The 57671-nt window shown below is 38.0% G+C and carries 54 protein-coding genes and 3 pseudogenes (2 of these 57 cut by a window edge); 49 read left to right on the top strand and 8 right to left on the bottom strand.

Annotated elements, in window-relative coordinates; all coding sequences use genetic code 11:
* The 11 genes from IGL37_RS12670 to IGL37_RS12620 all read left to right on the top strand — a co-directional run.
* A protein-coding gene (locus tag IGL37_RS12670) for a hypothetical protein (RefSeq protein ID WP_002413932.1) crosses the window boundary here: on the top strand, positions 1 to 1136 show its end. Its footprint begins 3721 nt before the window's first position; 1136 of the gene's 4857 nt are visible here — the last part of the coding sequence; the start codon falls outside the window, past its left edge; its stop codon occupies positions 1134 to 1136.
* A 19-nt stretch (positions 1137 to 1155) separates the two neighbouring features.
* The gene (locus IGL37_RS12665; RefSeq protein ID WP_025188713.1) at positions 1156 to 1545 is read left to right on the top strand and encodes an LPXTG cell wall anchor domain-containing protein; all 390 of its coding nucleotides are present in this window, start codon (positions 1156 to 1158) and stop codon (positions 1543 to 1545) included.
* Positions 1502 to 2236 (top strand): WxL domain-containing protein, encoded by a 735-nt coding sequence (locus IGL37_RS12660; RefSeq protein ID WP_002354838.1) that lies wholly within the window; start codon positions 1502 to 1504, stop codon positions 2234 to 2236. The genes IGL37_RS12665 and IGL37_RS12660 overlap by 44 nt, the downstream gene beginning before the upstream one ends.
* Before the next feature lie 4 nt (positions 2237 to 2240).
* Positions 2241 to 3041 (top strand): WxL domain-containing protein, encoded by an 801-nt coding sequence (locus IGL37_RS12655; RefSeq protein ID WP_002385162.1) that lies wholly within the window; start codon positions 2241 to 2243, stop codon positions 3039 to 3041.
* Positions 3042 to 3800 carry a WxL domain-containing protein gene (locus IGL37_RS12650; protein WP_033918113.1) on the top strand — a complete coding sequence of 253 codons (759 nt, stop codon included), beginning with the start codon at positions 3042 to 3044 and terminating at the stop codon, positions 3798 to 3800.
* A 105-nt stretch (positions 3801 to 3905) separates the two neighbouring features.
* Positions 3906 to 4985: a DUF916 and DUF3324 domain-containing protein gene (locus tag IGL37_RS12645; RefSeq protein ID WP_033918112.1), complete on the top strand. Its 1080-nt coding sequence runs from the start codon at positions 3906 to 3908 to the stop codon at positions 4983 to 4985.
* A gap of 104 nt (positions 4986 to 5089) precedes the next feature.
* The gene (locus IGL37_RS12640) at positions 5090 to 5575 is read left to right on the top strand and encodes a hypothetical protein (RefSeq protein WP_002354843.1); all 486 of its coding nucleotides are present in this window, start codon (positions 5090 to 5092) and stop codon (positions 5573 to 5575) included.
* Entirely contained in the window at positions 5550 to 7031 is a 1482-nt protein-coding gene (locus IGL37_RS12635; RefSeq protein WP_430598800.1) for a helix-turn-helix domain-containing protein, read from the top strand. Before IGL37_RS12640 ends, IGL37_RS12635 begins: the two co-directional genes overlap by 26 nt.
* 236 nt (positions 7032 to 7267) lie before the next feature.
* A complete protein-coding gene (locus IGL37_RS12630; RefSeq protein WP_002360979.1) occupies positions 7268 to 7765 on the top strand; it encodes an RNA polymerase sigma factor in 498 nt (165 codons plus the stop codon).
* A 24-nt stretch (positions 7766 to 7789) separates the two neighbouring features.
* A complete protein-coding gene (locus tag IGL37_RS12625) occupies positions 7790 to 8674 on the top strand; it encodes an RsiV family protein (RefSeq protein WP_002365402.1) in 885 nt (294 codons plus the stop codon).
* A gap of 129 nt (positions 8675 to 8803) precedes the next feature.
* On the top strand, positions 8804 to 9940 hold the full coding sequence (locus IGL37_RS12620; protein ID WP_002367472.1) for an ArgE/DapE family deacylase: 1137 nt from the start codon (positions 8804 to 8806) through the stop codon (positions 9938 to 9940).
* Between the two features lie 52 nt (positions 9941 to 9992).
* Here IGL37_RS12620 and IGL37_RS12615 read toward each other — a convergent pair whose 3' ends face one another.
* Entirely contained in the window at positions 9993 to 10784 is a 792-nt protein-coding gene (locus IGL37_RS12615) for a hypothetical protein (RefSeq protein WP_002367471.1), read from the bottom strand.
* Positions 10785 to 10947: 163 nt separating this feature from the next.
* Here IGL37_RS12615 and IGL37_RS12610 point away from each other — a divergent pair, with 163 nt between their 5' ends.
* The 4 genes and pseudogenes from IGL37_RS12610 to IGL37_RS12595 form a co-directional block, all read left to right on the top strand.
* The gene (locus IGL37_RS12610; protein WP_002354850.1) at positions 10948 to 11331 is read left to right on the top strand and encodes a YccF domain-containing protein; all 384 of its coding nucleotides are present in this window, start codon (positions 10948 to 10950) and stop codon (positions 11329 to 11331) included.
* Between the two features lie 88 nt (positions 11332 to 11419).
* Positions 11420 to 11845: an Rrf2 family transcriptional regulator gene (locus IGL37_RS12605; protein ID WP_002383201.1), complete on the top strand. Its 426-nt coding sequence runs from the start codon at positions 11420 to 11422 to the stop codon at positions 11843 to 11845.
* A 58-nt stretch (positions 11846 to 11903) separates the two neighbouring features.
* Positions 11904 to 12533, top strand: a complete 630-nt coding sequence (locus IGL37_RS12600; RefSeq protein ID WP_002365397.1) for an NAD(P)-dependent oxidoreductase — start codon at positions 11904 to 11906, stop codon at positions 12531 to 12533.
* 664 nt (positions 12534 to 13197) lie between these two features.
* A pseudogene (locus IGL37_RS12595) lies at positions 13198 to 13430 on the top strand (ATP-binding protein); the annotation flags it as partial.
* A gap of 293 nt (positions 13431 to 13723) precedes the next feature.
* Here the strand turns inward: IGL37_RS12595 and IGL37_RS12590 are convergent.
* A complete protein-coding gene (locus tag IGL37_RS12590) occupies positions 13724 to 14077 on the bottom strand; it encodes a hypothetical protein (RefSeq protein ID WP_002407847.1) in 354 nt (117 codons plus the stop codon).
* Between the two features lie 117 nt (positions 14078 to 14194).
* Entirely contained in the window at positions 14195 to 14698 is a 504-nt protein-coding gene (locus IGL37_RS12585; RefSeq protein ID WP_002424923.1) for a helix-turn-helix domain-containing protein, read from the bottom strand.
* Positions 14699 to 14851: 153 nt separating this feature from the next.
* Between IGL37_RS12585 and IGL37_RS12580 the strand changes: the two genes are divergently transcribed.
* From IGL37_RS12580 to IGL37_RS12545, 8 genes and pseudogenes are all read left to right on the top strand, one after another.
* Positions 14852 to 15061 carry a lichenicidin A2 family type 2 lantibiotic gene (locus IGL37_RS12580; protein ID WP_002401134.1) on the top strand — a complete coding sequence of 70 codons (210 nt, stop codon included), beginning with the start codon at positions 14852 to 14854 and terminating at the stop codon, positions 15059 to 15061.
* Between the two features lie 20 nt (positions 15062 to 15081).
* Positions 15082 to 15279 (top strand): lichenicidin A2 family type 2 lantibiotic, encoded by a 198-nt coding sequence (locus IGL37_RS12575; RefSeq protein ID WP_002396812.1) that lies wholly within the window; start codon positions 15082 to 15084, stop codon positions 15277 to 15279.
* A gap of 151 nt (positions 15280 to 15430) precedes the next feature.
* Positions 15431 to 18415: a type 2 lanthipeptide synthetase LanM gene (lanM, locus tag IGL37_RS12570; RefSeq protein WP_010819082.1), complete on the top strand. Its 2985-nt coding sequence runs from the start codon at positions 15431 to 15433 to the stop codon at positions 18413 to 18415.
* A 25-nt stretch (positions 18416 to 18440) separates the two neighbouring features.
* On the top strand, positions 18441 to 19142 hold the full coding sequence (locus IGL37_RS12565) for a flavodoxin family protein (RefSeq protein WP_010710868.1): 702 nt from the start codon (positions 18441 to 18443) through the stop codon (positions 19140 to 19142).
* A gap of 6 nt (positions 19143 to 19148) precedes the next feature.
* Positions 19149 to 21278 carry a peptidase domain-containing ABC transporter gene (locus IGL37_RS12560; protein WP_430598799.1) on the top strand — a complete coding sequence of 710 codons (2130 nt, stop codon included), beginning with the start codon at positions 19149 to 19151 and terminating at the stop codon, positions 21276 to 21278.
* A 3-nt stretch (positions 21279 to 21281) separates the two neighbouring features.
* Positions 21282 to 21545 (top strand): hypothetical protein, encoded by a 264-nt coding sequence (locus IGL37_RS12555; protein WP_002396818.1) that lies wholly within the window; start codon positions 21282 to 21284, stop codon positions 21543 to 21545.
* A 622-nt stretch (positions 21546 to 22167) separates the two neighbouring features.
* Positions 22168 to 22272, top strand: a pseudogene (locus IGL37_RS12550) (type II toxin-antitoxin system RelB family antitoxin); the annotation flags it as partial.
* Positions 22273 to 22274: 2 nt separating this feature from the next.
* Positions 22275 to 22379 (top strand): annotated as a pseudogene (locus IGL37_RS12545) (type II toxin-antitoxin system RelE family toxin); the annotation flags it as partial.
* A 225-nt stretch (positions 22380 to 22604) separates the two neighbouring features.
* On the opposite strand, the gene IGL37_RS12540 reads toward IGL37_RS12545, so the two are convergent.
* Positions 22605 to 23810, bottom strand: a complete 1206-nt coding sequence (locus IGL37_RS12540; RefSeq protein ID WP_281517333.1) for a hypothetical protein — start codon at positions 23808 to 23810, stop codon at positions 22605 to 22607.
* A 191-nt stretch (positions 23811 to 24001) separates the two neighbouring features.
* Between IGL37_RS12540 and IGL37_RS12535 the strand changes: the two genes are divergently transcribed.
* The 12 genes from IGL37_RS12535 to pepG1 (IGL37_RS12480) all read left to right on the top strand — a co-directional run bounded on the left by IGL37_RS12535 (position 24002) and on the right by pepG1 (IGL37_RS12480) (position 37557).
* The gene (locus IGL37_RS12535; protein ID WP_010710870.1) at positions 24002 to 25246 is read left to right on the top strand and encodes a competence/damage-inducible protein A; all 1245 of its coding nucleotides are present in this window, start codon (positions 24002 to 24004) and stop codon (positions 25244 to 25246) included.
* Positions 25247 to 25359: 113 nt separating this feature from the next.
* The gene (recA, locus tag IGL37_RS12530; protein WP_002354860.1) at positions 25360 to 26406 is read left to right on the top strand and encodes a recombinase RecA; all 1047 of its coding nucleotides are present in this window, start codon (positions 25360 to 25362) and stop codon (positions 26404 to 26406) included.
* 396 nt (positions 26407 to 26802) lie between these two features.
* Positions 26803 to 28359, top strand: coding sequence for a ribonuclease Y (gene rny / locus IGL37_RS12525; protein ID WP_375371594.1), 1557 nt, complete (start codon positions 26803 to 26805; stop codon positions 28357 to 28359).
* 159 nt (positions 28360 to 28518) lie between these two features.
* Positions 28519 to 29316: a TIGR00282 family metallophosphoesterase gene (locus IGL37_RS12520; RefSeq protein WP_002354864.1), complete on the top strand. Its 798-nt coding sequence runs from the start codon at positions 28519 to 28521 to the stop codon at positions 29314 to 29316.
* Positions 29317 to 29403: 87 nt separating this feature from the next.
* On the top strand, positions 29404 to 29775 hold the full coding sequence (locus tag IGL37_RS12515; RefSeq protein ID WP_002354866.1) for a RicAFT regulatory complex protein RicA family protein: 372 nt from the start codon (positions 29404 to 29406) through the stop codon (positions 29773 to 29775).
* Positions 29776 to 32352 carry a DNA mismatch repair protein MutS gene (gene mutS, locus IGL37_RS12510; RefSeq protein ID WP_002380978.1) on the top strand — a complete coding sequence of 859 codons (2577 nt, stop codon included), beginning with the start codon at positions 29776 to 29778 and terminating at the stop codon, positions 32350 to 32352. It abuts the gene before it with no gap.
* Between the two features lie 31 nt (positions 32353 to 32383).
* Entirely contained in the window at positions 32384 to 34516 is a 2133-nt protein-coding gene (mutL, locus tag IGL37_RS12505; RefSeq protein ID WP_033918109.1) for a DNA mismatch repair endonuclease MutL, read from the top strand.
* A gap of 24 nt (positions 34517 to 34540) precedes the next feature.
* A complete protein-coding gene (locus tag IGL37_RS12500; RefSeq protein WP_002396824.1) occupies positions 34541 to 35095 on the top strand; it encodes a Maf family protein in 555 nt (184 codons plus the stop codon).
* Between the two features lie 132 nt (positions 35096 to 35227).
* Positions 35228 to 35662, top strand: coding sequence for a peptide-methionine (R)-S-oxide reductase MsrB (gene msrB / locus IGL37_RS12495; RefSeq protein WP_033918108.1), 435 nt, complete (start codon positions 35228 to 35230; stop codon positions 35660 to 35662).
* A gap of 174 nt (positions 35663 to 35836) precedes the next feature.
* Positions 35837 to 36808: a ribose-phosphate diphosphokinase gene (locus IGL37_RS12490; RefSeq protein WP_002381060.1), complete on the top strand. Its 972-nt coding sequence runs from the start codon at positions 35837 to 35839 to the stop codon at positions 36806 to 36808.
* A gap of 230 nt (positions 36809 to 37038) precedes the next feature.
* Positions 37039 to 37182, top strand: coding sequence for a type I toxin-antitoxin system toxin PepG1 (pepG1, locus tag IGL37_RS12485; protein ID WP_002392696.1), 144 nt, complete (start codon positions 37039 to 37041; stop codon positions 37180 to 37182).
* Positions 37183 to 37413: 231 nt separating this feature from the next.
* Positions 37414 to 37557, top strand: a complete 144-nt coding sequence (gene pepG1 / locus IGL37_RS12480; RefSeq protein WP_002392696.1) for a type I toxin-antitoxin system toxin PepG1 — start codon at positions 37414 to 37416, stop codon at positions 37555 to 37557.
* Positions 37558 to 37926: 369 nt separating this feature from the next.
* Here the strand turns inward: pepG1 (IGL37_RS12480) and pgmB are convergent, their stop codons facing one another.
* On the bottom strand, positions 37927 to 38577 hold the full coding sequence (gene pgmB / locus IGL37_RS12475; protein WP_002354875.1) for a beta-phosphoglucomutase: 651 nt from the start codon (positions 38575 to 38577) through the stop codon (positions 37927 to 37929).
* A gap of 14 nt (positions 38578 to 38591) precedes the next feature.
* Positions 38592 to 41336, bottom strand: coding sequence for a glycoside hydrolase family 65 protein (locus tag IGL37_RS12470; protein ID WP_002406717.1), 2745 nt, complete (start codon positions 41334 to 41336; stop codon positions 38592 to 38594).
* A gap of 261 nt (positions 41337 to 41597) precedes the next feature.
* On the opposite strand from IGL37_RS12470, the gene treR reads away from it, so the two are divergent.
* Both treR and IGL37_RS12460 read left to right on the top strand, forming a co-directional pair.
* Positions 41598 to 42311: a trehalose operon repressor gene (gene treR / locus IGL37_RS12465; protein ID WP_002354877.1), complete on the top strand. Its 714-nt coding sequence runs from the start codon at positions 41598 to 41600 to the stop codon at positions 42309 to 42311.
* A gap of 395 nt (positions 42312 to 42706) precedes the next feature.
* Complete coding sequence (locus IGL37_RS12460; RefSeq protein ID WP_033918107.1) at positions 42707 to 43417, top strand: WxL domain-containing protein; 711 nt, start codon at positions 42707 to 42709, stop codon at positions 43415 to 43417.
* Between the two features lie 40 nt (positions 43418 to 43457).
* Here the strand turns inward: IGL37_RS12460 and mscL are convergent, their stop codons facing one another.
* The gene (gene mscL, locus IGL37_RS12455; RefSeq protein WP_002354883.1) at positions 43458 to 43907 is read right to left on the bottom strand and encodes a large conductance mechanosensitive channel protein MscL; all 450 of its coding nucleotides are present in this window, start codon (positions 43905 to 43907) and stop codon (positions 43458 to 43460) included.
* A 208-nt stretch (positions 43908 to 44115) separates the two neighbouring features.
* On the opposite strand from mscL, the gene yfmF reads away from it, so the two are divergent.
* From yfmF to IGL37_RS12420, 7 genes are all read left to right on the top strand, one after another.
* Positions 44116 to 45384 (top strand): EF-P 5-aminopentanol modification-associated protein YfmF, encoded by a 1269-nt coding sequence (yfmF, locus tag IGL37_RS12450; RefSeq protein ID WP_002354884.1) that lies wholly within the window; start codon positions 44116 to 44118, stop codon positions 45382 to 45384.
* Positions 45377 to 46681: an EF-P 5-aminopentanol modification-associated protein YfmH gene (yfmH, locus tag IGL37_RS12445; protein WP_002354885.1), complete on the top strand. Its 1305-nt coding sequence runs from the start codon at positions 45377 to 45379 to the stop codon at positions 46679 to 46681. Before yfmF ends, yfmH begins: the two co-directional genes overlap by 8 nt.
* Before the next feature lie 167 nt (positions 46682 to 46848).
* Positions 46849 to 47715: a RodZ domain-containing protein gene (locus tag IGL37_RS12440; protein ID WP_002359020.1), complete on the top strand. Its 867-nt coding sequence runs from the start codon at positions 46849 to 46851 to the stop codon at positions 47713 to 47715.
* A 124-nt stretch (positions 47716 to 47839) separates the two neighbouring features.
* Positions 47840 to 48052, top strand: coding sequence for a hypothetical protein (locus tag IGL37_RS12435; RefSeq protein WP_002410649.1), 213 nt, complete (start codon positions 47840 to 47842; stop codon positions 48050 to 48052).
* Positions 48053 to 48150: 98 nt separating this feature from the next.
* Positions 48151 to 48729: a CDP-diacylglycerol--glycerol-3-phosphate 3-phosphatidyltransferase gene (gene pgsA / locus IGL37_RS12430; RefSeq protein WP_002365382.1), complete on the top strand. Its 579-nt coding sequence runs from the start codon at positions 48151 to 48153 to the stop codon at positions 48727 to 48729.
* Positions 48730 to 48976: 247 nt separating this feature from the next.
* Positions 48977 to 49576, top strand: coding sequence for a MarR family winged helix-turn-helix transcriptional regulator (locus IGL37_RS12425; protein WP_002359022.1), 600 nt, complete (start codon positions 48977 to 48979; stop codon positions 49574 to 49576).
* On the top strand, positions 49576 to 51360 hold the full coding sequence (locus IGL37_RS12420) for an ABC transporter ATP-binding protein (RefSeq protein WP_033918106.1): 1785 nt from the start codon (positions 49576 to 49578) through the stop codon (positions 51358 to 51360). Before IGL37_RS12425 ends, IGL37_RS12420 begins: the two co-directional genes overlap by 1 nt.
* 258 nt (positions 51361 to 51618) lie before the next feature.
* On the opposite strand, the gene IGL37_RS12415 is transcribed toward IGL37_RS12420, so the two are convergent.
* The gene (locus IGL37_RS12415; RefSeq protein WP_002383224.1) at positions 51619 to 52506 is read right to left on the bottom strand and encodes a MurR/RpiR family transcriptional regulator; all 888 of its coding nucleotides are present in this window, start codon (positions 52504 to 52506) and stop codon (positions 51619 to 51621) included.
* 373 nt (positions 52507 to 52879) lie between these two features.
* Between IGL37_RS12415 and gnd the strand changes: the two genes are divergently transcribed.
* The 5 genes in view from gnd to IGL37_RS12390 are tightly spaced (at most 20 nt apart) and all read left to right on the top strand, a layout consistent with a single transcriptional unit that may run on beyond the window.
* A complete protein-coding gene (gnd, locus tag IGL37_RS12410; RefSeq protein WP_002360995.1) occupies positions 52880 to 53815 on the top strand; it encodes a phosphogluconate dehydrogenase (NAD(+)-dependent, decarboxylating) in 936 nt (311 codons plus the stop codon).
* Between the two features lie 12 nt (positions 53816 to 53827).
* The gene (locus tag IGL37_RS12405) at positions 53828 to 54829 is read left to right on the top strand and encodes a D-isomer specific 2-hydroxyacid dehydrogenase family protein (protein WP_002360996.1); all 1002 of its coding nucleotides are present in this window, start codon (positions 53828 to 53830) and stop codon (positions 54827 to 54829) included.
* Positions 54830 to 54843: 14 nt separating this feature from the next.
* Positions 54844 to 55947 carry an iron-containing alcohol dehydrogenase family protein gene (locus IGL37_RS12400; RefSeq protein WP_002401114.1) on the top strand — a complete coding sequence of 368 codons (1104 nt, stop codon included), beginning with the start codon at positions 54844 to 54846 and terminating at the stop codon, positions 55945 to 55947.
* Positions 55948 to 55959: 12 nt separating this feature from the next.
* Entirely contained in the window at positions 55960 to 56796 is an 837-nt protein-coding gene (locus IGL37_RS12395; protein ID WP_002354902.1) for a PTS mannose/fructose/sorbose/N-acetylgalactosamine transporter subunit IIC, read from the top strand.
* Positions 56797 to 56816: 20 nt separating this feature from the next.
* On the top strand, positions 56817 to 57671 hold the 5' portion of the coding sequence (locus IGL37_RS12390) for a PTS system mannose/fructose/sorbose family transporter subunit IID (RefSeq protein WP_002354903.1). 18 nt of this gene lie beyond the right edge of the window; only the first 855 of its 873 coding nucleotides appear in the window; it begins with the start codon at positions 56817 to 56819; its stop codon lies off the right edge, out of view.

Below are 57671 nucleotides of genomic sequence, written 5' to 3'. Positions count from 1 at the left end.
CCCTAAGCTTCCTTCCTGACGAAGTAACAGGTTCTTGGTTGCACCAAGGAACGGTTAAGTCTAGTGAAGTTGGGAGCGCGATAGAGCAAATTCCAGAGCAAAAAGATACCACCCCGCTTTCATGGAAAGCGACGAATATGAACTACAGTTATCAGGTGAAAGTTCAATTTTCAAATAAAGTGGAACTTTCGGGGCAATCGGTGATTGTCACAGAAGATGAGGCAGCGCAACTAACGACTGTCGATAAAGTAATAGAAATGCTCGGTGCAAAAGGTCGGCCGTTTTTCAAAACCTCATTAAAAGAGACGGATTTACCACAAATTCAAGCGCCGTTAGCAGAAAAAACTGTATCGCGGACACATGATATTCAATTAGAAGCAGGGACGTCAGGGGATAATTTGCAAAACAAAACGGTTCATTTAGTTGTTGTGAAAAATGAAAGTGTCCTTGCCAAAGATCGTTCGTTTGCCTTGTATGCGACAAGTGCGCATTTGAAATTAAAAGAAGCAAATGGCTTAACGAATTCAGACGAGTTGGCACAATGGACACAAGCAACGGTGATTTTCGCAGATGGTCGGGCCAATCAAACACCAAGTCTTGATGCCGCAACCTTCCAAGCCATTCAGCAAGCGAAACCAGAAGAATTAGCCAAAACGGTGCCAGCCAATTATCAATTTACAGAAGCTGGTGAAACGTTAAATAAAAAAGTCAATGTGTCTATTTCAGGTGAATTAACGTTAGAAAAAGTACCTAAAACAATTGATTTTGGCAAACAAAAAATTTCTGCCAAGCCAGAAGTTTACTGGCCAACTCTTTCAGATGATTTAGTCGTTCAAGACACACGCGGGACAGAAAGTACGCCTTGGAAACTGAATGTTCAGGTAACGAATCCCTTAACGAACGGCACAGATCAATTGGAAGATTTGTCATTGGTTACAGACAAAGGAGAATTTTTACTCAATAAAGGAGATACGGTTGTTACAGAAAATGAAGGCTCAGGTTCAGGTAGTTATACAATTAACCAAGGTTGGGGTGCGGCAAACCAACGGGGACTTAAACTATCTGTGCCAGTCGAGAAACAAAAAGTTGGCGAATTCAAAGGGACATTGTCATGGTCATTAGTCATGGCACCATAACAAGGAGGAGAGAAGTGAGATGAAAAAATACCTTTTGCTTAGTTGTTTTTTAGGTCTTTTCAGCTTCTGTCATTCAGACACTGCGTTTGGGGAAGCAACTTATGAAAATAGTGGTGTTGTCTCCTTTTATGGAACGTATGAATATCCCACAGAAGAGTCGACAACAGCGACTAGTAATTCTTCCACAACGACCGAACCCACCAAGCCAGCTGACGGAGGCGCTTCATCCGTCCTTTCTTCTGGCGTATATGGGTCGCGACAAGGAAGATTACCAGCGACAGGTACCACCAATCAAGCACCATTTATTTATTTGGGAATCAGCCTTATCACTATAGGCATATTATTTATTAAAAGGAGAAGAGAAGATGAAAAAAACAGTATTAGCAGTAGTAGGGATTGTAGGATTTAGCGGTGTCCTAGCGACACAACAAGCATTTGCGGAAGACATTAACGTGAACTATACAAGTAATGGCGCCATTACATTTGAACCAGATACAGATCCAACGAAGCCAGTTAACCCAACCAATCCAGATGAAAAAGTTGAACCAGAAGATCCAACTGACCCAACTGGACCAAAACCAGGGACTGCAGGCCCCTTATCAATTGACTATGCTTCAAGCTTTCAATTTGGCGCCCAAAAAATCACTTCCGATACGAAAGATTATTACGCACAAATTCAAACATTTAAAGATGGAACAACAGGTCCCAACTATGTTCAGGTAACGGATAAACGTGGGACACAAGAAGGCTGGACGTTAAGCGCTGTACAAAATGCGCAATTCAAAACAGCCCAAAATGAAGAATTAGTGGGGGCCGCTTTATCGATTGCCAATGCAGGTGTGACATCGATTGTTGATGCCGCATACGCGCCAACACCAACAGCAGCACATACCTTTGTTCCTGGAACAGAAGTAGAATTAGTCAAAGCAGAAGATGGCAAAGGAATGGGGACTTGGGTCTATCGTTTTGGGAAAGATGCGACAGAAGGTGCTACTGCCGTGAAATTAAATGTCCCAGGTAAAGCGATTAAATTAGCAAAAGAATATCGTACGACCTTAACATGGACATTGAAATCTGTACCAACGAATGTTGGAGGCTAAGTAAATGAAAAAAACAGTCGTCTACTCCTTGTTATTCGGAACAATGTTGCTTGGCGCCACTGTTCCTGCTGAAGCGGCGACGGTCGTTTTTGATAGCGAACAGTCGATTGTTTTTACCCCAAGCACAGATGGGACGGATCCAGTAAATCCAGAAAATCCCGATCCAGAAAAACCAGTTCGACCAGTCGATCCAACGAATCCTGATGGACCTAATCCAGGTACCCCTGGGCCACTTTCCATCGATTATGCCTCAAGTTTGGATTTTGGGAGTAATGAGATATCGAATAAGGATCAAACGTATTTTGCCAGAGCGCAAACCTATAAAAACCCAGATGGTTCAGCAAGTGAATTGGCAACTGCTAATTATGTACAAGTAAGTGATTTACGGGGAACCAATGCTGGCTGGGTTTTAAAAGTGAAACAAAATGGTCAATTTCGTAATGCAGAAACATTACACAAAGAATTAACAGGCGCCACCGTCGCCTTTACTGAGCCCAGTGTTCGCTCAAATGCGACGGACGTATTGCCGCCAACTGCTACCGCAAACATTCAATTAGATGCTGCGGGCGCAGAAACTGTTGTCATGCAAGCCCCAGAAAAGACCGGCGCCGGAACGTGGATCACGCTGTGGGGGCAAGCAGAAAAAGTGACCGAAAAAAATCAACAAGGACAGCAAGTAAATGCCACAATCACACGGGCAATCTCACTAACTGTTCCTGGGAAAACCCCTAAGGATGCAGTACAATATAAAACAACTTTGACTTGGCTACTTTCAGATGTACCAGTAAATAATGGAGGGAAATAAATGAAAAAGACAAAAGTAATGACATTGATGGCAACCACAACTTTAGGCGCACTGGCACTTGTACCAATGAGTGCATTAGCAGTCGACGGTGGTGAATACCAAACAAACGGAGCGATTCAATTTGCACCAAATACGAACCCAACGAATCCAGTTGATCCGACGAATCCAGATCCGGATAAACCAATTACGCCAGTTGATCCAACTGATCCGACAGGGTCTAAGCCAGGGACAGCAGGTCCGTTATCCATTGACTATGCATCTAGCTTATCTTTTGGGGAACAAACGATTACCTCAAAAAATATGACCTACTATGCAGAAACACAAAAATACAAAGATAATGCTGGTGCCGACCAAGAAGGCCCGAACTTTGTTCAAGTCTCAGATAATCGTGGGACTGAAACAGGTTGGACGCTAAAAGTAAAACAAAATGGTCAATTCAAAACTGAAGCCAATCAAGAACTAACAGCGGCCAAAGTAACTTTAAGCAACGGACGCGTGGTTTCAGCTTCACAATCTGCAAAACCAACGACAGCGCCAGCTACGATTGAATTAAACCCAACTGGGGCTGAATCAGTGGTCATGGCTGCTGGCGATAAAGAAGGTGCGGGTACGTACTTAATGAGCTGGGGCGATAGTGTAGATGCCGCTAAAACAAGTATTTCATTAGAAGTACCTGGTTCAACCACAAAATATGCGAAAAAATACACGACAACTTTTACTTGGACTTTGACAGATACACCTGCTAACACAGGAAACTAAGAACGACAGCATACACGCAAGATCGGGATATAAGTCAAAAATTTTTGGCTTATCTTTCGGTCTTTTGGTGCTTATAATACAACAAAGAATGACAGACATAGGAGAATGAATATGAACAGATGGAAAGTATATGCAACGGTAATCGCTTGTATGTTATTTGGCTGGATTGGCGTGGAGGCGCACGCTTCTGAATTTAATTTTGCGGTCACACCAACAATTCCCGAAAATCAAGTGGACAAATCAAAAACCTACTTTGACTTAAAAATGGCGCCTGGTGCCAAACAAACCGTAGAAATTCAGTTACGCAATGATACAGATGAAGACATTACCATTGAAAATACGGTGAACTCAGCGACAACAAATTTAAATGGCGTAGTAGAATATGGCCAAAACGGGATCAAACCTGACAAAACTTTACCCTTTAACTTAAAAGATTATGTGGAAGCACCGAAAGAAATCATCTTGCCGAAGCATTCCCAAAAGACCTTACCTTTAACCATCACAATGCCTAAAGATTCTTTTGATGGCGTGATGGCTGGCGGTATAACACTCAAAGAGAAAAAGAAAGAAACCACGACTTCTGCGGATCAATCAAAAGGGTTAGCTATTAATAATGAATACTCCTATGTTGTGGCTATTATTCTTCAGCAAAATGAGACAAAGGTTCAACCAGATTTAAAATTACTGGGGGTTAAACCAGGCCAAGTCAACGCGCGAAACGTCATCAATGTTTCTTTACAAAACCCACAAGCGGCCTATTTAAACCAATTACATTTAATCAACACTGTTTCAAAAGGAGGCGAAACGCTTTACCAATCCGATACTGAGGATATGCAAGTGGCGCCAAACTCTAACTTTAGTTACCCAATTTCTTTAAAAGGGGAACGATTAACGCCAGGAAAATATGTCTTGAAATCAACGGCCTATGGTGTAAAAGATGAAAAGGGCACCTATCAAGTCAAAGGCGCCAATGGTGAAGAACGGTACCTGTACAAATGGGAATTTACAAAAGAATTTACTATTTCTGGGGACGTCGCTAAAGAATTAAATGAAAAAGACGTAACCATTAAAGGAACCAATTGGTGGTTGTATCTACTGATTGCATTCATCATTCTAGCGCTGCTCTTATTGATTTTCTTCTTGTATCGTAAAAAGAAAAAAGAGGAAGAACAACAATCTGAGTAATAAAAAGGGCTATCTATTGACAAAAAGGGTTTTCCTTGTAAAAGTAAAGGTACTTTTACAAGGAATTGCTTCCCATAAAGTAGAGGTAGAGAGAGTGAGAAGCCATGAGAAAAAAGTATCTTTTTTTATTTAGTTCTTTGCTAATTTTTACGGCTGTCGAAATAGAACCAATTCAAACATTGGCGACACCTATTTATAATCCCTTAGAACCAACGGAAGAAATTCAACCAAAACCAGAATCAATCACCCCTCAGGAAAAGTCAGAACCGGAACAACCTGCGCCAACCCCTCCGGAAGATCAAAAAACTACGGTTCCTTCTGAAGAAAAAAAGCCTTCACCCAAGAAAAAAGACAAACCTGTGGAGAAACCGGCAATGTCAAAAGAAAAAAAGAAACAAACAAAAGAAACAACGGCTCATCCCTTACAAGTGAATAAAGATTTTGTCTTTCCTAACGGACTTGGTGCAGGCGGCGATGAAGAATCTGAAAGCTATTTAGCAGCGGTTGGGTACTTTCTTTCAGGAAATGGATTGTATGGGAAAAAAATGGATGTGAGAGAAGTCTATGATATTGATGATGTTTTTAAATAAAGTGGATAAAAGAAAAATCGCCTTATTTCAGTTACTGGAAAATGCACCGATGTTAACAGAGTCAAAAGAAACCGTAATGCAGGAGTTAGAATTATCTGAATTTATCGTGAACAAAACGGTCGCTGAATTAAATGCCGATTTTATTGAATTTGGTTTATCAGAGGATTTTCAAATTGTGAGCGATGGTATTTTCTTAACTCTTAATGAATCAGGAACGGAAACTTCCGCTACTTTGATTGATTGCTATATTAAAGAGTCGTTACGTTTTGCTATGTTTCAAGATTTCTTTTTTCAGCGTTTTGATTCTGTAAATGAGTTTGCGTTAGAACACTTTGTTAGTCACACATTGGCTTATAAGGAGTTCAAGGAATTAAAGAAAATGCTGGAAAATTATCAAATTACAATTAATAAAGAATTTCACTTAGTGGGAAATGAAACCAATTTACGCGAAGTAACAACACTGGTTTTTTTACAATTATACCAACGTGATTTTTCATTGTACGGTAAAAAAGTTTTAGAGCAGATTCGGAACTTTGAGCTATTTTTTTCTGAGAAGGTACATCTTAATCAACGTGCGGGCTATGCACAAGCTAAATGTTTTCATTTTTTGGCGGTTTCTTTAGTACGAACGCAGCAACAGTTTTATGTAGAGAAAAAAGTAGATTCGCAAGTGTTAAAACAATTAGCCGGTGACAATCAGCAGAATGTTTTCAATTGGTTAGAGAGTCTTCAAGTCCCAGAACCACAACGAACAAACGAAGGCAATTATTTACTCTTATTTTTAATTGCTGAAGAGTGGCTTCAAGTAGCTTCAGCAGCACTTTGCCAAAGATTTGCAGAAATTCAACAATTGAATCGTGACTTGTTAAGCTATTTAAAAATACAATTTCAGCTTTCCGAGGAAGTCCTGCAAGGTTTTGAACAAAAAGTAACAATCGTACATTTTAAATTGTTCCATTTTCCAATAGAAGCAAACTATAGTTATCGCAAAATGGATATAACCTACTTTGCAGAAACGTATACAGAGTATTTTTCTGCTAGTCGACAATTTATTCAAGAACAAAAAACGAATCCCGCTGTTTGGGATGCCAGACAGTTTTTATTTTATCGGTATCTGTTGTTAATGGTGGATGCGTTACCATTGAAAAAAGTTTTGGCTCCGATTACATTGTGTGTCGACTTTTCCTTTGGTGAAGCCTATAATCGTATGATACAAAAAAATATTGAAAAAATTACGGAATGGAATATCATTTTCAAAGCACATGTAGATGAAAGTGTACAATTAATTTTATCGGATATTCATTTTGTCGATTGGCCTGAGATTACTCAAATTATTTGGCTAGCGCCACCACGTCCTGTTGATTGGTCGCATTTTATTAAAACGCTGAGTGCACTAAGACCGCACTCGGGAGAAGAGAACAAGGGCGGGACAGCACCGCTTAGCTCCGAGAAATAAGAAGAAATTTCCGGAAATTGTTCTTTAATTTTTGGATAATTTCGGCTTATTTCCGAAGGAGCTGGTTCTGTTCCCGCCGTTTATCAGATTTTGAGCGTGAAGCAAAAATCCAAAGTGATTTTTGTACCACGCTTTTTCTTTTAGAATATAAAAATTAAAAATAATAAAAAAGTTGAAACTTTTTATGCTTGTGATTCGTCTATATAAGTGTACAGGAAAGGAGGTTCCAGAAATCGATGGTTTTCGATGGTTGGAAAAGAAAAAAACAAATTCGCGCGTTAGAAACGCTTGTTGATACCAAATATGAAAAAATGTATCGCATTGCCTTTAACTATACACATTCGAAAGAAGATGCCTTGGATGTGATTCAAGAAAGCTTTGAAAAGGCACTGAAGGCCATCCAAAAAGGACCCGATATTAAGGATTTTGACGCGTGGTTCTTTCGAATTCTGCTTTCTGTAGCGACAGATTATTGGCGTAAAAAGAAACGAGAAGCTGTTCATATTGAAAAAGATGAACATGTGTTAGCCCTTTTAAATAATCCCCAACGCAGTTTTTTAGAAATTGAAGAAATTATTAATCAATTAGATAGTCCCAATCGTGAAATTATTCTATTAAAATTTTTTGAAGGATTTACGCTAAAAGAAATCGCCTTGATCCTGGATATTAACGAAAACACGATTAAAACGAAGATGTACCGCAGTTTGAATGAACTCCGAAGTCTATTGAATTAGTAAAAGAAAGGAAGCGAAAAAATAATGGAAGATTTTGTAAAAAGCGTTGTTAAAAACTTTTCAAAAGAATACCGCCAACAACCGTTGCCAACGGATCTACAAGCGGAAGTCAAAGCGCGTTTTCATAAAGAGAAAAAGCGGTACACCTGGCTTCGTTTTAGAAACCGCTCACTGCAAAGTAGTCTAGTAGTGGCTTGTGGCTTTGTCTTATCAGTCAATTTGTTTCCAGGTTTTAGTGAAGCAGCCCGCAACATTCCTGTGTTAGATAAAATTGTTCAATTAGTCACCATCAAAACGTTGACAGCGAAAAAACAGGAAAGTGAAGTAAACATCGATGTCCCTAAAATCCAAACATCCCAAGAATCTTCAGTAGCCGACACGCTCAACAAAAAATACTTGAAAGAAGCCCAAACAGAATTTCAACAAGTCAAAGGGCAATTGTTTGATGGTTCTCGTGTTTCAGTCACTGGAGATTATGAAAAAGTCGTGGACGACCGTCGCTTCCTAGTGGTCAAACGAACCTTCACAGAAATTAAAGGCAGCTCTGCGACGACAACGAAATATGACACCATCGACAAACGAGCCAATGTTGTCGTTTCACTCCCCTTAATTTTTAAAAATGATTTTTACATTGATGTCATTAGTAGTGAAATTAAACAACAAATAGCAGACCAAATGAAGAACGATAGCAATAAAATATACTGGTCCGAAAAAGAGGATGCCCCCAGTGATGTTCAACCCTTCAAAAAAATTAAAAAGGACCAACCTTTCTATATCAATGAAAAACACCAATTAGTGATTGTGTTTCCTCAAGGAGAAATTGCGCCTTACTATATGGGCACCCCTGAATTTGTGATCCCTAATCAAGTCATTGAGAATGAATTGGCAGCGCCTAATTATTTAAAATAAACTCAGTAAAAAACACGCGACATTTCTTAAAACTGTCGCGTGTTTTTTGCTGACCTAACCAAGTCAGTTGCGGTTTTACTGAGAGAAGCGTACACTAGAATTAAGCATAACAAGAAAGGGCGAATGGCAATGGAAAAATCAGAAAAAATTAGTATTTTACAAGATGTGGTTAAAATTAAATCTGTAAATGGAAACGAAGAAGAAGTGGCAATCTATTTACAAAATCTTTTGAAAAAATATGAGATCCCTTCTGAACTTGTTTCTTATGCACCAAATCGTAGTAGTTTGGTTGCTTATTTAGGTGAAAACCGAGAAAAAGTCTTAGGGTTTAGTGGCCACATGGACGTGGTTTCTGAAGGGGATGAAAGTCAATGGACTTTCCCACCATTTGCGGCCCATATTGAAGGAAATAAATTGTATGGCCGTGGCGCAACGGACATGAAAAGCGGCTTAGTCGCAATGGTTTTAGCAATGATTGAATTAAAAGAAAAGGAAGTTCCATTAAATGGAGCGGTTAAATTTTTAGGTACAGTTGGTGAAGAAGTCGGTGAGCTAGGTGCTGGCCAATTAACTGAAAAAGGCTATGCGGATGATTTAAGTGCCTTAGTCATTGGAGAACCAACCAATTATAACTTGATGTATGCGCACATGGGTTCAATTAACTATTCTGTTGTGTCACACGGAAAAGAAGCCCACAGTTCGATGCCGGAAGAAGGCATTAATGCAATTAATAATTTGAACGAATTTATTACAGAAGCAAACCAACAAATGGCGGAAGTCACAGCAAACTATGAAAATCCTGAATTAGGTCGAACGATTCACAATGTAACCGTCATTAAAGGTGGCACACAAGTGAACAGTATTCCAGGTCAAGCAGCCTTGCAAGGGAATATCCGTTCAATTCCAGAATTCAGCAACGACCAAGTCATTGCATTATTACAAAAAATTGTCGATGAATTGAACAAAAAAGAAAAACATCAGTTAGAATTAACGATTGATTACAATAAAATTCCTGTAAAAGCTGAGAAAGATTCTGCATTAATTCAAGCCATTCAAGCCCAATTTGATCAACCATTACCATTAGTGACAAGCGCTGGGACCACAGACTTAGCTGAATTTACTAAATCAGACAATACATTTGATTGCGTTGTCTTTGGACCAGGTGTGACCACTACTGCACACCAAGTCGACGAATATGTCGAAATTGATAATTATTTAGATATGATTGATAAGTATCAAGCGATAGCAAAAAGTTATTTAAATTAAAAAAATGTCGCGCCTGAATCATAAAAATCAGGTGCGACATTTTTTATAAGGTTTATTCCACCACAGTCCATTCATTTAAGGTTTTGCCGTTCTCATCAACTAGCTCTAACCAGCTGTTTGTTCCAGCAAAATAGAGAAACAAGCCGACTTCATTAACGCTTTTTAAGACGATATCTTCCGTTGTGACAAAGTCTTTAAATTGGCCCTTGCGTTCATCACGAAGTTTTTCACCAAATCTGGCGGAGAAACCGACAGACCCGTCTTTATTTAAAGGGGCTTCTGGCATCATTGTCGCGCCAGCTTTAATAAGCATTTCATTGCGCTTTTGCCAAAAAACAGTTGCTTTGCTTTGTCGAGTATCAATATAAAAAGGAATTTGGCTAACTTCTTTTGTCCATTTGTGGCGTGCTTTGGCTGGTCTGGCTTTCTTCGGCGCCGGTTTTTTAAACAGAGAGTAGCCAAAACGTTCCAAGATAAAGGTGACTGTTTCTTTATAGTTAGTCACTGTCGCTACCGCACTTTTCGGAATTTTGACTGTCGTTGGGGTTGCTTCCAATGTTAAACCACTTTCTTTCGCATCATCTAGGAAAGCTTGCGCTAAATAGGCAAGTTCTGTGTCCCAAGTCGGTTTCAATAAAATCGAGTGATCAAAAGAAACTTCTTTATATGTAGCTTTTTCTTCAGCAAGTCCTAAAGCAACTAGTTGGTTATCTCTTAGCAAGAAAAGAATCGCTGCCTCTTTTTTCGGTAATTTAGTTGTTTGTTCAATGATTAAGTGGGCCTGATCGGCTAAGTCAATGAGTGTCTTTGTTTTTTTTAGATCAACGGTTAAATGTAAGTCCATGAAGTCTGCTCCTTTATCGTTAGTTTCTTCATTGTATCATGAAACAGCGTCTTCGTCTTTTAACGAGTCAGCGACCTTACAATATTGTTTGAAACAAAAAGAAGCTTTCGTGGTATACTTACTCACATACATAATTTTTAATGAGGAAAGTAGAGGAACAAGAATGAAAACACTTGGCAATATTTTATGGTTCATCTTTGGCGGCTTTTTTGGTGGCTTATCTTGGCTATTCGCAGGCGTGATTTGGTGTATTACAATTATCGGTATTCCGATTGGTTTACAATGTTTTAAATTAGCGGGGTTGAGCTTTTGGCCGTTTAAAAAGCGAGTCGTGTATAGTGATAGCGGCGTATCTTTGGTGGTAAATATTATTTGGCTGATTATCAGTGGACTACCATTAGCAATTGGGCATTGTATTAGTGGCTTGTTGCTTTGTCTGACAATCATCGGTATTCCGTTTGGGCAACAGTCCTTTAAATTGGCGAAATTAGCGTTAATGCCGTTTGGGGCACGTGTTGTTTCAACAACTGATTTTTATTTTGAATAGTCAGAGGTTTCTCATTGACAAATAAAACGAAACAGCGTATTCTGTAAATGTAACAAATAACGTTACATTTGGTTTGGAGTGATTAGACATGGCCATGTCAACGAAATTAAGTGTTGCGATTCATATTTTAAGTTTGATTGAAACAGGTCCTCAAGAACAAGTGACTTCTGAATACATTGCTTCGAGCGTGAATACGAATCCAGTCGTTGTTCGACGACTAATGAGTCAGTTAAAAAAAGCCGGCTTGATTCATTCCATGCGTGGAGCCAATAAAAATACCTTATTAAAGAAACCAGAAGAGATCTCACTGTATGAAATTTATACAGCGGTTGAATTGGAACGAGAGATTTTCAATATCCATCAAAATCCTAATCCAAACTGTTCCGTTGGGGCAAATATCCAATCGGTACTAGAAACTGAATTTACTAAAGTGCAACAAAAAATGGAAGAAGAATTGAAAAGTATCACCTTAGCAGATGTGATTCATGAAATAGAAGTTAAGAGAGATAAGTAATCTCTCTACTTTTAAAGTATTAAATGTAACTATTTTAGTTCTATTTAAAAATGAAAGGATGATTTACATGAAAGTAGCAGTATTAGGAGCAACAGGAAAAGAAGGACAATTACTTTTAGCAGAAGCTAAACGTCGCGGGATGGACGTGACAGCCATCGTTCGTAATGCCTCAAAAATAACAGATGGCACACCGACCATTGAAAAAGATGTTTATCAATTAACAACAGAAGATATTCAAGCGTTTGATGTATTAATTAGTGCCTTAGGATTCCCTGATGTGCAAGATTTCCCAAAATCTACCCAGCATTTGATTGAGATTTTAACCAATCAAAAAACGCGCTTGTTTGTCGTTGGGGGCGCTGGAACCTTGTATGTGGACCCAGAACACACAACTCAATTAAAAGATACACCATCATTCCCAGCAGAAATTCAGCCATTAGCTTCGGCGATGGGCGAAGCTTTAAACTTATTGAAAGAAGCTCAAAACATCCACTGGACCTATATTAGTCCTGCAGCCATGTTTGATGCTGATGGTCCTGCGACAGGCCATTATGAAGTCGCTGGCGAAGAATTAACAACCAATAGTCAAGGTGACAGCTACATTAGTTACGCAGACTACGCCGTTGCCATGTTAGATGAAGTGGAAAGTAATGCACACCCAAATCAACGAATTAGTGTGTATCAATAAAAGAAAAAATTATTAATACAAAAAATATACTAAGATTAGAGGTATCCTCTAGGGCTGTTTTAAGCGTATAGTTGGTTGTAAAAGGAAGACCGACCACACTCTCTAGGACTGTGAGTACAAACAAAAAATGATCTCCTTCACTGTCATTTAAAATCTGGTTTAAGTATGGTAGGCTTCGAGACCGTGTGTAGGAGATGAAAATCATGTATGTACTTGCTTTAGATGTCTCAATGGGAAAAAGTTATGCCGTTAAAAAAGCTCCGCTCAAAAAGCTTTAACGAAAGCACAAGCTTTACTTTCGTTGGCATAAAATACCTATCTAGCAGAGTCTGGACAAACGTCAATGAGGTCTAACCCGCCCTCACCAACTACAATGAAAACAATCGACCTACAAACAATTTTTCTGTCATATTAAAACTGTCAGAAGTGGTTTGTAGGTCGATTAATAATCGAGTTTCTTTTCCAAGTTACCTTGAGGGACAAACTAAATCATTATACTTATTTGTATCAAACATTAGCTCATAGAATCTGCGTATAAAAAGTATTTACAAAATAAAAAGACCATAGTAACCGAGAATGATTAATATGGGATATATCAATATTGTTTGACTACGTAACTAAGTGAAGGTAGTCTTTTTTGTTTTTAGAGTGAAGTTGTCGTATAAAAAATAGGGCGAATTTCTTTTTCCAGCTCATTAACTTACGTTATGAGAAAAAATCAACGGTTCTAACATCCAATATAGCTCTGTTCCAATGGACAGAGGTATTCCAGGATAAAAGGTAAAGAATGTGATTATTGATCATCTAATCCATCATTCTAAAATTTTATCAATCAATGAGAAATCTTATCGAATGAAAGATTACATGGAAACGAAGGGCCTCGATATTGAAAAATAGCAGAGAGCCAAAACATACATCTTTATATGGCCCTTGACACTGAATAGATTTTGACTATAAAAGTGGTTTAGTATTTTAGATATATTTAATTTTAGTTTCATGTCAATATTTATTGACACCGCTATTTATCGGGGCAAAAGCACCGCCAGCTAAAAAGGAAATTGATACAGCTACAGTAAAATCACTTTTTTGTAAATTATACGTGTAAATGATCTTGACCTGACAAAAAAACAGTAAGTCAGATTAAGATCATTAAAAATAAATCGACAAAACAATTATCTATTTTAATTTTATCAAAATATTACAAAGCTTATCGAAATGATTAATAGGAAAAAGACAAAAGAGATTAGAAAAGCAAGCAGGTTTTTTTCAAGGAAAAAATTTTTTCTTGAGGGTGAAGTTGTAGATTTCAGAGAATCATAATGTAGAATATTTAGCAATTCATTGTAGGACTTAATGTTGATTCTCCTTCTTATTATTTCAATTTTGAAACCTATATATGCTATTAAACTACATTCAAAAACAGGTATCAATAATCCTTTCAACCCCCAAAATTTAAAAGTAATACCAATGGAAATCATTGTTACGATGGATACTAAAAATAAAATCCAAGTTAAAGAAATCATTTTTTTTACTTCGTTACTCATTTCAATTGCTCCTTTCAGATAATAATATATACGTTACAAGTGTAGCATATACAAAAATAAGAAGGATTAATAGCGTAATAGTTTTATTTAGTAAAGACTATAAAGGTTTTTTACATTTTAATTTAAAAGAGTTAGCAAGAAATAAATAGAGAAAAAACTAATCAAACCCATGATGAGAATAATAAATAAGAAGTTCAACTTGTTGAATTTTTTTAAATAAGATTTCTCTGGTGTTTGCCTAAGAAAAAATGTTAATAGACAGGCAAAAATTATATTTAATAGCAAAAAAGGAAAAACAAGAAAATATTTACTCATTTTTATAGACATGAAAATACTTGAAATCAATACACAAATTGAAATAAAAATTATAAATATAATTTTAGCTGTAAATGTAAATTCGGTGTGTTGCTTTTTAATTTCTGAGATATCTTCTGATAGAAAAACCTCTAATGGTACATCAAAAAAATTACTGATTAGTACTAAATTTTCCATTTCTGGTCTAGTTCGTCCATTCTCCCAGTTCGAAATTGTTTGTCTAGAAACTAATAGTATTGATGAAAGTTCAACTTGAGACAGATTTTTTTCCATTCTATATTTTCGAATTTTTTCTCCAGTATTCATAAAAACCTCCGTTGATAAAAGAATTAACCATTTGTATAATATGTTTTGCATATGTAAAATGTATAACAAATGGTACTTTATTTTTTATATTATCATGATAACATGAAGATGTGTTAACACGCTATATAATTTTTGAAAGGAAGGGATTGTATTATGGAAGCAGAAAAAATTGTTGGTATGCAATTTGAAGATTTATCCAAAGAAGAGATGAACTTTATTGCTGGAGGAAATAATAACGCTAGAATTTCTCCGACTATTGTTACTCCTGTCACACCATACACAAGTTATGTTGCATCAGCGGCTGGCTCTGCAGCTTTGTCAGCTGTTAGTGGTCTTGTCTCATATACTAAAAAATGTTTTTAATATGAAAGGGAGAGATTATATTGGATGAAAAACAATTAGACTCGTTAGTAGGTCAAAAATTTGAAGATTTATCAAAAGAAGAAATGAACTTTATTGCTGGTGGAAACGATAACGCTAGAATTTCACCTACAATTATTCTTTCTGCTGCCACTGTAGCAAGTGCTGCAAGTTCATTCGTAGGATCGTATACATTGTCTGCTTTTACAAAGTGCAGATAATAAAGTGTTTTTAATTGATAAGTAGAAATAAAAATATATGTTTCATTCTATTTGTTGGAATTTGAAATGTATGGAATTAAATTCAACGAATTTAATTCCATACATTTTTTAAAACAATAATTATATACATAATACTTTAGGAGGGGGATTTATGAACTGTTTTGACAAGGGGAAAGCATTAACTATAGAGGAAAGAATGAGTTTAATTAAGAACAAAATATTTGATGATAAAAATAGTAGCAACATTCAAAGATGGCTTAATAGAAAAACAACTGTGGATAGTGAACTTTTCAGTAAGATTCTAAATATCAATAATTGGAAACTAGAGGAATTTAACCATTGTATAGACGAAAATTTTAAAATAGATTCTTACAGTGACAGAGTGACGTACTCTGATTTCGATAGCTTGATAGCATCTATAGAGGATCAAAATAACTTACCTAGTACCTATGTTAAATTAATCAGACCATTTTTAACAAAACTAGAGAACGGCTTAATTGTTGATTTTCAGGATAAATTATCGGAAAAAGCTATAGAAAATATTTTCGATTGTTTAGCTAGTCGATTAATAAATCTAAGTTTAAAAGTCTTTGTGTTAGAAATGGATTTTATTAAAAATAGCAATGGACTTCATGGTGAAACATCAAAAGAAAGATTTATAAATTTTATAGATTTGTATGATGATAAAGAAAAATTGTTGAATCTGTATCAAAAATATCCAGTAATGACAAGAAAATTGAGTATAACAACCTTATATTTTATTGATTTCATGAATGAATTTCTGAATAATTTATTTCAATCATGGGATTCAATTGAAGATACATTCTTCGATACAGAAGAAAAAATATATGTAGAAAGTTTGATATTTGAAAAAGGCGATACTCATGAAAAAGGGAAAAGTGTTGTTATTATAGAGTTTAATTTGGGAAAAATTGTTTATAAACCCAGAAACTTATATATAGAAAAGAATTTTCAGAAAATTATAAAGTTCTTTTCTTATAGTAATGGATTTTTAAATATGGATATCCCAAAATCTTTGTATAATTCTACATTCACTTTTGTTCAATTTATCGAGCAAGAACCTTGTAATAATGAAGAAGAAATTGAAAGATTTTATCAACGATATGGTCAGCTAATTGCATTAATCTATTTAACTAATGGTAGTGATATTCATTTTGAAAATGTAATTTCTCATGGAGAGTATCCTGTTATAGTTGACTATGAAACTTTGTTTTCGGTTCCTATAAAACTTGAAGGAAGACAAGAAAATATATTCAGTGAAATTGTGGGGTTTATTAGAAATTCTGTATCGTCTAGTATTATGCTACCGGGGAAAATGCAATTAGATTCAGAAGGAAATAGCGTTGATATTAGTGGGCTTAGTGGGAAAACTCAAAAATTAGAAAAAAAAATGTACGTTCCAAAAAATTTAGACAATGATAATGCAAAATTTGTATTAGAGAATGTCATTTTAGAAGGCAGTAATAATAATGTGTTCTATAAGGATAAACTTATTAACTATCAAGATTACTATAAAGAAATTATTGCTGGTTTTAGTAATGTAATGGACTTCTTTTTGGTTAATAAAGAAGAATATCTGAATCTAATTGAAGGCATGGAAAATAATACAATTAGAATATTAGCAAGAAATACGAACACATATGCTCAATTTTTGGAGTTTACTAAACACCCAAACTGTTTAAAAGATTTTGTTGAGTTAGAAAAGATATTGGAAAATTTATATACATTCCCTTATGAAAATAAACAGATATCTCAATTAGAGTATAAAGATATGGTTTTTGATGATATCCCAATATTTTTTTCAAAGCTAGATGAGAATTGTATCTACAATTCAGAAGGAGTTAGGATACAAAATGTTTTTGAAAATACTCCTAGAATATTTTTAATTGATAAAATTAAAAATATTGATTCAGAAAATATTTCTAAACAGATAGGGATTATTATGATGAAAATCAAAGGTGAAGAGGGAGTTGTAAAACAAGATGTATCAAGTTTAGTAATAAGTAAGGAGGATAGTTACCTACAGATAGCTGAAAAATTAGCTGAAAAACTAATTGACTCAGCTTATATCGACAAAAATGAAGAATATATGACTTGGTTGGTTATAAATGATGGTGTAGTTGATGAATTTGATTTAGGTGCTTCAAAAGTCAATTTTTATGATGGGTTAATAGGAATTGCATCATTGTTTAAATCGTTATATAAAGTAACAGGAAAAGTAAAATATCAAAGATATTTTGATTATTTAGTGAAAACTACGATGGATCTTTTAGATACTATGCAAACAGATAGTGCTTATGTAGGGTTTCATTCATTTTTACAATTGTTTTCTATAATCGAAAAAGAAGATACTAACTATGAAAGAATTACACATTATTTGAACCTGTTACAGCAAAATTCTCAAAATTTTTTAGAACGTGAGGGTACAGTAGACTGGTTATTAGGTTATGGAGGTATAATCCCATTATATATTGATGTGTATAAGAAAACCAAAGATAATCAATATTTAGAAATCGCTATTTTTTTGGGTAACAAATTGATAATGTTTGCTGAAAAAGATACAAATGTAATGAAAAATATTGGTATAGGTCATGGCATTTCAGGCTTACTTATATCTATGGTTGAACTATATAAAGTTACCAAAGATAGGCAATATTTAGAATATATTAAAAAATTAAATGAAAGAATGTCTATTTCTCTAGTTCAGGAAAATGAAGATGTTGTATCTTGGTGTAATGGAATATTAGGTTATCTATTGGGACAATCTTACCTTCACAAAAATAATATTAAGAGTGCATTATCTGATAAAGAAAAACAAAGATTACTATTAAAAATTAAAAATCAATACTTGGAATCTGACTGTTTATGTCATGGTAATTGTGGGATAATTCAATTTTATATTGATTTGTATTTATTAGAAAACTCTGATAAATATTTGGAACATGCAAAAAAAATAGGTAACAAAATGATTTCTGAAATTATTAAAAACGAATATATACAAATAAGAGAGTTTGAAGGGTTTGATAATATTGGTTTATTTAATGGCATATCTGGTGTTGCATATACCTTGGTTAGACTATTAGAACCAGAGAATGTTCCGTCAGTTTTTGTTTAAAAATATGAATTATGAGGAGATTATTATGAAAAAAATACTAGCAATTATCGGTTCAAGAGATAAAAATAGTGAAACTCTAAGCATAGTAAATAGAATAAAAGAAACGGTTCAGGATTTGAATGCTTCTTTTGAGTTTGAAATTATTACTCCCTATGATTATAATCTAAATTTTTCCGATAGCCCTAGATTAGCGTTTATAAAAGGAGCAGATACAAATGAACAAGATGAAAGAGATGATTCTAAAAAAATAAAAGCAAAGATAGAAAATGCTTCACTTGTTATTCTAGCGAGTCCAACTTATTTTGCTAATGTATCTGCAGATATTAAACTTTTCATTGATCGTTTTTGTCATTTAGCACATTTGTTTTATTTTGCAAAAAAACCATGTATCACTGTGGTAACGTCAGATGGAAATGGTCATATTCAAACTTCCAACTATTTGAAATCTTTTTGTGATGGATTAGGAATGGTTAGAGTACAAGAAATTATATCAATAAGGAGTAATCCTATTTCTGAGAATGAAATAGAAGCATCTGTAAGAGAAGGACTAAAGTATATAAGTAATCCTCAAAAGATTTCACCTAATTTAAGTATGGAGATGTCGTTTCAACACTGGAAAAAATCTATTTCAAAACAGAATGAAACGTTGTCAGAATATAGGTATTGGGAGAATAGTGGGTTATTTTCATGTAATAGTTTAGAAGAATATTTCGATAGATATAGGTAAATACTCATGAAAAATATAAAAGTAGTTTATCAAAACGAGCATAGTGAATGTGGTATAGCAGTAGTAACAAGCATTTTAAACTTTTTTGGATCTAGAGTTACTATAAATGATTTACGTGATAAATATGGAAGTCCTAAAGGTGGTTTAACTTTTGGGAATATGAATTATATTATGAAAAAATTTGGTTTAATATATCATGGAATAAAAATAAATGATACTGACTATTTGAAAAATCAAAAAAAGCCAGTTATTCTTTTTTGGGATAATAACCATTTTGTAGTTTTTTATAAATATAAAAGAGGTCATTTCTATGTAATGGATCCAAAATTAGGAAAAGTTGTTTACACAAAACACGAATTTGAAGAACATTTCTCCTTATATGCGCTTGTGTTTAAAGAAATTAATTATAATGATGGAAAAAAAGAAATTAAAATAAATTTGAAAAACAAGACCAAAGAGTTAATTTGTAGTCTATTACGTAGTACAAAATCGATAATTATACTTATGATATTTGTAATTTTTTTATCTAAGATGTTATCATTGATAGTTCCTGTTTTGACTCAAAGGTTAATAGATAATTATCAGATATTAGCAAATTTGTCTTTAGCTACTTTAATAGGGGGAACGATTTTAATAGCAGGAATATATTACTTGATAACAGTCTCTTATAGTTTATTGTTAACGAAATTGCAACTTAGCTGGAGTAAAAAATTATCTAATAAATTTATGGAAAAAGTTTTTATAAAGTCGTTAAATTTTTTTGTGAACAGATCATCAGGTTCAATGATTTATAAAGCTAATTTAATCACTATGGTTCAGCAAATGCTTTCAAAAAATACAATCGAAAATATCATAGATTATTTATTTATGATTGTATATTTCATTTATTTAACTAATTATTCAAGTAAATTGACAATAATTACTATCATATTTTGTTTATTAATATTAATTAATTCCCTAACATATTCTAAAATAAATTATAAAATCAATGGAAGAGTTATAGAGTACCAAAGTGAAATTCAATCCTTGTATGTTGAAATATTTTCTGGAATGGAAACAATAAAATCCTTAGGAAAAGAGAAGGTTTTTTTTACAAGGTGGTCTAACATATTTAGTAACAGTTTGAAAAGTTTGAGTCAACAAGGAAAAGCAGCAGCATGGTTATCCGGAATTTCTACTACGCTACTTTTTACTTTACCTATTATTATTCTTTTTTTTGGTATACAGGAAGTTCAGGCGAACCAAATGTCTTTAGGTCAACTAATTGGTTTTACAACCTTGATAGCATATTTTATTGAACCATTTTCTACGATGATTGGTTCTATTTCTCAAATTTTAATTTTGAAATCATATCTTAACCAAATATCAGACGTCACAAACACAGATTTCTATAATGAAATTAATGGTAAAAAGAAGTTTGAAAGATTTGAAAATTTAAAAATGAATAATGTAAACTTTTCTTTTTCAGAATTCGAAAAGAATGTAATTTCAAGTGTGAATTTAGAAATAAAAAAAGGAGAGAAAGTTGCAATAGTTGGTAAAAGTGGAAGTGGAAAAAGTACACTCTTAAAACTAATTTGTGGATTGTTTATTCCTAGTGAAGGACAGGTTATTTATAATAATGAAGAAATATCTAGTTTTGATAAAAGTAGTTTGAGAAATAAAGTTGGATATGTAACACAAAGTTCAATAGTATTTGGTAATACGCTAGAGGAAAATTTGATGGTAGGTGACGAATCGCCTATTGTTGTTAAAGAAGTATTGACTGCTACAGGAATAAACGAACTGGTAGATAATGATATGCTCGGATTGAATACAATAATATCAGAAAATGGAATGAATCTTTCTGGAGGTCAAAAACAGAAGATTTCCATTGCAAGATGTTTATTAAAAAATCCAGATGTAATTATTATGGATGAACCGACTAGCTCATTAGATAATGTATCAGAAAAAAAAATAATGGATTATATTTTAAATAATTGTAAAACTAGTGTGATTGTGGCACATAGGTTGAATACAATAAAAAATATGGATAGGATAATTGTTTTAGATAAGGGTAGAGTTGTAGAGGAAGGTAATCACGAACAATTGTTAGAAATGCAAAAAGTATATTATTCTTTATATAATGAGATGTAATGCTTGAGATACTCTTTAGAGGATAGGGCAGATAACAGAATAAATGCTGTTGCTGCAGTCTATAAGGATGAAAGCAAAGACTTGATTAGAGAAAGTAATACACATAGATGTGGCGTATGTGGAGAAGAAAAAACTTGTACAACTATTTTAGACTTTGATAATTTAATTAGAAAGAATATGCTTAATATTAAATATGATTATAAATTTAATCAATGTGTGGCATTGTATGATAGAAAAGAAGAATTTAATCTTGTTAAAAGAATGTAGTTTTGCCAAAGTAATCATCGAGTTTTATTATGTTCTTTGCTGTGCAATTAATTTATTTTGGTTACGAACATTAGTAACGAGTATTTAATATAATATAGTGAAGCTAATTTACTTAAAAGTTTGATATAAATTCCAATAAACAGTGTTTTTCAACTCTATAAAATTCAGGAACAGTCAACCAAGGCTTAAAAAAGCAGCAAACAAAAGAAAAGTCCCTTGTCAAACGTTAATTTTGCAAGGGATTTTTGATAGGAAACCATATCATTTTTTATGAAAATCAAGCTCTTTAGCAACTGGAAGATGTTGGTTTATAGGCGCTCCCCATCCATATCATGTTGGCTCTTTATTCCCACTCGACAATAACAACTGTTGGACACCACATGCTAATTTCTGTATGAATGTTTCAGAAATATATTTTGTTTTATATCTTGAAAATTCTATAAGCTGCTTCAAATAAACGTTTTACAGATTTAGAGGTAATCACTATCACTATTTTCTGTACAGATGTTCCGGGGTGCTCCTCCTATGTGTACTAACGATGTATTGACCGGGCCGTATTTTTTTAGTATAAAGTATGAATGGAGGTAGTTATATGTTTTGATCAACAACAACATTTAGAATTCTTGATGATGAAATTGACTTAAAAACCTTACGAAACGCAATGGAAATTTCCAAAGAGAAAAAAGAGATTGGTATTTCTCAAGAGCAAATGGAGAAGTTGTTGAATAGCGCTATAGAATTGGAAACTATCGAATACTGGCTAATATTTGTGATTCTAAAGTTGTGATACAAATATTTCCAATAGGTCATAAGGGCACCATTTATAAAGAATAATTTATTGTAGTGACAAAAATCTGAAAACAAAAAATAGTATGAAAAGAAAGGCTATAAACTTTTAAGTTTTGCATATAAACGAATCTATTTAACAAAGTATTCTATAAACTTGAATGAGTGAAGAAATTAAAACATACTAAGATTAGAGGGTAAATTCACCCGTCGATGAATTCACCCTCTAATCTTAGTATGTTTTTTTTGTTTGATTAATTATTGCTAATGTATTTACTGTTTGGGTGCTCGGTATCCTGCTGCTTCTGCTTCTTCAACAGTAGAGAACCAAGCTACTGGATTCGTAGTTCTATTATAATATCTACTTCCAGGTACATGATAAATTCCATTACGTGACCCTTTAATTAAGGCGTTACCGCTTGGTGCTTCCGCAGCAGCCGTCTCGACTTCCGCCGGCGCCTGTGCGGCTTGTTGCGCCTCTGCTTCAGCTTGCGCTTTTGCTGCCGCTTCGGCTTGTTCTTTTTGCGCTTTTTCAGCGGCTAGTTTCTGAGCTTCTGCTTCTTTTCGTTGTTTTTCTTTGTGGGCATCTAATTGAGTTTTAACAACGGCTACCCGTTTTGTTAAAGCTTGATTTGGGGAGTTTAAAGCGTCAATTTGTTTGACCGCTTCATTATAGTAAGCTTCATTGGTTGGTTCTTGTTCAGCTTTTTCAACAGCGGCAGTTGCACTGGCGACTAATTGTTCATTTTTTTCTTTTTCAGCGATAGCGGTTTGAACAGTCGTTAATCGTTGTTGAAATCCTTCTTTGCCAACTGGGGCAGCAGCTACTAATTTTTCAGCTGCTTGATAATCGCTTTTACTTTTAGATTTTTCAGCAGTTGTAACTGCTTCATCAACAGGTACTGCTTCTTTGATTTTTTCAAGGCGATCATTGTATTCCTCGTATTCTTGACTTAATGAAGATACTAAGGTTGCGGCTTCATCATAGTTTTTCTGAGAAGGTTGTTTTTCAGCGTAAGCTAAGGCTTTTTCTGTTTTGGCCAATTCTTGCTCAGAATCTGTGATGCTCGCAATAAATTCTTTTGACGGTGTGACTTCGACTGATTTTTCAACTTTGGTATCTTTCTTCTCAGCAACAAAAGTGATTTTTTGCGTTTTTTCATCGGACAGTTTTACTTTGTAAGCAAACGTTTTGTCTTTCGTTTTTACTTCCTTGCCATTGGTCGTTAGTTTGCTGTTGCCGTCGTATTCGCCTTTGATGGTGGCTGAGCCATTGGCATCGGTTTCAACACTCTCTGCATCAAGTGAAAGTGTCGGGGAAGAATCTGTCGTGGCAACCCCACCAATAAATAGAGCGGCACTTGCTAATGCGGCATAGCCATATTGTTTTTTCGGTTGTTTCTTAATTAATGCTTTGATAGTCAGTCCCCCGCTGACAAGTAACCCTAATAGACCCAAAAGTACTAATACTACACTCATTCATTTCTCTCCTTTCGATATAACGTTATTATACAATGTATTGTGAGGAAATGAACATTTTTTTCGTAATAATTAATAAATTTCCTGATAAAAAAATTATTTCCTGAAGCTCAAATTCTTTTGTAAAAATTTTGTTGTGCTAAAATGGAAAGTGAGTTTAACTACGTATGTTATTAGAGAAGGGGAAATCAATGAAAGCAGAAATCATTGCAGTCGGAACAGAATTATTACTGGGACAAGTAGTGAATACCAACGCCACCTTTTTATCAGAAGAGTTAGCTGCGCTAGGCATCGATGTTTACTATCAGACCGTTGTTGGCGATAACGGCGGCCGCTTAGAAACGCTACTAACAGAAGCAGAACAAAGAAGTGATTTAATTGTCCTTTGTGGAGGGCTAGGACCTACAGAAGACGATTTAACCAAGCAAGTTGTCGCACAACATCTCCATAAATCATTAGTAGAAGATCAAGAAGGATTGAACCGCTTGCACCAGTTTTTCCAACAGTCTAAGCGGCCAATGACGGAAAATAATCTACGACAAGTGTTAGCCATTGAAGGTGGACAAGTTCTTCAAAACCCGACAGGATTAGCGGTTGGTTCTTTCGTAACAGAAGGCACAACAAGCTATTTGCTCTTACCAGGGCCGCCCAATGAATTAATTCCGATGTTCCAACAAGCGGCACGACCTTTATTGATTGATGCGTTTCCACAAGAAGAACAATTGATTTCGAGAGTCTTGCGTTTTTATGGCATTGGTGAATCCCAGCTGGTGACCGAGATTCAATCGTTGATTGCGCACCAAACGAATCCAACCATTGCGCCTTATGCTAAGCCTAATGAAGTGACACTTCGTTTAACAGTTAAAACAAAAGACTTAGTAGCTGGCGAAGAATTATTAACAGCGACGGAAGAAAAGGTTTTAGCTAAAGTGGGAGACTATTTTTATGGGTATGGGGATGACAATAGTTTAGCCAAGGTAACAGTGGATTTGTTATTACAAAACGGACAAACCGTCACGGCTGCTGAGAGCCTCACCGCTGGCCTATTCCAAAGTACACTGGGGGAAATTGCGGGCGCTTCGAAGATTTTTAAGGGAGGCTTCGTGACGTATTCGCAAGAAACAAAAGAGAACTTTTTAGGAATTTCTCATGAACTTTTAGAAGAACATGGCACGGTAAGTGAAGCGTGTGCCAAAGAAATGGCAGAGAAAGCGCGTCAGTTAGCTAAATCTAACTATGGTTTATCATTTACTGGGGTCGCTGGTGACCCAATCGAAGGTCAACCGACAGGCACTGTTTGGATTGGGCTGGCGGAAGAAGGCCAACCAACCGTTGCAGAATGTTTCCATTTTAACCGTGACCGAAATTATATTAGACAGAGTGCGGTTATGCGAGGGTTAGATCTTTTGCGGCGCCGAATCATTAATAAAAAATAAATATGCGAATGTTTGTTCGGTTTTTTCTTGCTTTTTTGGTACAAAAGAGATATGATAGACCTACTAACAGGAAATGAAAAATAAGTTTATATAAATTAAAGGAGGATTATCCATTGGCAGATGATCGTAAAGTGGCTTTAGATGCCGCACTGAAAAAAATTGAAAAGAACTTTGGGAAAGGCTCTATTATGAAATTAGGCGAAAAAGCTGATCAAAAAATTTCAACTATCCCTAGTGGTTCTTTAGCGTTAGATGTTGCATTGGGCGTAGGTGGGTATCCACGTGGCCGAATTATTGAAGTATATGGTCCTGAGAGTTCAGGTAAAACAACTGTTTCTTTACACGCAATTGCAGAAGTGCAACGAAATGGTGGAACAGCCGCTTTTATCGATGCTGAGCATGCATTGGATCCTCAATATGCGGAGAAACTAGGCGTTAACATCGATGAATTACTTTTATCTCAACCAGATACGGGCGAGCAAGGCTTAGAGATTGCCGATGCCTTAGTTTCAAGTGGTGCGATTGACATCGTTGTTATCGACTCGGTTGCTGCGTTAGTTCCTCGTGCAGAGATTGATGGTGAGATGGGAGCGAGCCATGTCGGCTTACAAGCTCGACTAATGTCTCAAGCACTACGTAAATTATCAGGCTCAATTAATAAGACAAAAACAATTGCTATTTTCATTAACCAAATTCGTGAAAAAGTTGGCGTGATGTTCGGAAATCCTGAAACAACTCCTGGTGGACGTGCATTGAAATTCTACGCAACGGTTCGTCTAGAAGTCCGTCGTGCAGAACAGTTAAAACAAGGAACAGACATCGTCGGTAACCGCACAAAAATTAAAGTCGTTAAAAACAAAGTGGCGCCACCATTTAAAGTGGCAGAAGTTGATATCATGTATGGCCAAGGTATTTCCCAAGAAGGCGAATTACTAGATATGGCTGTGGAAAAAGACCTTATCAGCAAAAGTGGTGCTTGGTATGGCTACAAAGAAGAACGAATTGGCCAAGGCCGTGAAAATGCCAAACAATACATGGCGGATCATCCTGAAATGATGGCAGAAGTGTCTAAATTGGTCCGTGATGCATACGGCATCGGTGACGGTTCAACCATTACAGAAGAAGCAGAAGGTCAAGAAGAATTACCCTTAGACGAATAAATAACGAGTGAATACGACTCGTTAAGAAGAAGGACAACACTTACTGAACAGGACAGGTGTTGTCTTTTTTTGTTTAGAACTAAATTGTTAAATAGACTGTTGTCCATGTCCGAACCCATCCACATCAAGCAGCTTAGTCAAACAGCAGACTATGCGGCGTTTGTTCTAAAATTTAAACAATTCGTGACGGCGGAAACCTAAAAATGTGACGTTGTCTAATATTTGCTGCCCTTTCCAAAAGAAAGGGCTTTTTTAAGTTGACACCTTTCGCGACAAACATTAGAATAAAATTGTGTGTATGCACAAATATGCAAGTAGGCATATTGATAATTGATTTTAGTTTATCAAAAAACTACAAGATATGAATTAACAAAAAGATAGTATGGAGGTGGAAATATGGTTTTAAATATTCTCCTCGCTATCGTCGGTTTGATTGTCGGTCTTGGTTTAGGATTTGTTATTGCAAAGTCACGTCATGATAAAGCAATAAATGGTGCAAAAATTTCAGCGTCGAGTATTCTCGAGAACGCTCGGAAAGAATCAGAAACACTGAAAAAAGAAGCATTGCTAGAAGCTAAGGAAGAGAACCAGAAGTATCGTTCAGAAATTGAAAGTGAGTTGAAAGAAAGCAGATTAGAACTTAAATCTCAAGAAAATCGTTTAATTCAACGGGAACAAACGTTGGATCGTAAAGATGACTCTCTTGAAAAACGTGAAGGCTCACTGGAAGAAAAAGAAGAGAAACTTGGTGCTAGACAGCAATTAATTGATGAGCGAGAAAAAGAAGTAGAAAACTTAATTAATCAGCAACATCAAGAATTAGAACGAATTGCTTCCCTTTCAAAAGAAGAAGCAAAATCGATTATTATGAAGTCAACAGAAGAAGAGTTGAATCATGAACTAACCTTGATGGTCAAGGAGTCAGAACAACGTGCCAAAGAAGAATCTGATCGCAAAGCGAAGAACTTGCTTTCCCTAGCAATTCAACGTTGCGCCGCCGATTCTGTTTCTGAAACAACTGTTTCCGTGGTCACTTTACCAAATGATGAGATGAAAGGTCGCATTATTGGTCGTGAAGGACGTAATATTCGTACATTGGAAACATTAACAGGGATTGACTTAATCATTGATGATACGCCAGAAGCGGTTGTGTTATCCGGATTTGATCCAATCAGACGAGAAATCGCTCGAATGACCTTGGAAAAATTAATCCAAGATGGTCGGATTCATCCCGCTCGTATCGAAGAAATGGTAGAAAAATCACGTAAAGAAATGGATGAACGGATTCGTGAATACGGAGAACAAGTAGCCTTTGAAGTAGGTGCTCATACGTTACATCCTGATTTAATTAAAATTTTAGGCCGTTTACGTTTCAGAACAAGTTATGGTCAAAATGTCTTGAACCACTCAATCGAAGTAGCAAAACTGGCTGGCGTTTTAGCCGCCGAATTAGGCGAAGATGTTCAATTAGCCAAACGTGCAGGTTTACTACATGATATTGGGAAAGCATTGGATCATGAAATTGAAGGTTCTCACGTTGAGATTGGCGCAGAATTAGCTGCGAAATATAAAGAAAATTCAGTAGTTATTAATGCCATTGCCTCGCATCATGGTGATGTGGAAGCAACCTCAGTTATTTCTGTTTTAGTGGCAGCCGCAGATGCGTTATCTGCAGCCCGTCCAGGTGCACGTAGTGAATCGTTAGAAAACTACATTCGCCGCTTAGAAAACTTAGAAAATATTTCTAATAGTTTTGAAGGCGTTGATTCAAGTTTTGCTGTTCAAGCAGGACGTGAAGTTCGTGTCATGGTGAAACCAGAAGAAATTTCTGATTTAGAATCTGTTCGTTTAGTTCGAGACATTCGGAAGAAAATTGAAGATGACTTGGATTATCCAGGACATATCAAAGTAACGGTTATCCGTGAAACACGTGCCGTTGACTATGCGAAATAAAATAAAAAGCGAATAAGTATCGCGTGTAGTGTCTCAACGAACAATTGCAAGGATTGTTCGTTGAGACACTTTTTTTAATCTTTTAAAACCAAAACTTTCTTTTCAAAGCGAAAACAACTATAATAAACAAGAGATGTTAAAAAGAGAAGAGGAACCTTTTTGCGTATATTATTTATAGGAGATGTTGTCGGTTCTTTAGGAAGAGAAGCCTTAGCAACGTATGTCCCTAAATTAAAGAAAAAATATCGTCCACAAGTGACCATTGCCAATGGTGAAAATGCGGCATCTGGTCGGGGAATTACTGGCAAGATTTATAAGAAATTTTTGCAAGATGGTGTCGATGTTGTTACGATGGGTAACCATACGTGGGACAACAAGGATATCTTTGAATTCATTGATGATGCGAAGAAAATGGTTCGTCCAGCGAACTTTCCAGAAGATGTGCCTGGTCAAGGAATGGTTTTTGTGAAAGTCAATCAATTGGAACTAGCGGTGATTAATTTACAGGCCCGCACATTTATGGTGCCATTGGAAGATCCTTTCAAGAAAGCCGCCGAGTTAGTAGCTATCGCTCGCAAACGGACACCGCTCATTTTTGTGGATTTTCATGGCGAAACGACGAGTGAAAAACAAGCCATGAGCTGGTTTTTAGATGGCCAAGTTTCAGCCGTTGTTGGAACACATACGCATGTTCAAACAAATGATGCTCGGATTTTACCGAAAGGGACAGCCTTCTTAAGTGATGTCGGTATGACCGGTCCTTATGATGGGATTCTAGGAATGAAGCGTGAACCGATTATTGAGAAGTTTATGACAGCATTGCCGAAGCGCTTTGAGGTAGTCGAAACAGGGCGGACAATTTTATCTGCCTGTATTTTAGAGATTGATGACCAAACGGGCCAAGCGAAGATGATTGAGCCGATTCAGATTAGTGAAGATCGCCCGTTTCAAGAATAATAGAAGAAAAGTTAATCTCGGATCATTAAGAGGTTAACTTTTTCTGCTCTTATAGAAAAAGTGCCGGTGAAAGATGAAGGTGAAAAAATGGAGCCGTTGAATTTAGATGCACAAAGTAATAAAGAATTAGAAAAATTGTTACATTTAATTGGACAAGATGAAGTCATTCAGCGCTACCAAGCGATTGAAGAAAAGGTAAAGAAAAACAAAAAGCTGACAGAATTAGTGGAAGAAATTAAAGCTGCGCAAAAAGATGCGGTTCAATTTGCTCACTATGGCAAACCAACTGCTGAAAAAGAAGCCATTCAACGAGCTGATGCGAAAACAAAAGAATTTGATGAGCACCCACTCGTTGTAGCCTACCGCGAACAACTGATCGAAGCCAATGACTTAGTCCAACATGTCACGGCGCTCATTCAATACCGCGTGAACGAAGAGCTAGAGAAGGAAGGGAATTAAATGCCACAAAAGACAAAAAATACACCCATGATGGAACAATATTTATCCATTAAGGCCCAATACAAGGATGCGTTTTTATTTTATCGCTTAGGTGATTTTTATGAATTATTTTATGAAGATGCTATCAATGCAGCGCAAATCTTAGAATTGACGTTAACCAGTCGTAACCGCAATGCGGATGATCCGATTCCTATGTGTGGCGTTCCTTATCATGCCGCGCAAGGCTACATTGATACGTTGATTGAGCAAGGCTATAAAGTAGCGATTTGTGAGCAAGTGGAAGATCCAAAGACTACCAAGGGCATGGTCAAACGAGAAGTGGTCCAGTTGGTAACGCCAGGAACGGTGATGAATAGTAAAGGCTTGGAAGCCAAAGACAATAATTACTTAACCGCTGTGCTAACAGATGGTAATCAGTTCGGTTTTGCCTATGTAGATTTGAGTACAGGCGAATTAAAAACAGCAGTCTTGGCTGATGAAGAGGGCGTTTTAAACGAAGCTTCTGCGTTGCAAACAAAAGAAATGGTCCTAGGTTCAGGGATTCCTGAATCGTTAAAAGAGAACTTAAGTTTACGTTTAAACATCATCTTTTCGACACAAGAAACGGTGGAAGAAAATGCCGAGTTTAGTTTTTTAACCAATGAACTGATTAATCCATTAGAAATTGAAATTACAGGCAAGTTATTATCTTATTTATCCGTTACCCAAAAGCGGAGCTTGTCCCATATTCAGAAAGCTGTGGAATATCAGCCAGATCATTTCTTGAAAATGGATCATTATTCTAAATTCAATTTAGAATTGAGTCAGTCGATTCGAACAGGACAGAAAAAAGGGACTCTTTTGTGGCTATTAGATGAAACGAAAACAGCTATGGGCGGCCGTTTGTTGAAACAATGGTTGGATCGTCCACTGATTCAGGAACGTCAAATTAAGACGCGTCAAGAAATGGTGCAATCCTTATTAAATTCCTATTTTGAACGCTTGGATTTGCAAGCAGCATTGACGAACGTGTATGATTTAGAGCGGTTAGCAGGACGCGTGGCATTCGGCAGTGTGAATGGGCGTGATTTAATTCAATTACGGACCTCTTTAGAACAAGTACCAACGATTCGACAGTTAATTGTCGGGATCAATCAAGGGGAATGGGATGATTTGTTAGTCGACTTAAACCCCGTTGAAGATTTAGTGGAATTGATTGCGACGGCGATTAATGAAGAAGCCCCTTTACAAATTACTGAAGGAAACGTTATTAAGGACGGCTATAACGACCAATTAGATGAATACCGTGATGCCATGCGCAATGGTAAGCAATGGTTAGCGGAGTTAGAAGCGAAAGAACGCCAAGAAACAGGGATTAAAAACTTGAAGATTGGTTACAATCGGGTCTTTGGTTATTTCATTGAAATCACTAAGTCAAATTTAGCGAATTTAGAAGAAGGAAAATACGAGCGTAAGCAAACATTAGCCAATGCGGAGCGCTTTATTACGCCAGAGCTAAAAGAATTAGAACGTTTAATCTTAGAAGCCGAAGAAAAATCAGTTGAACTAGAATATCAATTGTTCTTGGCCGTGAGAGAACAAGTGAAAACGAACATTGATCGGTTGCAAACACTGGCTAAAACCATTAGTGCGGTTGATGTTTTACAATCTTTTGCAACAATTAGTGAACGGTATCAATACGTTCGACCAACGTTAAGAAGTAACACGAAAAATTTGGCGATTGTCGAAGGACGACACCCAGTCGTGGAAAAAGTTTTAGGGCATCAAGAATACATTCCAAACAGTATCCGCATGAACCCAGAAACAGATATTCTCTTGATTACTGGACCAAACATGTCAGGGAAAAGTACCTACATGCGTCAATTGGCTTTGACGGTGGTCATGGCGCAAATTGGCTGTTTTGTACCAGCGGAAAGTGCTGAAATGCCAATTTTCGATCAAATTTTTACACGGATTGGGGCCTCTGATGATCTAATTGCAGGGCAAAGTACCTTTATGGTAGAAATGATGGAAGCCAACCAAGCACTGCGGCACGCCACACCTAACAGCCTAATTTTATTTGATGAATTAGGACGCGGCACGGCAACCTATGATGGAATGGCGCTAGCGCAAGCCATCATTGAATATATCCATCGTGAAGTACAAGCTAAAACGCTATTCTCTACACATTATCATGAACTAACTGTTCTAGATGAAACCTTAAAAGGCTTGAAGAATATTCACGTGGGCGCTGTCGAAAAAGATGGCGAAGTGGTCTTTCTTCATAAAATGATGGAAGGACCTGCTGATAAGAGCTATGGGATACATGTTGCTAAAATCGCTGGTTTACCAAGCCCGCTTTTAGAACGAGCAGCCACCATTTTATCCGCTTTAGAAGCGGAAGAAACAACGATTCCAAGTTCAGTTCATCATGAAGAAGTTTCAGAAGTCCATGAAGAAACCGAGCAACTTTCATTATTTAAAGAAGTTTCAACAGAAGAATTAAGTGTCATTGACACATTGAAGAAAATGAATCTATTAGAAATGACACCACTAGATGCGTTAAACATGCTTCATCAATTGCAAAAACGTATCTAATTAGGAACCAAACCGGTTAGGAGGTCGTGAAATGGGGAAAATTCAAGAACTATCCGAACAACTAGCCAACCAGATTGCTGCTGGTGAAGTTGTTGAACGTCCCGCTTCTGTCGTCAAAGAATTGGTGGAAAATGCACTGGATGCAGGAAGCACCCAAATTGATATTTTTATTGAAGAAGCTGGCTTGAAAACCATTCAAATTATTGATAATGGTGAAGGAATTGCCAAAGAAGATGTACTGAATGCCTTCAAACGCCATGCCACAAGCAAAATTCATACAAGAGATGATTTGTTCCGAATTCGCAGCTTGGGGTTCCGAGGCGAAGCCTTACCAAGTATTGCCTCAGTTTCTGAAATGATTGTCGAAACTGCCACAGCTGAGGAAGAAGAAGGCAGCTATGTGATTCTAAAAGGGGGCAAGGTCGAAGAAAACCGACCAGCAGCCCTCCGTAAAGGCACAAAAATGACCGTTTCTAATTTATTTTATAATACGCCTGCTCGTTTGAAATACGTCAAAACGATCCAAACGGAATTGGCCAATATCGGTGACATTGTCAATCGTCTGGCGTTAAGCCACCCTAAAGTCGCTTTTCGCTTAGTTCATGACGGCCACAAAATGATGAGTACAACAGGCAATGGTGATTTAAAACAAACGATTGCCGGGATTTATGGCATTAGTACCGCAAAGAAAATGTTGAAAATTGAAGGAAAAGACCTTGATTTTACTTTGACAGGGTATGTTTCATTGCCAGAAGTCACACGGGCCAGCCGCAACTATTTATCAACGATTATCAATGGTCGTTATATTAAAAATTTCGCGTTAAATAAAGCAATTGTAGCCGGCTATGGTTCGAAACTAATGGTGGGGCGTTTTCCAATTGCTGTGTTAGAAATTGAAATGGATCCGCTGTTAGTCGATGTCAATGTCCATCCTACTAAGCAAGAAGTTCGTTTAAGTAAAGAAAAAGATTTAATGACATTAATTGAACAGGCGATTCAAGAAGTGTTGAGCCAAGAACAGTTGATTCCCAATGCGGCAGACAATTTGCGTTTTAAAAAGAAACTACCGCCAGAACCTAAAGCCGAACAAATGGAAATTCCTTTATCGACTGAACAACCTGCGGTAAAACAACGACCGGGCAGCTTAAGCTATAATCCCGCAACGGGTCGCTTCTATGCGGAACATGCGACAGACGAAACACCAGCCTCAAGCGCCCCTGAAGCTGTCAACCAGACAGAAAGAGCAGTGGACCCAATGGACGATCCATTTGCGCCGCCAGTGCCAGAATCAACGAGTGTAGCGGAAGAAACGTCAGCTTACGAAACCTCTTCGGCAGCTGCTGATTCCGCAAATCATTGGGAAACAGCTAGTAATGAGCAACAGATAATAGCCGAAGAAACGAAAATAACTGAAGTATCTGATTCAGAACCTTCTCTGCGTTCATCAGAGGCTGCTGACGAGGTTTTCCAAGAAAAAATGAAACTTCACCCAGAATTCGATGCCAATAGCGCTGCGAGTCAAAGAGAACTGAAACAAGCCCTGAACAAGTTGGAAGAAGAACGACCGACAGAGCGTTTTCCTGAGCTAGAATACTTCGGTCAAATGCACGGAACTTATTTATTCGCACAAAGCAAAGATGGCCTGTTTATTATCGACCAACACGCTGCCCAAGAACGAATTAAATACGAGTACTTCCGTGAAAAAATTGGCGAAGTCAGTGATGATTTACAAGAACTATTGGTACCAATCGTTATTGATTATCCAAATAGCGATGCCTTGAAAATTAAAGAGCAGAAAGAAACCCTTGCGGAAGTTGGCATCCATTTGGAAGACTTTGGACAAAATAGTTTCATTGTGCGGGCGCACCCAACTTGGTATCCTGCAGGCGAAGAGGAAAGCATTGTTCGCGAGATGATTGACATGTTGCTAACAACTGGCTCGGTCAGCGTGAAAAAATTCCGTGAAGCAACTGCCATTATGATGAGCTGTAAGCGATCCATCAAAGCCAATCATTACCTCAATGAGCAACAAGCACGCGTGCTATTAAAAGATTTAGCCTTGTGCGAAAATCCGTTTAATTGTCCACATGGACGTCCGGTGCTGATTCATTTTACGAATTCAGATATGGAACGAATGTTTAAACGCATTCAAGACCCCCATTAAAAAGAAACGAGGCGTCATCAATTTATGCAAATTATTTTAGCATCCCAATCTCCTCGCCGTCAGGAGTTATTAAAGCGTGTGGTTCCAACTTTTACGATTGCACCAGCCGACATCGATGAAACTGTTGGCAAAGACGGCTTACCAGCAGAATATGTGGCGCAAATGGCTACCCAAAAAGCAGCGGCTATAGCAGAACAATCCCCCGAAGCACTAGTCATTGGCTGCGATACAATTGTGGCATTGGCGGGAGAAATCCTCGGCAAACCGACTTCTCGGGAAGACGGTTATCGCATGTTGCGCCTCCTAAGTGGCAAAACACATGACGTGTATACAAGTGTGACGTTGAAACAAGGGGAAAAAGAGCGCTCCGCGACAGTTCATTCAACCGTGACGTTTTATCCACTGACAGACACGGAAATCCATGCGTACTTAGACACCGCAGAATATGCCGACAAAGCAGGCGCTTATGGTATCCAAGGACAAGGAGCATTACTAATTGAAGCAATCGCTGGCGATTATTACGCCATTATGGGTTTACCAATTGCCAAAGTAGCTCGACTACTAAAAGAATTCAACTAATAAAAGACAGTCCTTTTCATTCGTCAAAAAGAGAAAGGACTGTCTTTTACTATGCAAACTATTAGGTGCCTGTTTGGCAAACGTGGTATCATTGAACCCAATAAATTGAACAGAAGAAAAGGAGTGGACAGAATGACAAAACCAACAGAAGAATTAAAACAAACCTTGACGGATCTTCAATATGCCGTCACACAAGAAAACGCAACAGAACGCCCTTTTTCAGGAGAATATGATGACTTTTACCAAGACGGAATCTATGTAGACATTGTTAGTGGCGAACCGTTGTTTAGCTCCCTGGACAAATACGATGCTGGTTGCGGCTGGCCATCCTTTACCAAACCAATTGAAAAACGTGGCGTCAAAGAAAAAGCTGATTTTAGTCACGGCATGCACCGAGTAGAAGTTCGCAGTCAAGAAGCGGATTCACATTTAGGGCATGTTTTCACTGATGGCCCACTCCAAGAAGGCGGCTTACGTTATTGCATTAATGCGGCAGCTTTGAGATTTGTGCCAGTGGCAGATTTAGAAAAAGAAGGCTATGGCGAGTACCTTTCTTTATTCAAATAATCCTCATTTTTTAGACAAATACGATAAAATAGTTAGAAGAAAGCGACTTTTGATGAATATCTTGTATGAAATACAGAAAATCTCTTGATTTATTTGGCTAGGACTACTATTATTTTAGAAGGAAAGTATTGTTCAGTTTTAACGAATTGGCTGAAATAGAAAGTGGAGGTTCTAATGTCGAAACATTATTTTGATCCAAGATTGAAAATCTTTTCTTTGAACTCTAATCGTCCCTTAGCAGAAAAAATTGCGGATGCTGTGGGTGTGGAGCTAGGAAAGTGCTCTGTAACACAATTTAGTGATGGCGAAATTCAAGTGAATATTGAAGAAAGTATTCGTGGTGCACATGTTTACGTCATTCAATCAACAAGTAGCCCTGTTAACGATAACTTAATGGAACTATTAATCATGATTGATGCGTTAAAACGTGCGAGTGCTAAAACAATTAACGTGGTTATGCCTTATTATGGGTATGCACGTCAAGACCGTAAAGCACGTGCCCGGGAACCAATCACTGCTAAACTTGTTGCAAACATGATTGAAAAAGCTGGTGCAACAAGAATGTTGACATTGGACTTACATGCGGTCCAAATTCAAGGATTCTTTGATATTCCAGTGGATCATTTGATGGGTGCACCATTAATTGCCGATTACTTCATCGAACACGGCATTCAAGGCGATGACGTCGTTGTTGTTTCCCCTGACCATGGTGGTGTAACGCGTGCGCGTAAATTGGCAGAATTCTTAAAAGCACCAATTGCGATCATTGACAAACGTCGTCCAAAAGCGAACGTAGCAGAAGTAATGAATATCATTGGTCATGTGGAAGGCAAAACATGTGTCTTAATTGATGACATGATTGACACAGCGGGGACAATTTCTCTTGCTGCAAACGCATTGAAAGAAGCCGGAGCAAAAGACGTTTACGCTTCTTGTACACATCCCGTTTTATCAGGACCAGCCTTACAACGTATTGAAGATTCAGCAATTGAACGCTTAGTTGTAACAGACTCTATTTACCTATCTGATGATCGTAAAATTGCTAAAATTGACGAAGTCAGCGTTGGTGAATTAATCGGAGATGCGATTAAACGTATCCACGAAAACAAACCAGTTAGTCCGTTATTTGAAACAAAAAATAAATAATTATAAAACCCGCCCACATCATTTTTCTGATGTGGGCGGGTTTTTCTCTAAATCATTTTATCTAAAAATATATTGTAACCTGAATATTTATTAGGCATTCATGATATACGATAAGTGTAGAGTAGTTAAGGCGGAGGCAAGCGCAAAGGAACATGCGCTTTGCGACGAGCATCGCAACAAAGTGAGAAGCGTAGGAGCAGAGACTTTCCTCTTTCGGTGAGGTGGTGCGTATGAGCGTACTTCCAAAATTTACGGAAAGGAGAGGCCTTTTGTCAGCATATGAAACAATTCAGACGATCCTAGGGTTTGGTATGTTTACCATTGCTTTGATTGCACTGATTGTGAAATTGCTTAAAAATGACAATAAAAAATAACCGTCTACTTTGACCAGTACGGTTATTTTTAAATAATACAATCGGTCACCGTCTTAAACGGCTCTACATCAGAGAGGTATGTTGAAGCATATCTCTCTTTTCGTTTTCATTATAGCACATTTCCCTAAAAAAATATATTTGAAACTAATTATTTTTTAGTTTTGCATGGTATAATCTAAGTGTAGAGAAGTTAACACGGTGGCTATCTAATCTGAAAGTGAGGTGGTGCGTATGAGCGTACTTCCAAAATTTACAGAAAGGAGAGGCCTGTTGTCAGCATATGAAACAATTCAGACGATCCTAGGGTTTGGTATGTTTACCATTGCTTTGATTGCGCTGATTGTGAAATTGCTTAAAAATGACAATAAAAAATAACCGTTTACTTTGATCGAGTGCGGTTATTTTTTGTAACAAAATCGGTCACCGTCTTAAACGGCTCTACATCAGAGAGGTATGTTGACGCATATCTCTCTTTTCGTTTTCATTATAGCACATTTTCCCGAAAAGTACGAATAAATTTAGCGTTAATCCGTGAAATTATAAAAGCTGTTAAAAATGACAATAAAAAATAACCGTCAACTTTGATCAAGTACGGTTATTTTTAATTAATCCAAAAGGTCACCGTCTCAAACGGCTCTACACTAGAGAGGTATGTTGACGCATCTCTCTCTTTTCATTTACATTCTAGCATAGATACAATGTAGATGAAAAGAGGTGCTTGCTGCTAAAGGTTCTTGTCCTTCTTTAGCGATTGAGCAGTGCATCAACGCTTAGTTCAGTCATTTCAGAGACTTGCATGTCGGCTCCGATTAAGGGTTGGCTGGCCGACAAGCCGACGGCATAGATGCCCGCGGCTTTCAAGCCGTCAATGCCTGATTGTGCATCTTCAAAGCCAATGGCGTTTTGCGGTAGCACGCCAATACTGTCAGCGGCGGCTAAAAAGATTTCAGGATCAGGTTTGCCTTTGCTTAACGAGTCGGGATCGACAATTGTGGCGAAGTACGCGCGCACGCCTAATTTTTCCAAAATCAGGGGCGCGTTTTTTGAAGCCGAAGCCACGGCACAGGGAATGTGACGTGCTTGGGCTTGCTGTAGCAATGGCACGACACCAGGTAAAACATCTTCTGTCGTTAAATGTTCTAATAATTGAACGTAGTGGTCATTTTTTTGCTGAGCTAAGGCTTCTTTTTCTGCTGGAGTAAACGCATTTTCACGGTGGCCATGAGCTAAAATGCGGTCCAAGGAATCCATCCGACTAATGCCTTTTAATGTTTCGTTGAAGGTTTCGTCAATGGAAATGCCTAGCGAATCGGCCAACGCTTTCCAAGCTTGATAATGAAATTTGGCGGTGTCTGTAATGACACCATCCAAATCAAAAATAAATCCAATCGTCATTGTGGTTCGCTCCTTTATTGATAATGTACTTCTTTTGGTCGTTCGGCGGTTAACGGAATCAACGCGCCCTGAACCAATAATTGTGTGTCTTTATCTGCTGTAATCGTGACACTGGTTTGTGTTAATGAAAATTGATACGTCACGCCTTGATGAATAAACTGGAACGCCAGCGCTTGCCAATGTTCAGGTAAGTTTGGACAAATTGATAACTCGTTCTGGCGCGTGTCAACGCCTGCATACGTCGCTAAAGTAACGTGGATCGTCGCAGCCATGACCCCTGTATGAATCCCTTCAGCGGTCGTGCCACCTTGAATGTCACGATAATCGGAATACAACGCTTCTTGATAAAGTTGCCAAGATAGCTCATGGAATTGCGCCATTTCTGCCAATTGGGCATGAACAATTCGTGACAAAGTCGAACCATGAGACGTCCGTTTTAGATAATACAAAAGATTTTTTTCCAAATAATCCGCAGGCAATTGATACCCTAAATCTTCTAAAATTTGATCCACCCGAGTTTTGTCTAAGTTGTAGAACAACATTAACGTGTCGGCTTGTTTCGCCACTTTGTAATCATCGGGGGATTCTCCTTCGGCTTTTAAAATTCGATCCATGCGGTAAATATTGCCGTATTTCTCTTTCATCGCCGCCCAGTCAATCTCTTTTAAGCCGAAATACCCTTCATATTGCGCAATAATGCCGTCAGAATTAACTTCAATTTCCAGTGAATTTTGAATTTGCTGCATGCGGGCTAGATCAGCCGAAGAGGTCTGCGTTTTGGCAAAAAGTTGTGCCTGTTCTTCCTCAGAGAAAAGTGCCAAAATGTTGGTTAATTCTTCGAATAGCCAAACCACCATCAAATTCGTATAGGCGTTGTTTTTCAAGCCGCTTTCCGCTTGGTCTGGATAGCCCTCGTGAAACTCATCAGGTCCCATCACTTTATCAATAAAGAACCGTCCTGTTGCGTCATCTAACGTCGCAGCGCTGTTCCAAAATTGAGCGATTTCTAACAACATTTCGCCGCCATATTGTTTCATAAATTCATGATCCTGTGTACTATGCCAATACAACCAAGCATTGTAAGCAATCGCTAAGGACACATGTCGTTGCAGAATGCTATGATCCTCGCCCCAATGTCCATTCAACGGATTTAAGTGAAGTTTTTGCGTGGTTTCACGCCCATCACGTCCTGATTGCCACGGATACATTGCGCCACGATACTGGCTGGCCGCCGCATTTTCCTTCGCCTTCTCTAATCGGTGGTAGCGATACAGCAACAATTGTTTCGCTGTGTCAGGATAATGTTGAATATAAAAAGGTAAAATAAAAATTTCATCCCAGAAAATATGTCCACGATACGCTTCACCATGCAAGCCTCGGGCGGTAATCGAGACGTCCAATGCTTGCGCTTGGTTACTAAAAGGCGAAGCCGAAGCCAGCAAGTGATAACTGTGAATCCGTAAAAGTTTTTGAGACATCAAATCGCCTGTCACGGTAATGTTGGCTTGTTGCCAAAGGGTTTGCCAAGCGCGGGCGCTTTCCTGAGCGGCGGCCGCAAAAGAGTCCCTCGGCGTAAACGGTACCTGCCAACTTTGTTCGGCGTGGCTGGCTTGCACAAAGACTTGTTTTTCTAGCGTATAGCGCGTGCCTTGGTGCGCCATCACGGTCACCACTTGGGCGATTTTTTCCGCTTCTTCTTGAATCATAATGGCCTCTTTTTCAAAAAAATCACCGGTTATCAAGGCCGTTTCTCGGACGCTTAAGTTGGATTGATTGGTACAAACCTCAATCACGGTTTTGTTTTCCTGCGCGCTTAATGCTGTCACCTGAAAATGTTTGGCTGTTAAGTTGCGATACCGCGCCACGTTATAGTTGTAGACACTGCCATCAGTGACGGTTTTCAAAGTAATTGGGGCTGAAAAGTTTAACGGCTCAAACGTATATTGCAGATGATAGTCATTCGGCTGTGCCATGTTGGCGATTTTTTTCGTCGTTAATTTAATTTGCTGATTGTCCGCATCTTTCAAAATCATTTCTGCAACAAACAACCCCGTTTTCAAGTTCAATTGACGGTGTAATTGTTGTAGCGTGTCTGGGGAAATCGTTAACCAGTCAGTGGCATCGCCAATTTTTAAAGCGATGTGTTGGTTGTCAGGAGCATTGACGAAATCTTCATTTTCCACTACTTGACCCGCAACTTCCGAAGCCGCTGTATTATAAAGCCCCGCAATGTAGGTCGCTGGATAATGATCATCAGAAATCGTCATCTCAGGTGTCGTGCCGCGCAAGCCTAAAAAGCCATTGCCGACAGTTAACAGGGACTCCACCGCATATTCATTTTTCCCAGGCACGTAGCCATAATAGTCCAAATGCCAAGCCAAATACTGCCGTTTTTCTTCAAATGCTGCCAGCAGATTCGGTGCCGCCGCTTGTTCGGCTGCCGTTAAAAGTGGCGTGTTCAACTGTTCCGCGAATGCTTGAATCACCGCTTGCGGAACCAGCGCCAACGTTTCCTCTGGCGAAAAGAAGTCCTCTGGGAAATCAGCCACAATCCCCCCCAGAATCGGCGCAGCCTCTGCCACAATCAATTGGCACAGTTCAGGAACCGTTTCTTCGATAGTCAAAGCTTCAAAAGGGAATGTTTTTTGATGAAGCGGTTCCAATTTATGGTTAAAAAAAGTCGTCGTTAGTTGGTTCGTTGCGAATGTTAATTCTAAAATGGTCATGTTTGGCGCCTCCTTGTGAACTTGTATAGACATGTTTCGTTTGACTACAGTATAGTATGAACGAATCAGAATTACAAGGATTTTCCCTAGATTCTTGGGAAAACTTTTCCAGAAGGGGGCAGCAACCGACTGCGCTGGGTCCGAAAAAAAGGCGGTCAAGCAGTGGTTTGGCTGGGGGAGTTTGTGGCGTAAGTAAGGCAGAAAGTGCGGGGGATTTTTCTTACCAGCTCTAGGTTTTTCGGAGGGAATATGCTATGCTTTTAGAAAAGAAATTGTTGGTAGAGGAGGATCGGCATGAACAAGTTTCATGACATATTTTTAGAATTAGAACAACAAATTGTCCAAGGCGACTATCAGCCAGGCGATTTATTACCTAGTGAAAATCAATTAGTGGAAACCTACAATGTTTCCCGTGAAACAATTCGGAAAGCCTTGAATTTACTGATTAACGCTGGCTACATTCAGAAAAAACAAGGCAAAGGCTCGATTGTGCTCAACTTTAAAAAGTTTAATTTTCCTATTTCAGGGGTGACCAGTTACAAGGAGTTACAACAAACGCAACATATTGAAAGTCATACGCATGTGGTTTCCTTAGAAGAAATTCCTGTGGAGCGCAACTTGGCTCAGTTGACTGGTTGGACGGAAGGGGCCCCTGTGTGGCGCTTAGTTCGGCAACGGGAGATTGAAGGGGAAGTCGATATTTTAGATATTGATTACTTGATTAAAGAGATTGTCCCAGAACTGCCGAAGCACCGTGCCGAAGATTCGATTTTCGATTATCTGGAAAACGACCTTGGCTTGGCGATTAGTTATGCCCAGAAAGAAATTACCGTGGAACCGCTCACAGAGATGGACAAGCAGCTGATTGGTGAAGTGGAAGGCAATCATGTCGTCGTGGTTCGTAGTATCATGAACTTGGAAGATACCCGCTGTTTTGGCTATACGGAATCTCGTCACCGCTTAAATAAATTTAAGTTTGTGGAATTCGCCCGTCGCCGTAAATTGTAAGTCTTAGTGACGAACAAATATAAAAACGGCTGTCATTAAATAAAAAATTACGGGTTTTTTGCTGCATCTGCGAATAAATGTATAAGATTTTAGGAGAAAACGTCACAAAGTTAGAGTTTGACCTCTACTTTATGACGTTTTCTCGTTGTTTATTAAAGTATTTTCTTAGAAAAAACATTAAATAACAGTCAAAAATATCAATAAGTGTTGAAAAAAAGCCTTTAAACTAAGGGAAAACGTTGCTTTTAAAGGAAATGTTGTTTTTTTGCAAGAACTGTTCAATATTTAAAATCACAGACAAGGGGGAATCTTGTATAATAAAGCCATAGCTTCAGCAGCGCCAAAGAAACAACTAGGGCGCACTGGAAATTCAAGATGTTAAAGGAGATGTACATATGAAAAAGAAAATAATGGCAAGTTTATTGGTTGGTAGCGCTGTAGTTGGCGCAAGTTTGGCTCCCCTTTCAGCACAGGCAGTGACGACAGGGAATACGCCGGTGCAGGTGGAGTTTGGGGCGGGCGTATTGTTGGACCATGATAGCGAGATTAGAAATGTAGACCCCGATCCCAGTACTTCGAATACGGATTTTGATTTATTAGCAATTCCGAAAAGTTTGAATTTTTCTTCTATGAAGATTGGCGATGATTTATCTAATATTAATTTACTTCCTGGTGAACAGAGTAGAAGTGTTATGGTTGGAGACTTACGAGGTACTAAAGAAGGTTGGCATGTGACAGGAGAGATAACAGCAATGAGTAATGGTTCAGATAAATTAGAAGGGAACATCAACTTTGAGTTAGCAACTTATTATGCCGAGTATTTACCGCTTGCTACCCCAGACTCAGGATATTATGCTGCTGTTGAAACTCAAAATGGCGTGAATATTGCTAATAATCCAGCGGCTCCCAGTTCTGTTGGCACAAACATGAAAATTGGTGGTGAGGCGACCACATTAATGACTGCCTCTGTCGGTAAAGGTCAGGGCACTTGGGCAGGTCGCTTTAATGCTGTTTCTTTAAATATTACTACACCAATGCAAGAACTTAAAAAAGGCGCTTACACAGGTAACATCACTTGGAACCTCGTCGCAGGACCATCAATCTAAGGCAAAACAAAAAAGTCATCCCCTCAGGATGACTTTTTGCTTATTTCTCTGTGAAGGTGCTGTCTGTTTTGACAGTTTCAGCAGGCGGTGTTTGCGCCGCTAATAAGTCGCGAATTTCTTTTAAGTAATCTTCGCTCGTTGGTACCACTTCTTCTTCTGCCGCTTCTTCTTTTTTGCCGCGGTTTTTCATTTTGTTGGCCGCTTTGACAATCAAGAAGAGGACGAAGGCCGTAATTAAAAATGTAATAAGTGCACTAATCACGCTACCAATATTGAATTCAACGCCTTCGACTTTATAAACAAGGGCACCCAATGCATCGTCGGCACTCTTTTTCCCAGTCGTCAAGACAAAAATCAGACTAATTAACGGGGTAATCAAGCCTTCCACCACTTGTGTCACAATCGCTGTAAACGCACTACCAATGACAACACCGACGGCTAGGTCTAAGACACTCCCGCGCATGATAAACTCTTTAAATTCTTTAATCATTCTTTTTTCCCTCCTCACTTTAAAAACAGTATACCGAATCTTCTTGAAAATTTGAACTGAAAAACTCTTATCATTCAGAAAGCACCTGAAGCTGTGTTATAATGGAGCTATTGGAAAAAACATTAAAAAATGCTTTAGAATTTACGCGATACATATATTTCACAGCATTCTTTAGGTAAGATGAAGCAAATGAAGGAGCGATGCGGCAATGTCTGTTCAATTAGTTAAAGGCGTGAATTTACACGTCATTCCTACAGAAAAATATAAAACGGTGCGTCTTTTAGTCCGCTTTAATACACGATTAAATCATGAAACCATTACAAAAAGAACGCTGTTGTCCAGTTTGATGGAAACCAACAGCTTGAATTACCCGAATCAAGTCAAATTAAGTGAGCGTTTGGCGGAACTTTACGGCGCCAGCTTCGGGATTGGCGTTTCCAAAAAAGGCAATCAACATTGGTTTAATATTTCTATGAACATTGTCAATGATCATTATTTACAGGATAGTCAGGTTCTCGCCGAAGCGGTGGACTTTTTGAAGGAAATTATTTTTGCCCCCAATATTCAAGCAGGTCAATTCGAAGCGGAAACCTTCCAACGGGAGAAAGAGAACTTGAAAGCGTACTTGGAAAGTATTGTGGAGGATAAGCAAACCTATGCTTCTTTGGCGCTTCAAAGTGTCTATTTTAATCAATCGGAGGATCAAAAAATCCCTAGTTTCGGGACCGTTGCGGCGTTAGCTGAGGAAACTGCGGCGTCATTAGCGGCATATTATCAAAAAATGCTGGCGGAAGATCAAGTGGATATTTTTGTTTTAGGTGATGTTAATGAGGCGGAGCTAGTGCCATTATTCAAGCAATTACCGTTTACGCCTCGTGAAGAAGGCAAAGCCGCGATTTTCTACAATCAACCAATTCGCAACGTGATTGAAGAGCGGACCGAGCGTGAGGTGCTAGCCCAATCGAAATTAAACTTGGCTTACAACACGGATATTTATTATGGCGATAGCTATTATTTTGCGTTGCAAGTGTTTAATGGGATTTTTGGCGGTTTCCCGCATTCTAAATTATTTATGAATGTCCGTGAAAAAGAGCATTTAGCGTATTATGCTTCTAGTAGTATCGACACTTTCCGTGGCTTCATGACGGTTCAAACAGGGATCGATGGCAAAAATCGGAATCAGGTCTTGCGTTTGATTTCGACAGAATTGGAAAATATTCGCTTAGGTAAGATTAGCGAATTAGAAATTGAACAAACGAAAGCAATGCTAAAAAATCAGTATATCTTAGCGTTAGATAATGCAGGCGCGTGGCTGGAAAAAGAATACTTGAACGAATTAATGCCGCAGACGATGCTGACGGCGGAGGAATGGATTGCACGGATTAATGCCGTGACCATTTCAGAAATCCAAGAAGTGGCCAAACGCTTGGAACTTCAAGCGATCTTCTTTTTGGAAGGAGAAACGGAAAATGATTAAAAAAGACTATGCACAAATTAAAGAAACATTGTATACAGAAACACTGGCGAATGGGTTAAAGGTTTACCTATTACCGAAAAATGATTTCCAAAAAACGTATGGCTTGTTTACGACCGATTATGGTTCCATTGACAACACGTTCGTGCCAATTGGTCAAGAGGAAATGATTGAAGTACCTGACGGAATCGCCCACTTTTTAGAACATAAAATGTTTGAAAAAGAAGATGGCGATGTCTTCCAAAAATTTGGGCAACAAGGGGCTTCAGCGAATGCCTTTACCAGTTTTACGAAGACGAGTTATTTGTTTTCAACGACGGATCAAGTGACACAAAATCTAGAAACGTTGCTTGATTTTGTGCAATCGCCGTATTTCACGAAGGAAACGGTCGAAAAAGAAAAAGGCATCATTGGACAAGAAATTCAAATGTATTTAGATGATCCTAACTGGCGCTTGTTCTTTGGGATTTTAGGCAACCTTTATCCGAAACATCCATTGCATATTGATATTGCCGGTACAGTGGCAAGTATTGCGGAGATTACCGCAGAGGATTTGTATACATGTTACAATACGTTTTATCATCCAAGTAATATGACCTTATTCGTGGTAGGGAAAATGGACCCTGAAGCGTTAATGGCCTTCATTCGTGAAAATCAAGCGGCGAAAGAGTTTCCTGCCGCCCAACCTATTCGTCGGCATTTCCCTGAAGAAACAGCTGCTGACATTGTCAAAGAGAGCGCCATTGAAATGGCAGTCACACGGGCAAAAGTGCTTGTTGGCTTGAAAGGCTTAGATGAAGTGCCAACAACGGGTCGTGACTTAATGAAATATCAAGTCACCGTGAACTTGTTGTTACAATTATTGTTTGGTAATACCTCTCAAAACTATTTGGCTCTTTATGATGAAGGCTTGTTAGATGATAGTTTTAGTTATGACTTTAATTTAGATCGCAGTTTCCATTTTGCGGATATTGGCGGCGATAGTGAGCAACCAGAAGTCTTAGCAGAACGAATTGAAGCTATTTTATTATCTGCCACAACAAGTCCAGAATTAACGGAAGAAAATTTGTCCTTATTGAAGAAAAAAATGATTGGTAAATATTTCCAATCCTTAAACTCTTTAGAGTATATCGCTAACCAATTTTCACAATCATTGTTTGGGGAAACCACGCTGTTTGATAAGATTGAAGTCATTGAAAGTATTCAATTAGCCGACGTCCGCCAAGTAGCAGAGACCTTGATTCGTGAAGAAGGATTGAGCCGTTTCTATATGTATCCTAAAGGAGAAACCGAGCAATAAACCAACTGTTTAAGAAAAAGAAAAATCTTTGAAATCTTTCAATTTTGTTATCCTCAGTTGGCTTCTTTTGTGGTATTCTTAAAGGACGGGAATGTTTTCCTTGGCAATTGAAAAAGACTGATGAGACAATCGATAAATTAACAAAATAGACTGGAGAAGATGGACGAGTGGCCAGCGTAAATATTGGAGAAACACTAAAAGAAGCAAGATTGCAGAAGAACATCTCAATTGATGAACTGCAACAAATGACAAAAATTCAAAAAAGATATTTAGAAATTATTGAACAAAACGATTTTGAGTCCTTACCAGGCACCTTTTATGTGCGGGCGTTTATCCGCCAATATGCAAGTGCGGTCGGCTTAGATGGCAATCAATTGGTAGATATCTATGATGGCAAAGAACCAGCAATTGTCGAAGAACCCAAGCCAGTGTATGAAGAGCTTGAAGGATCACGTAAGCAATTGCATGACGAAGAAAAGCAATCCAGTTGGTTACTGCGGAACTTACCAGCCATTGCCTTTTCGTTAATTGGTTTAGCCATTGCGGTCGTAGTGCTGTACATTATGTGGCAAGATCAAAAAGCCGAACCGATTATTCAAACACCGGCAACTAGTGCCAGTGTGGAAAAACCCAAAGAATCAAGTCAAGCCCCAGAAAGTAGCACACAAAGTAGTACACCGCCGTCTTCTTCAAGCGAACCAGAGAAGAAAACAGCTGTGGCTGTGGTGAGCGATGCTAACAATCAAGTGACTGCAACGGTTAAAGATGCGAATAGTCCAATCAACATTACCTTTAAAGGCACTGAAGGCTCTTGCTGGATTGGCGTGATGGTCGATGGCAACTATACGTACCAACACACCCTGCAAGCAGGAGAGACCCAAACAACAGCTTTACCTGCGAATGCCGCCAATGCAACACTGATTCTAGGCGCCTCAAATAACGTCGCCATTCAAGTCGATGGCGCCGATTTAACACTGGAAAAAACGCCAGTTTTAATTCGTAAGGATGTTACATTAGGGATTACGTATCGTTAGAAATGGTGTAAGAAGAATCTGGATAAACTGTCAAACGGCAATTATTCCAGATTCTTTTCTTTTATAATTAACAGCGAATGGTTAAAAAGACGACAATAATAATTCAAGAGAGAAGGGGTTATCAATGCTTAAAATAGTTAATAAAAAATTTAATCTTATCACCATATTTTCAATCGCTCTGTTGGTCATGGGCTTCTTGATTGTTGGCTTACAACTGTATTTCTACTTTATCTATGGTTCTAAATTTTTAGACAGTATCACATTGATTGGAATGATTAATTTAAGTTTAGGCTATTACCAGCTCTTTCTAAAAAAAGGCAAGAATATTTCTGAATAAACGGTCAAACGGCAATTATTCCAGATTCTTTTCTTTTTTTCGTGACACTGCCAGCAAGATAACGTAAAATAGAACAGGAGAAGGAAGGGGCAATTGAAGTGAATTTACCAAATAAATTAACAGTTTTAAGAATATTTATGATTCCGATTTTTATTATTATTGTGTCGGTGCCGATGGACTGGGGAACGATTAGTTTTGGCGACACAACGTTAGCCGTTACCCAATTAGTGGGCGCGATTATTTTTGCAGTTGCTAGTTTTACAGACTGGTTGGATGGCAAAATTGCCCGTGCACAAGGCTTGGTGACGAACTTCGGAAAATTTGCGGACCCATTAGCGGACAAAATGCTAGTGATGACCGCTTTTATCGTCTTAGTTGGTCAAGGCAAAGTACCTGCTTGGATTGTAGCAATTATTGTTTGTCGTGAATTGGCAGTAACTGGTTTACGGTTGTTATTAGTCGAACATGGCGAAGTAATGGCAGCAGCTTGGCCAGGAAAAGTAAAAACAGCTACCCAAATGGTTGCAATTATTTTACTATTCATTAACAACATTCCATTTTCAGCACTCCATCTACCACTAGATCAAATCATGCTATATGCCTGCTTGATTTTCACCATTTACTCTGGTGTTGATTATTTTGCTAAGAATAAAGATGTTTTTAAAGGTTCGATGTAAAGAGAGAATCAAAACGCTTGGCTTGTGCCAAGCGTTTTTTAGTATTCATGATTGAATTGGCAAATAGATTTTTAAGTAGAGGAACAGATGAATCGATAAAACAAATCGGCAGTTTCTGTATGCTATTTTTCATTTTGGTTATATCTACATACAAATAATTAGTTTGTTGTTGACAAAGTAAACTAAATAGATTACTATTTAGTTCGTTAGATTATATATAAACTAAATAAATTTTTTGGAGGAAATTATGAAAAAAACAGATATTTTAAATAAACTATTAAAAATTGCTCAACAACCTTACTTAATCTTTGCTTCTAGCATAGAGGAGAAACCAGATAACACTTTTGAAACGTTAAAATTGCTTGCTTCTGAAGAAAATGTAACAGCTGGAAGAATCGCTGAATATTTAGATATAAAACCTTCTAGTGTGACACAAATCATAAAAAAATTAGAGTCTGTTAAAGCAGTTAAACGAGTCAAAAATGAATCAGATGCTCGGGTCACATTCGTTGTATTGACCGATAAGGGACGAGAAAGTTTAAGTACTCAAGGAAATATTTCCAATGGATTTAATGAAGAAATGTTTAAGGGCTTTTCAGAGGAGGAACTAGAGTCTTTAAATAATTATTTAGAACGTATAGAAAAGAATATTTCTAGTGAAGAATTTTTAGATAAAATTGAAACAATTTTTGGCGACGATAAAAATTGGGAACATTTCAGAAAAATATCAGCTAGATATGGTAGAGCTAGAGAACAGATGATGGGACATGATGGCTTTGGTAGATTTGGTGAATTCAATGGTGAATACGGTGGCTTTGAAGGATGGAAGAGAGGTCGGAGAAGATAATGGCAGTAGGTGGAGGCGGCAAAAATAGTCATGATTCTATCCGAGCAGATAAAACAAAATTTTCGTTTAAAGAATTTTTAGGCTTAATCAAGATGACAGAGCCTAACTATTTACTGCTTGGCATTGGGATGATATTTCTTGTGATTTCTTCTAGTATCCAAGTGTACGTTCCAAAACTTGCTTCAAGTTTAGTCAATAATTTTCAAAAGGGAGTAGATTATAGTTTATTAGGTAAAGTTGTTGGATTATTTATATTTTCAGCACTCGTTTCTGCATTAGGAGGGACAATTTTAGGTATTTTTGGTGAAAATGTCATCCAAAATATGCGTAAACGCTTATGGAATAAATTAACTATTCTAAAAGTTTCTTATTTTGACTCTGTTAAAGCGGGTGAAATATCCAGCCGGGTCGTAAATGATACTAATCAAGTTAAGCAATTGTTAGCCGTTACTTTTCCTCAAACAGTTGCCAGTGTGATTACAGTTATTGGTACGGTATATATGATGATTAAAATGGATTGGCATATGTCGCTTGCTATGGTAATTGCTGTTCCTGTTGTAATCCTTTGTATGATTCCAGTAATGGCATTTGGTTCAAAAGTTAGTCACATTCGCCAAGATGCTATGAGTCAATTTAACGGACTTGCTACTGAAACGTTGAGTGAAATTCGTTTAGTCAAAACTTCTAATGCTGAATCTCAGGCGCAGGTTCGTGCTGCAAATGAAGTGGATCGGTTATTTAATGTAGGGAAAAAAGAAGCAATATTTGATGCATCTATGCAACCAATTATGATGATGGTCTTTATGAGCATGGTATTTGGGCTATTAGCATATGGGATGCATCGAATTGCCATTGGTGTGATGACAATCGGAACATTGATGAGTTTCTTAATGTATCTATTTAATCTTATTGGTGCCATGCCAATCATTGCGACGTTATTTTCTGAAGTAGCTAAAGCAGCAGGATCAACGCGACGAGTGCAAGAATTGTTATCTAGAGAACCTGAAGACTTTGAAAGTGGACAAGATATTGATTTATCGGAAAAGACTTTATCAGTTAAAAATGTAAAATTTTCTTATGAAGATGCACCAGAGGAACCTATCTTAACAGACATTTCTTTTACTGCTCAGCCAAACCAAGTAATTGCTTTTGCAGGCCCATCAGGTGGCGGGAAATCGACGATTTTTAGTTTAATTGAAAGGTTTTATGAACCTACAGAAGGACAAATTAAATTTGGAGATATTGACATAAAAGATATCAAATTATCAGATTATCGTCGTCAAATCGGCTTTGTATCACAGGATTCTGCGATTATGGCAGGGACAATCAGAGATAATCTAACGTATGGCTTAGAAGAAAACTTCTCAGATGGACAACTATGGGATGTCTTGGAACTAGCATATGCGCGAAAATTTGTAGAAGAAATGCCAGATAAATTGAATACGGAAGTCGGTGAACGTGGCGTTAAAATTTCTGGAGGGCAAAGACAGCGTATTGCAATTGCTCGTGCATTCTTGCGGAATCCCAAGATTCTAATGTTAGATGAAGCTACTGCTAGCCTAGATTCAGAATCTGAGATGAAGGTTCAAGAGGCATTGTCCAATTTAATGAAGGGCCGAACAACATTGGTTATTGCCCATAGATTGTCGACAATTGTTGATGCGGATAGCATTTACTTTGTTGAAAAAGGGAAAGTAACTGGTTCAGGAAAACATGATGAGCTAGTAAGTAAACATAAAACTTACGCTAAATATGTATCCGAACAATTTAAAGTAACGGAATGAACGAAATAAGCAAACTTAAAATGAAGCTAAGACAACACATGCATTTAACTAATTGTCTTAAGATTTAGAAAGAACTTGGACATAACCCCCAAGTTCTTTTTTCTAACTTATTTTTACCCACAAGATAAAAAGCGACCAAAAAATTGGTCGCTTTTTAAATACCTCCATGATAGTTCACTTGCTTCATAAAATGTAGAGTCACGGTATAAAACCAATTTGCGAGGACCGATATTACAAAAACAAGCACCATTCAGATCTTTACGACAAGTAATGCGGATCGGTCTTAGTCGTGCTAATGTTGTCGCGGATTTTTTTCAAGGAATCGGCATTTTGATCAAAATTGTGATACATCGTATTTGTGTATAAAATATCCATTACCGTTAAGTAACTAATCCGTGAAGCCAAGGATTCCGCACGAAACAAGCCTTCTTCGGTGACGACAATAATTGCTTCGTCGGACAAGCCTGCCAACTCTGAACCGCTGTTACCAGTTAACGTAATCATTTTTGCGTTGGTTTTTTTAACTTGTCGTGCTAGGTTGATTGATTCTTTGGTTTTGCCTGAATGGGAAAAAATAAACACGCAATCTTCACTGGTTAATTTTGTGACAAAACTTAACTGCATGTGGTAATCAAAAATGTAGTTGCACCGATAGTTGGTCCGAATGAATTTATGGAAACTATCAAAAGCCACAATCGAGGAGCCGCCTTGCCCAAAAAAGTGAAGCGTTTTGGCAGAGTACATCAAAGCCAACACGTTATCTAACAGCTCTTTTGTTAAGAACTGTGTGGCGTTACTGAGGGAATAAATATTGGCTTGTAAGACTTTTTTAGCAATCGTAATACTATCATCATCTGGTGAAATATCATCGGCGCCATTCACGCTATTGACGTTTTGAAAAGTCGGCTGATAATTAGAATTCCTGGCGATATCAATTTTAAATTCTTGGAACCCAGAATAGCCAATCTTTTTTACAAATTGATACACGGAAGATTGGGAGACGCCAATTTCGTTGGCCAGACTTTCTAACGTCATTTGTGTCAATAATGATTCAGAATGAACAAAGTAATCGGAAATTTTCTTTTCTGTGAGGCTCAAATTCGGTTTTTTGATCCGAATCCGTTGATCCAAATAGTGGTTTTTCATTAACACGTTCCTCCAATCTTATTTTTTAAAATAGAATGAATGCCTTTTCATTGTTGGTATAGACTGATTATAGTGGAAAAAGAGGACAAATACAATTTCTCTTTTTCTCCACAAAAAAGAAATTCTTTAAAAAAAGCCAAAAAAAATAAATAATCTTTTTTCTGAAAAATGAGGGGGTCTTGAAAATCCTTCAATCAATTAAAGAAAGTAGCCAGTAAAAAGAACGTGATACCAAGAGATTTACTTGTGTTTTTTGTATGAAAGCTCCTTAAAAATAAAAACGTTTTACCTTTTGAGTAGGCAAGATTTTTGCTAAAAAATAAAAAATATTTTTTAATTAGTGTAATCGTTTACATTATTTTTTTTATCCTTTATGATTGAAGTATCAAAAGAGGCAGGTGAAAGAAAAATGGACATTGGCTTTATTGGACTTGGGAAAATGGGTTTGAACATGGCATTAAATGTTCACGAACAAGGCTGGCCCATTATTGGCTTTGATGTGACAAAAGAAGCAAGAGCGACTGCTAGAGAACAGGGTCTTTCCGTTGTAGATTCGTTGCCGGAATTATTGAAAGCGCTTAATAAAAGGAAGGTGATTTTTTTAAGTACCCCCGCTGGTCAGATTACCAATCAATTAGTGGCAGAATTGGTAGAGCAATTAGCACCAGAGGATATCATTGTGGATAGTGGCAATTCAAATTTTCATGATAGTGTTGCGAATGCTCAGCTTGCTGAGGAAAAAGGAATTTATTTTATTGATTGTGGTACTTCTGGTGGCATCAAAGGAGCGCGGGAAGGAGCGTGTTTAATGGTTGGCGGTGCGCCTGAAGCCGTCAAGGTGTTAACCCCATTTTTTGAAGATTTAGCTTGTGAACAAGGGTATCTTTATGCTGGGAAATCAGGAGCTGGTCACTATTTGAAAATGGTGCACAACGGGATTGAGTACGTCATGATGCAAGCCATGGGCGAAGGATTCAATTTATTAGAAGCTGCCGAATATGATTTTGCGTTGGAGAAAGTAGCCGATGTGTGGAATCACGGCTCGATTATTGAAGCTCGCTTGATGGGCTTAGCGAAAGAGGTTTTTGCGGAAAATCCTACGTTAGCCAATTTAGAAGGGAAAGTTGCAGCAAATGGCGAAGCCAAATGGATGATTGAAGAAGCATTGCGTTTGGAGATGCCCGTCCCAACTACGGCGTTGTCCTTATTTACTCGAAATGAAAGTATGCTAGCAAATCATTTTTCAAACAAAGTGGTCGCTTCTTTGCGACAAGGATTTGGCGGGCATGAAGTCGTAAAAAGTCAGTAAAGGAGTTTAGTCATGTTAAAAAAACAAAAAATTGCCATAGTGAATTCCAGTAGTTTTGGTCAAATTTTTCCTGAACACTTGACGCGCTTAGAAAAAATAGGCACCGTGAAGCATTTTACAGTCGACAGTGAAATTGGTGGCAAAGAGTTAGCGGAACGTTTACAAGGATATACGATTATTATTGCTAGCGTGACGCCATTTTTCACGAAAGAATTTTTTGAACATAAAGATGAATTATTGCTGATTTCTCGCCATGGTATTGGGTATAACAACATCGATTTAGACGCTGCAAAACAGCACGAGACAATTGTTTCCATCATCCCAGCTTTAGTAGAACGAGATGCCGTGGCGGAAAACAATGTCACAAATTTACTAGCTGTTTTACGGCAAACTGTGGCTGCAGATGCCAGCGTTAAAGCAGATCAATGGGAAAAACGAGCGAATTTTGTCGGTCGGACATTATTTAACAAAACTGTGGGTGTCATTGGTGTTGGGAACACAGGAAGTTGTGTCGTGGAGACGTTACGAAACGGATTTCGCTGTGACGTGTTAGCGTATGATCCCTATAAATCCGCCACTTATCTGCAAAGTTATGGAGCCAAAAAAGTAGACTTAGATACGTTGCTAGCTTCAGCTGACATCATTTGTTTATGTGCCAATTTAACTGAAGAAAGTTATCACATGATTGGCTCGGCGGAAATTGCCAAGATGAAAGACGGCGTCTATCTTTCCAATAGCGCACGAGGCGCCTTGATTGATGAAGAAGCCATGATTGCCGGCTTAGAATCGGGCAAAATTGCTGGGCTTGGGACAGATGTTTTAGAAGAGGAACCAGGTCGGAAAAATCATCCTTATCTTGCGTTTGAAAATGTAGTAATGACGCCGCACACCTCCGCTTATACCATGGAATGCCTGCAAGCGATGGGAGAAAAATGCGTGCAAGATGTGGAAGACGTGGTGCAAGGTATTTTACCTCAACGGGCAGTGCAAGAAGTCAGTCGTTACGTTAGTTAAGAAGGAGGAGGAGCATGTTAACTGATTTAAAAGTGAAAGTTGGACCGCAATTTTATCGTTACCACGAAGGCGCCTTAGCTTCGGTGCCGTCACTTTTCAAGGAATATCACGCCCAACGAATTTTGGTGGTGCATGGCACCGTATCCTTTGAAAAAGCTCAGCCATTTTTGCCATTCTTGGCAGATTCAGAGTATCAATTCTTCTATCACACTTACACAGGAGAATGTAGTTATTTTGGCGCCGAACAAATTTCACAGCAAATAAAGGAACACCAGATTGACTTTCTTCTGGGAGTCGGCGGCGGTAAGTTAGCCGATTTAGTGGGCTACAGCGCCCATTTAAACAATCTGAATTTTGGCTTGGTCCCCACTTTGGCTAGTAACTGTGCGCCGTGGACACCGTTAGCTGTGATGTATCAAGAAAATGGCGCGGCCGAAGGCAAAACGGAACATTTCTTTCGCCAAGCTGCGTTTTTAATCACTGATCCTAAGTTGCTTCTTGATGCGCCCCGTGATTATTTTGTCGCTGGTTTAGCTGATACGTTAGCGAAATGGTATGAATCAGAGACCATTTTACGCCAAGCCCATTTGCAAGGGGAACCCTTTTTACAATTAGCGGGAGCGACCGCCAAGCTTTCGCAAGAAGCGATTATGCGGGACTCAAAAGCAGCCTTAGCAGCGATGGATGAGGGCAAACTCACGCCTGAATTTGTCCATCTTTCAGAAATTGTTTTCGCCGTTTCCGGATTAGTCGGCGGCTTTGGCGACAAATACGCCCGCAATGCAGCAGCACACGCCATGCATGATGCTATGAGTAAATTTTTACCAAAAAGTCATGACTATTTACATGGCGAAAAAGTAGCTTACGGCATCTTCTATCAATTAGCATTGGAAAAAAGGTGGGCCATCATAGACGCATTAATCCCCTTTTATCAAGAGCTAAACTTGCCCATGTCGTTACGACAAATGGGCCTTTACCCAGAAGAAGCAGTACTCGATGCAATGGTTCAATTTATTGATTCAAAAGAAAAGGTTCATTTAATTCCTATTGAGATTTCGGAAGAACGTTTACGTCAAGGGATTGAAGAGCTAGAAAAGTATATCCAAAACCAAGGATAAGAAGGAGGAACTATGGAAACGTTAAGTGTTTTACAAAGTTTGATAATGGCGCTTTGGGTGGCAGCAATTATGTCCAGATGGCTTGGAGGAGGAGCAACGTTAACGTTGCGTTTCTCGCCCTTAATGACAGGGTTAGTAGCAGGTTTAGTGATGGGCGATGTCCCGAAAGCGATGATTGTCACCGCAGCATTACAAATGATTTACATGGGTGTTTTTTCACCAGGTGGCTCTATGCCAGCAGAACCATCAATTGCGGCAGCGATTGCTGTGCCAGTTGCGTTGCTAGGGAATTTGAAGCCGGAAGCGGCTATCGCCGTAGCGGTTCCTGTCGGTCTTTTAGGAAGTTATTTATATCAATTCCGTTTCTTTATTAACACGTTTTTAGGGAAGTATACCGATCGTGCGGTGGCTGAACTAAATTCTAAAAAAATTGCCCGCTCAATTATCTGGTATCCAACGATTGCCTCATTTATTTTATTCGTTCCATTAGTCTTTTTTGCTCTTTATTTAGGGGCACCAGTCATTGCCGATATTATTAAAGCATTAGAAGGAACCGTTGTGATTCACGTGTTAGAAGTAGTCGGTGGTGGTTTAGCCGCAATTGGGATTGCGACAACGGTCTATGTCATTGGTCGAAAAGATTTCTTGGTTTTCTTTTTCCTTGCATACTTCATGAGTATTGTCTTTAAGTCATTGGAAATTACCATGGTAACGTATGCCATCTTTGGCGTAATTATTGCGTTAATTTTTGTGCAAGTCCAAAAAGGCAAACCTGTAGCAGAAAGTGCTGGTTCCGCCAGTGCCACCACTGATTTTGATGATGATGACGATTACGATGACGGGTTTTAAAAGAAAAAGGAGGAACTGAAATGACGGAAACAACAGAAAAAGTCGTGCCGAAAACAACGAATTTAGCACCAGAAGAAATTACCAATAAAGATGTTACAAAAGCCTATCTCCGTTGGCATTTTGCCAATGAAATTCCCCATTCCTTTGAACGTTACTTGGCGCCTTCGTTATTGTACGCAATGATGCCACTTTTAAAGAAATTGTATAAAGACGATGAACAATTAAAAGCCGCTTATATGCGTCAACTGCTGTTTTTCAATACGCAATTAAGCTGGGGCGGAGGGGTCATTACTGGGTTGATGGCTTCCATGGAACAAGAGCGGGCCAAAGAAGAACATGAAGGCCGCGAAATCATGATGCAAGATGATTTAATGTATAACACCAAAGCTGGCTTGATGGGCGCGTTAGCTGGGATTGGTGATGCGATTGACTCAGGTACGGTTCAATATATTTTTATTGCGATTGCGGTACCGTGGGCGCAACAAGGTAGCGCATTAGGTGCGATTTTCCCATTTGTGGCGTTTGCCCTTTATCAAGTACTGTTAGGTGTGTTCTTTGCGAGACAATCCTTCAAAATGGGGCGGAATGCTACAGGCTTAATGCAAAGTGCTGGGATTCAAAAAGCCATTGAAATGTTATCTGTTTTAGGGTTGTTCATGATGGGGATTTTAGCTGGTAATTATGTCAAAGTTTCTTCAACTCTTCAATTTAAACTTTCTGGCCGTGAGTTTGTGGTCCAAGATATCCTTGATCAGATTGTCCCAGGACTCTTGCCGCTAGCTGTCGTAATGGGCGTGTATTGGTTCTATACGAAAAAAGGCTTGAAAGTTACGCAAGCATTATTGTGGTTAACAGGTATTTTAATTGTCTTAGCA

The organism is Enterococcus sp. AZ119, assembly GCF_050546175.1.
Lineage (GTDB): Bacteria > Bacillota > Bacilli > Lactobacillales > Enterococcaceae > Enterococcus > Enterococcus faecalis.
The sequence above is the reverse complement of the archived record's forward strand: the minus strand, read 5'-3'. Positions and strand labels throughout refer to the sequence as shown.

Coding starts and splice junctions, on each gene's coding strand:
- IGL37_RS12580 (WP_002401134.1), top strand. CDS start 14,852: ATGGAAGCAGAAAAAATTGTTGGTATGCAATTTGAAGATTTATCCAAA.
- IGL37_RS12600 (WP_002365397.1), top strand. CDS start 11,904: ATGATTTACATGAAAGTAGCAGTATTAGGAGCAACAGGAAAAGAAGGA.
- IGL37_RS12605 (WP_002383201.1), top strand. CDS start 11,420: ATGGCCATGTCAACGAAATTAAGTGTTGCGATTCATATTTTAAGTTTG.
- pgmB (WP_002354875.1), bottom strand. CDS start 38,577: ATGACGATTGGATTTATTTTTGATTTGGATGGTGTCATTACAGACACC.
- IGL37_RS12460 (WP_033918107.1), top strand. CDS start 42,707: ATGAAAAAGAAAATAATGGCAAGTTTATTGGTTGGTAGCGCTGTAGTT.
- IGL37_RS12535 (WP_010710870.1), top strand. CDS start 24,002: ATGAAAGCAGAAATCATTGCAGTCGGAACAGAATTATTACTGGGACAA.
- IGL37_RS12435 (WP_002410649.1), top strand. CDS start 47,840: ATGCTTAAAATAGTTAATAAAAAATTTAATCTTATCACCATATTTTCA.
- IGL37_RS12625 (WP_002365402.1), top strand. CDS start 7,790: ATGGAAGATTTTGTAAAAAGCGTTGTTAAAAACTTTTCAAAAGAATAC.
- IGL37_RS12620 (WP_002367472.1), top strand. CDS start 8,804: ATGGAAAAATCAGAAAAAATTAGTATTTTACAAGATGTGGTTAAAATT.
- IGL37_RS12540 (WP_281517333.1), bottom strand. CDS start 23,810: ATGAGTGTAGTATTAGTACTTTTGGGTCTATTAGGGTTACTTGTCAGC.
- IGL37_RS12660 (WP_002354838.1), top strand. CDS start 1,502: ATGAAAAAAACAGTATTAGCAGTAGTAGGGATTGTAGGATTTAGCGGT.
- IGL37_RS12630 (WP_002360979.1), top strand. CDS start 7,268: ATGGTTTTCGATGGTTGGAAAAGAAAAAAACAAATTCGCGCGTTAGAA.
- lanM (WP_010819082.1), top strand. CDS start 15,431: ATGAACTGTTTTGACAAGGGGAAAGCATTAACTATAGAGGAAAGAATG.
- IGL37_RS12560 (WP_430598799.1), top strand. CDS start 19,149: ATGAAAAATATAAAAGTAGTTTATCAAAACGAGCATAGTGAATGTGGT.
- yfmH (WP_002354885.1), top strand. CDS start 45,377: ATGATTAAAAAAGACTATGCACAAATTAAAGAAACATTGTATACAGAA.
- mutS (WP_002380978.1), top strand. CDS start 29,776: ATGCCACAAAAGACAAAAAATACACCCATGATGGAACAATATTTATCC.
- IGL37_RS12405 (WP_002360996.1), top strand. CDS start 53,828: ATGTTAAAAAAACAAAAAATTGCCATAGTGAATTCCAGTAGTTTTGGT.
- rny (WP_375371594.1), top strand. CDS start 26,803: ATGGTTTTAAATATTCTCCTCGCTATCGTCGGTTTGATTGTCGGTCTT.
- IGL37_RS12645 (WP_033918112.1), top strand. CDS start 3,906: ATGAATATGAACAGATGGAAAGTATATGCAACGGTAATCGCTTGTATG.
- IGL37_RS12425 (WP_002359022.1), top strand. CDS start 48,977: ATGAAAAAAACAGATATTTTAAATAAACTATTAAAAATTGCTCAACAA.
- IGL37_RS12470 (WP_002406717.1), bottom strand. CDS start 41,336: ATGTCTATACAAGTTCACAAGGAGGCGCCAAACATGACCATTTTAGAA.
- mutL (WP_033918109.1), top strand. CDS start 32,384: ATGGGGAAAATTCAAGAACTATCCGAACAACTAGCCAACCAGATTGCT.
- IGL37_RS12610 (WP_002354850.1), top strand. CDS start 10,948: ATGAAAACACTTGGCAATATTTTATGGTTCATCTTTGGCGGCTTTTTT.
- treR (WP_002354877.1), top strand. CDS start 41,598: ATGAACAAGTTTCATGACATATTTTTAGAATTAGAACAACAAATTGTC.
- IGL37_RS12490 (WP_002381060.1), top strand. CDS start 35,837: ATGTCGAAACATTATTTTGATCCAAGATTGAAAATCTTTTCTTTGAAC.
- yfmF (WP_002354884.1), top strand. CDS start 44,116: ATGTCTGTTCAATTAGTTAAAGGCGTGAATTTACACGTCATTCCTACA.
- IGL37_RS12650 (WP_033918113.1), top strand. CDS start 3,042: ATGAAAAAGACAAAAGTAATGACATTGATGGCAACCACAACTTTAGGC.
- pepG1 (WP_002392696.1), top strand. CDS start 37,039: ATGAGCGTACTTCCAAAATTTACGGAAAGGAGAGGCCTTTTGTCAGCA.
- IGL37_RS12415 (WP_002383224.1), bottom strand. CDS start 52,506: ATGAAAAACCACTATTTGGATCAACGGATTCGGATCAAAAAACCGAAT.
- IGL37_RS12565 (WP_010710868.1), top strand. CDS start 18,441: ATGAAAAAAATACTAGCAATTATCGGTTCAAGAGATAAAAATAGTGAA.
- IGL37_RS12400 (WP_002401114.1), top strand. CDS start 54,844: ATGTTAACTGATTTAAAAGTGAAAGTTGGACCGCAATTTTATCGTTAC.
- mscL (WP_002354883.1), bottom strand. CDS start 43,907: ATGATTAAAGAATTTAAAGAGTTTATCATGCGCGGGAGTGTCTTAGAC.
- IGL37_RS12665 (WP_025188713.1), top strand. CDS start 1,156: ATGAAAAAATACCTTTTGCTTAGTTGTTTTTTAGGTCTTTTCAGCTTC.
- IGL37_RS12640 (WP_002354843.1), top strand. CDS start 5,090: ATGAGAAAAAAGTATCTTTTTTTATTTAGTTCTTTGCTAATTTTTACG.
- IGL37_RS12395 (WP_002354902.1), top strand. CDS start 55,960: ATGGAAACGTTAAGTGTTTTACAAAGTTTGATAATGGCGCTTTGGGTG.
- IGL37_RS12515 (WP_002354866.1), top strand. CDS start 29,404: ATGGAGCCGTTGAATTTAGATGCACAAAGTAATAAAGAATTAGAAAAA.
- IGL37_RS12590 (WP_002407847.1), bottom strand. CDS start 14,077: ATGAGTAACGAAGTAAAAAAAATGATTTCTTTAACTTGGATTTTATTT.
- gnd (WP_002360995.1), top strand. CDS start 52,880: ATGATTGAAGTATCAAAAGAGGCAGGTGAAAGAAAAATGGACATTGGC.
- IGL37_RS12500 (WP_002396824.1), top strand. CDS start 34,541: ATGCAAATTATTTTAGCATCCCAATCTCCTCGCCGTCAGGAGTTATTA.
- msrB (WP_033918108.1), top strand. CDS start 35,228: ATGACAAAACCAACAGAAGAATTAAAACAAACCTTGACGGATCTTCAA.
- IGL37_RS12585 (WP_002424923.1), bottom strand. CDS start 14,698: ATGAATACTGGAGAAAAAATTCGAAAATATAGAATGGAAAAAAATCTG.
- pepG1 (WP_002392696.1), top strand. CDS start 37,414: ATGAGCGTACTTCCAAAATTTACAGAAAGGAGAGGCCTGTTGTCAGCA.
- IGL37_RS12655 (WP_002385162.1), top strand. CDS start 2,241: ATGAAAAAAACAGTCGTCTACTCCTTGTTATTCGGAACAATGTTGCTT.
- IGL37_RS12420 (WP_033918106.1), top strand. CDS start 49,576: ATGGCAGTAGGTGGAGGCGGCAAAAATAGTCATGATTCTATCCGAGCA.
- IGL37_RS12635 (WP_430598800.1), top strand. CDS start 5,550: ATGATATTGATGATGTTTTTAAATAAAGTGGATAAAAGAAAAATCGCC.
- IGL37_RS12615 (WP_002367471.1), bottom strand. CDS start 10,784: ATGGACTTACATTTAACCGTTGATCTAAAAAAAACAAAGACACTCATT.